The following is a 57,671-nucleotide window of genomic DNA, read 5'->3' as shown; positions in this document are numbered from 1 at the left end:
AAGTGAAGTGGATGGAAGCCATGGCACTTAAAAAGTTAGTAACCCCTGAAGATGTAGCTAATTTGGCACTTTTTTTAGCTGCCGACGAAAGCAGTATGATCACCGGTCAAGGTATTAAAATTGACGGTGGGAGGCTCTAAGTTGCAGTACTTAAACCTTTTTATAGCCGTAGATTGGGGCACGAGTCATTTACGCGCCTATTTATGCAGCGTAAATACCACAGGGCAGTTAACTTTAATTGCTCAGCGCGACGGCCCAGGTGTGATTAGAGATAAACAAAACTTTGAACATACTTTAATTGGTGTCGTTGCACCATGGACCAGCGAATACGGCGTTTTACCTATTTATATGGCAGGGCAAATCACCTCAAGTATTGGCTGGAAAGAAACCCCTTATTTAGCGTGCCCCATAAACCCCGAAAGCCTACTTAGTGGCGCAATTAATTTTGATTGTGCAGGTAACACAGTCAGTGCTTTGCCTGGTACAAAATGCATATTACAAAACAATTTATTTGATGTAATGCGCGGCGAAGAGCTGCAAATATTAGGTTTTTTAAAACAAAACCCGGCCTATCAGCAAGGCAACGTACTTATTTGTTTACCCGGTACCCACACTAAATGGGTGCTGTTAAAAGATGGCCAAATTATCTGTTTTAAAACCGCAATGACCGGCGAATTATACGACTTGCTATGTCATCAAAGTGTGCTTATTCCTAACGACTGTGAAGCGGGGGAGTTTGATTGGCATGCATTTGAGCAAGGCTGTGAACTCACGTTAGGCAGTGACAGCGGTAATTTGGCGCACGGTATTTTTAGTGTCCGTACGCGCCAGCTTTCAAAAGAGTTAACACCAGTGCAAGCCAAGGCATACTTGTCGGGCGTGCTTATTGGTAGCGATGTACGCGCTGCACGCCATGCCAGTGAGTGGCAATTAGTGAATAATTCTAAAGTAGTGGTTATTGGCACAGAGCAACTAAATACCTGCTTTACCCATGCGTTAAATTGCATTGGTGTGCAATGTTTAGAGTTTGACGTGAAAGAGGCTACGTTAAGTGGTTTTAACTACTTATTTAATAGTAATAAAGCCAAGCAAATATAAAAAAGCCCCCAATATTGATTGTGCAATTATTGGGGGCTAGTTCTTAAATTAAGTAAGGGTTAAAGCGGCTGTTAGGCTGTTTTAGCCGCTTGGCTTTGCGTAATATAATGATTAAGCGTTGCCACTTGTGCTTCATTAAAGCGCAGTCCTAGTTTACTTCTGCGCCATAAAATATTGTAAGCGTTACCCGCCCATTCTTCATTTAGTAAGTAATCAACTTCTGCTGCAAATAAGCCATGACCAAAGTCTTGGCCTAAATCACTGAGCTGGGTTGCACTGCCTAAAATTAGTTTTGCACGAGTCCCGTAGGTACGTACGAAGCGTTTAAGAGTGATTTCTGGTAACCAACTATAAGTCGCTTTAAGCTCATTGGTCAGCGCTTCTACCGAGCTAAAATCGCCACCAGGTAAGGCGCTGTGTTTGGTCCACGCTTCACTCATTTGCGGGTAAAATTCTTCAAGCTTATTCACTGCAGCTTCGGCAAGTTTACGGTAAGTGGTAATTTTGCCACCAAACACACTTAACAGTGGTGTGTGTTTGCCTTCACTTGAAAGTTCTAACTTGTAGTCACGCGTTACTTTTTGTGCATTCACTGATTCGTCATCAAGCAGTGGGCGCACACCCGAAAAGGTATGTACTATGTCTTCGCGTTTAATGTGGTTTTTAAAGTAGCTGTTAGTAATATCGATTAAGTAATCGATTTCTTCATCACTAATTTTTACATCTTGCGCTGCGCCTTTGTGTTCAACATCGGTGGTGCCTACTAGCGAGTAGTCATCTTCAAACGGTATAACAAACACAATGCGCTGATCTTTATTTTGTAAAATGTAGGCTTGTTTTTCATCGTGAATACGCGGCACCACAATATGGCTGCCTTTAACAAGGCGAATATTTTGTGGTGACTTTTCTATCAGTGCTTCGTCAAATAATTTTGCAACCCAGGGGCCTGCTGCATTAACAATACCTTTGGCTTTAATAGTCTGTTGCGCCTTAGTTTGTTGTTGCTCAAGCGTTACTTGCCATTGGTTATCGATGCGTTTTGCACTTACACACTTGGTTTGCGTAGCAATGTTTGCGCCTTTGTTTTTGGCTGCTAAGGCGTTTAAAATTACCAAACGTGAATCATCAACCCAGCCATCTGAGTATTCAAACCCTTTTGTAATTGAAGGTTCTAATACGCTGTTTTCACCAAATTTAATGCCACGCGAGCCAGCCAGTGTTTCGCGCTTAGCTAGGTTGTCGTACATAAATAAGCCAATGCGGATCATCCATGCAGGGCGTAGGTGCGATTGATGCGGTAGCCTAAAGGTGAGCGGCCACATAATATGCGGGGCATTTTTAAGCAGCACTTCGCGCTCAGCCAAGGCTTCTTTTACCAATCTAAATTCGTAATGTTCAAGGTAGCGTAAACCGCCGTGGATCAGCTTAGAACTATTTGAAGACGTTGCACTGGCAAGGTCTGATTGTTCACACAATAGAACTTTTAATCCTCTGCCTGCTGCATCAGCTGCTATTCCAGTGCCGTTTACACCGCCACCGACGACGAGTAGGTCGTATTCGTTATCTGCTAATTCCACCGAGCTAACCTTTTTATTTGTAATATAAATAAGACATATAGCATCATAAAGCTGCGGCTCTTATTTGACAACAGATAACCGCGCTTTTTGCTTGTTAATTTTTAATCGTGATCTTTTTAAAACATACAGCGTACAACGTGCCATTTAAGCGCTGTTGCCGGTGTTTTGTAAGCCGCTAATTTTAATTAGCGGCTGGGCGTTTTACGCTTGTTTGCTATCGTCACTAGAGAGACAAACTTGCGCTACACAGTGCTGCCACTTTGCGTATAAATCGTTACGTTCGTCAGCGCTCATTGTTGGCTCAAAGCGACGGTCGCAGGTCCACATTTTTGCTAATTGCTCAGTTGACTCATACACACCGGTTTGTAAGCCTGCTAAGTATGCTACGCCTAAAGAGGTGGTTTCGGTCACTGTTGGGCGCTCTACCGTTGCGCCTAAAATGTTTGATAAAAAGGTCAGTACCCAGTTATTTTTAACCATGCCGCCATCTACCCGTAACACGCTTGGGCGTAAGCCATCACGCTCCATTGCTTTTTGTAAGTCTTTGGTTTGATACCCAACCGATTGCAGTGCAGCTGCAACAATGGTGCTAATGCCCGAGTCGCGGGTTAAACCTAAAATAGCGCCACGTGCATTTGGGTCCCAGTAGGGCGCGCCTAAACCTGTAAACGAAGGCACTAAAAATACCCCATGATCAAGCGGCACATCTTTTACTAACGATTCGCTCTCTCCGGCATGGCTTAATAGTTTTAAGCCTTCAACAATCCACTGCATCGTGGCGCCTGCCATAAAAATGCTGCCTTCAATGGCATATGTTGGTTTGCCATTTAGCCTATAAGCCACCGTGGTTAGTAAGCGATTTTCAGAGGTAAGCGCTTTTTCGCCGGTATTCAGCATTAAAAAACAGCCCGTACCGTAAGTACTTTTTGCCATACCTTGCTCAAAACATGCGTGGCCAACAAGGGCTGCTTGCTGGTCGCCGGCAATACCACATACGCGTATTGGTGCACCAAAAATATCGTCGCTGGTTGAGCCAAATTCGTCGGCTGAGTCCATCACTTGGGGCAGCATAGATTCAGGAATTTCGAATAAATCGAGTAGTTCTTGATCCCATTGCTGAGTATGAATATTAAATAACATAGTGCGTGATGCATTGGTGGCGTCGGTGCGGTGCTCTTTACCACCGGTTAACTGCCATAGTAAGTAGGTATCAACGGTACCAAATGCCAGTTCACCTGCAAGGGCTTGTTCGCGTGCGCCTTCAACGTTGTCTAAAATCCAGCGTACTTTAGTGGCCGAAAAATACGGGTCTAGCAGTAAGCCGGTTTTATCGCTTATGGTTTGGCAAAGCTCGTCAGTGCTTAGGCTTTCGCAGTAATCGCTGGTACGGCGGTCTTGCCACACAATGGCGTTATAAATAGGTTTGCCGGTTTTTTTGTTCCACACTAAAGTGGTTTCACGTTGGTTGGTGATACCAATGGCAATAATTTCTTCAGGCTTAACGTTTTTATCTGCTAATACTTCGCGGCTGGTACTTAGCACGGTTTGCCAAATATCGTTAGGGTCGTGTTCTACCCAACCATTTTGCGGAAAATGCTGCGAAAATTCTTGTTGTGCTGAGCCAAAAACGTCTGCATCTTTTGTAAACAAGATGGCCCGAGAGCTTGTGGTTCCTTGATCAATTGAGAGTATGTATTTTGACATGATATTTGTGTTATTTATCTTATCTTATATATGACTAGATTGCCTTTAACTTACATTAATGGCAATGATTTTTTCTTAAAATAGCCGTTTAAAAAATAAGCACGCTGTTTTTATTTGCTAACTCTTTTAAATAACAGGTGTTTTATAGCAGCATTATTTTAAGTGCGTATGCGGCTAAATATAAAAATAGCCGCCAAAGTTTGTGTTACTTGGTGCGCGGTTTAGCTTGTTGCCAATCCATACCAGTAGAAAAACGATTATCAAACCCATGCCATGCTGGTAGTGGCTTACCATTAACCACAGCTTGGTCGCCATTTTGTGGCAAGTCTAGGTATTCACATTGGCTGGTAATGCCTTTTACGTGGCAGTCCATCATAGCAAGTACAAAGTGTTTGTTGGTCTCGTTTAGGGTGCGCATTGACCACGATGGCTCGTAGTAATGGCCTATATCTAATTCGCTGCTACGTTTGGCAATAGCAGGAGCAGGGTGCGGCGCAATATTATGGCGCGCATTTTTGTAAGTAAGCAGGTACTTGTCGGGGCTGCCCGTTTGGTTATATAGGTTTTTAATGCCTTCATAACCGGATATATCATCTAAGCTACCCGCGATATAAAGCGAAGGCACTTTAATGTTTTGCATAGCACTGGCATTAAATAAGTTATGTTGCCCGCCCCAAGGCGCAAAGGCCACCATAGCTTTAATACGCGAATCGACTTGTGGGTTTTTATATTGCCCACCCGCACAGCTATTGAGTAATTGCTGCACTTGTTTAATTTGTGCAGGGTCTTTCATACCGGTAAACATTGCAGTGGTTTGCTCGTTAAAGTCATAACAGCCACCAATTGTATTAACCGCGCCAAAACCACCCATAGAGTAACCAATTACGCCTGCTTTTTTGTTATCCACTTGCTTGCTGGCAAAGTTGTTTTGTTCGTTAAAGTAGTTAAGTACAAATTGTTGATCGCGTGATCGGTTAATAAGGGTACTAAAAAAGCCCGAAAACGGCGCATTTTTAAAATCAACATCTGCATTGGTTGAGTCGGTATGATCTATGGCTGCCACAATGTACCCGTGCGATGCTAAATGTTCGCCCAAGTAATACATAATTGTACGATAGCCGGTATAACCGTGTGAGAGCACAATAACAGGGTAGTGCTCTTTGTTATTAATGGCTACATCGCGCATGGCATCGGCTTGTAAGGTAAACGTTTTACCTGTACGGGTTATGTCGCTGTAGCTGGTTAAGGGTGCGTTTGCACTGTCTGCTGCTGGGTACCACACTTCTACTTTTAAAGGGCGATCTTTTTTAGCTTGGGTTGCAGGGTCAAACTGCGCGGGATTTACTAAATCAAGCGTTTGTACGCCAACGCTGTAACTACCTTTAGCAGCAAGCTCAGGAAGTACTTCGCTGGTTAAAGGTGGGTAGAGTTGCTCTGGCGTTTTTTGATCTGCAAAAACAGTACTTACTGTTAAGCAGCCCGTTGCTAGCAGCAAGGCTTTTGAAAGCGCCTTTAACGTGTGTGTGGTTGTCATTGTGTATCCTTGTTGTGTGTATTTTTTATTATTAATCTAGCTGATGGGCTTCAACGCTATCGCTGTATTTAAGCTGCCACTGCGCCCGAAGCGTATCCATTATGTGCATTACCCGCAGGCTTGTGCTGAGCGGTAGTACATTGCTTTGTTTTTGTTGTTGTAAAATACATTCGCTAACGTGCGCAATTTCAAATTTAAAGTTTTCATCGTCATTAAAGCTAAAATCAAACTGCTGCACTTGTTGTGCGTTTAAATGAAGCTCTAGCGACTGTGCACCAACAAATTCAGCAATGCGAATATACCCATGCTCCCCTAAAATACAGGCTTCGGTAGGGCCATTTTGTTGTAACGCGCTACTAAGCTGCGCAAATTGCCCTTGGCCGTAATTTATAAGGGTTACACTGCGCTCATCTACGCCGGTCGTGCTTTTATGTACTAATGATTTAATTTGTTCAGGGGCTTTATTAAATACCACATCGGCAATCGATATAGGGTAAATACCTAAATCAAGCAATGCGCCACCTGCGGTCGCAGGGTTCATTAAACGGTGTGAGTCAGCAAAGTCGCCCGCTAGGCTAAAGTTGGCATTCACACTGTGTACTTTGCCTATTACGCCCTCGCTTAATAACTGCTGCAGTTTTACTATGGCAGGTAAAAAGCGCATCCATACACCTTCCATTAAAAAGCAGTTTTGTTGCTCGGCTAACTGGCTAAGGGTTATGAGTTGCTGTGCATTAACAGTAATGGGCTTTTCGCTGAGTACATGCTTATCGTGCACTAAGCATTGCGCAATAGTTTTAAAGTGTTGCTCGTGGGTATTAGCAATATATATGGCGTCAATGTGTGGGCATTGCATAAGGGCTTGGTAGCTCTCATAGCCTTTAACTGAATAGTGTGTGGCAAATTCTTTTGCGCGTTGCTCGCTGGTCGATGCTGCGCCAATAAGCTGTGCATTAGCGCAATGCGCAATGCTTTTAGCAAAGGTGTGAGCAATATTGCCACACCCAATAATACCCCAATTAACCTTTGCCATGCTTATTCCTTAATGATGTTTAAAAAGACGTAATTTGTAATCCTGAACCTGCTGAACATACGTAAATGTCGGCATTTAAATTAAAACGTTCAAAGTAGTGCTGCTCAACCGCTGCTTTGATAAGTGGTACTTCTGCATCACGGCATAAACACACAATCGCACCGCCAAAACCGCCACCGGTCATACGTACTGCACCGCGTTCGCCCATCGCTTCTTTACAAATTTCTACTAGGCCGTCGGTCGCTGGCACGGTTACTTCAAAGTAATGCTTAAGCGATTGGTGCGATGCCGCCATTAGCTCGCGCAGCGTATCAATGTCGTTATTTTGCAGCGCTTTAGTTGCTGCAATTACACGCTCGTTTTCGCTAATTACATGGTGTGCACGTTTGTATTCGTTTTCGCTTAGTGCATCTTTAGTTGCTTCAAGCGTGTCCATGGTGGCTTTACGAAGCGTGGCTACATTCATTTTTGCAGCTGCTTGCTCACAGTCAACACGACGTTGGTTGTACTCGCTATCTACCAATTTACGTGGGTAGTTAGAGTTAACAATAACAATGTTTAAATCATCGGGTACTTTTACTGATTCAGTTGCTAGGTTTTCACAGTCAATTAAAAGCGCATGGCCGTTTTCGCCTTTTGCCGAAATAAGCTGATCCATAATGCCCGATTGGCAATGCATAAAGTCGTTTTCGGCTTCTTGGCCTAGTAAGGCAATTTTTTCTTCGCTTAAACCAAGCTGTGCAATATGGTTAAACATACCACCAATGGCCACTTCTAATGCCGCCGATGAAGATAAGCCACTGCCTTGCGGTAAGTTACTGTCAATAAGTAAATCGGCGCCGCGTAAAGTATGGCCCGCGCGCTTTAGTACAAATGACACGGCACGGATATAGTTACCCCATTGCGATTGCCCTTCGCTGATGTCTTCATCAACACTAAAGCTGTCTTTTTCGCCTGGGTAATTTAACGAATGCACAGTAATGATGTTGTCGTCGCGCTCTTTAAACATAACTTGAGTACGAAACTCTAACGAGCACGGAAATACAAAGCCGTCGTTATAATCGGTAAATTCGCCAATTAGGTTTACACGCCCAGGTGCTGCAGCAATACCTTGAGCAGGCGCACCGTACAGTGATAAAAATTGTTGTTGAAAATCGTTAAGCGTCATCTGTGTGTCCTGCTGTTTTTTTATAGTGTGTGGTACTGGCTGCTTGTAAAATAGAGGCAGCTGTTTCTGCGCTTAAATCGCGCTGGCTTTCACCTAGCATTTCGTAACCAACCATGTGTTTTTTAACGGTGGCAGAGCGAAGTAGCGGCGGGTAAAAATGGGCATGTAAGCGCCAATGTTGCTCATCTGAGCCACGATTAGCCGGTGCATTGTGCCACCCCATAGAATACGGGAAGCTACAATTAAATACGTTGTCGTATTTAGTGGTTAATACTTTAAGCGCTTGTGCTAGGGCGTCTGTTTGCGCATCGTTTAGCTGGCTAAAGTTTTGAATGTTATCTTTAGTTACAAGCAGTGTTTCAAACGGCCACGCTGCCCAAAATGGCACCACCACAAGCCAGTGCTCGTTTTCAAATACGACGCGGGTTTTATCTGCTTGCTCTTTTTGCACGTAATCGGCAAGCATCGCGCTGCCATGCTTTTTAAAATAGGCAAGCTGCTGGGTATCTTCGGCTTCTATTTCGGTTGATAAGTGCGAATGCGCCCATACTTGGCCGTGTGGATGAGGTTGCGAGCAACCCATGATCTCGCCTTTATTTTCAAACACCTGAACACATTCATAGTGTTGTGCAAGTTCTGTGTAGTTGTCTTTCCAGGTTTTTACTACTTCGTGTAGGGCATCGTGCTCAAGCTCTGGCAGTGTTTTGTTATGCTCTGGCGAAAAACAAATTACACGGCATTCGCCGCTTGCTTCATCAGCAATAAATAAATCGCTGTCTGAGTCTAAGCTTTGCGATTGCTCGCTCTCATTAGGGGTCAGTGCGCCAAAGTCATTTCTAAATACATGGGTGTATTTGTAATCTGGGTTGCTGTCGCCATTTGCACGGGTGTTGCTTGGGCAAAGTGGGCAGCTTTCATCGTGTTTTGGTAGTACGCTTTCGTTTACTGCTTCTGTAGCGCCTAACCACGGGCGGTTATTACGATGCGGTGATACTAATACCCAGCGTCCCGTTAGCGGGTTTTTACGTCTGTGAGTACTTTCTAATAAAGCCATGTTAACTCTCCAACCCACTTGGGTAATTAGTTTGCCAGCGCCATGTGTCGTTAGTCATGTCGCTCAGTGTTAGTTCTGCGTGCCAGTTAAGGGTGGTTTGCGCTTTTGTGGCATCGGCGTAATTACAGGCAATATCGCCTGCTCGGCGCGGTGCACTTTTATAAGGAATATCTTTATTGGCTGATGCGCTAAATGCTTTGATCATATCAAGCACCGAATACCCTTGGCCTGTGCCTAAGTTGTAAGCATGAAAGGCGGTATCTGTTTTGTGTTGCATAAAGGCCGCTACATGGCCTTTAGCTAAATCTAAAACGTGAATATAGTCGCGCACGCCGGTGCCATCTTTGGTGTCGTAGTCGTCACCAAAAATATTCACCACTTCGCGTTTACCTACCGCAGTTTGAGCAATAAATGGCATTAAGTTATTTGGGATACCATTTGGGCTTTCGCCTAATAAGCCGCTTGGGTGTGCACCAACTGGGTTAAAGTAGCGAAGAGCAATGCCCATAAATTGGCTGTTGGCATTACATACGTCTTGCATGGCTTGTTCAACCATCACTTTGGTCCAACCGTAAGGGTTAGTAGCGCGTATAGGGTGTTTTTCATCAATAGGTAGGTAGTCTGGCTCGCCGTACACAGTGGCCGATGAGCTAAATATTATATGGTTAACGCCTACCTCTTGCATGTTTTGTAGCATGCTTAATGTACCCGACACATTGTTTTGGTAATAACGCAGTGGTTGCTCGGTTGATTCACCTACCGCTTTTAGTGCTGCAAAGTGAAATACAGCCTCAGCTTGGCTGTGTTTAAGGGCAAGTTTAAACTGCTGCTCGTCTTGAATGTCACCTAAAATAAACTCAAAACGGGTACCGGTAATTTTTTCGAGTTGATCAAGCACACGGGGGCTTGCGTTAGATAAGTTGTCGTAAATAACTGGGGTAATGCCTGCCTCATGAAGGGCAATACATGTGTGGCTACCTATATAACCCATACCGCCTGTAACTAAAACTTTCATGTGTTTTCTCGAAAAGTGTATTTATATGATAAATACTACTATTAAGGTAATTTAAAAACAATAGTTATGATTGCCCGTTATTTCAAATAAAAGCTTAAAATTTACCCAAGCAAAGGCACAATGGCTATACCTACTTAATAAGGGCGCATAGGTTTATCAATTAATTCTATAAACTGATTCTACTGAGCCACTAATTATTAGTCGCTAAAAGTGGTGGTACTATTAATAAATAGCAGTGAGCTAATGCGTGTGTAATTTGTCGTTAATGCAATGGCCAAAGTCTTAATACAAAAAGGAACGTTCAACATGAAAAAAACAATTTTATTAACCGGTGCCACCGACGGTATTGGCCTAGAGACCGCTAAAATGTTGTTAGCGCAAGGGCATACTGTATTATTACACGGGCGCAACCAAGACAAGTTAAATACCGTACAAGCAAGCTTAAACGCTGATTACCCGCAAGCAAGCACAGCGACCTACATTGCCGATTTAAGCGATATGGCGCAAGTAAACACCTTGGCTCAGTCAGTGTTAGCCGACTTACAAAACGCGAATAAAATACTTGATGTAGTTATTAATAACGCCGGTGTTTATAAATTGGCAAATATCACTACTGTAAATGGGCTAGATGCACGGTTTGCAGTTAATACGTTAGCGCCTTATTTACTTACTAAAGCGTTACTGCCTGTAATGAACACGCAATCACGTGTGGTTAACGTGTCATCGGCTGCACAAACCAGCGTTAACTTTGACTCGTTAGTGGGCAAAAAGCCACTATCAGATAGCGCAGCCTACGCGCAAAGCAAATTGGCTATTACTATGTGGTCGCGTCACTTAGGTTTAGCACTTAAAGGCAGTGGGCCATTAGTTGTTGCGGTAAACCCTAAGTCGTTACTAGGTAGTAAAATGGTAAAAGATGCTTACGGGCTTGCTGGTGGCGACTTAAAACTAGGCGCTGATATTTTTTGCCGCGCCGCATTAAGTGACGAATTTAAAGATGCCACTGGCCTTTATTTCGATAACGATGCAGAGCGCTTTGCACCGCCACATCCAGATGCGCTCAACCCTGCTAAAAATCAGCAGTTAGTTGATACGTTAGATAGCCTGCTTGCTCAGCTAAATGCTGATAGCTAGTAGCAAAATAACGCGAAAAGATTTTACTCATGCCTTATAAGGCCTAGTTGTTTTTATAAAGCCGATATGTGCTTTAAATGTTTTACCCTTTGTTGATCGTCAAAGAGTTCACCTAACGGTGAACTCTTTTTTTTGCGTGCAACATTACTCTTGTTGTAAACGCTCGTACAACCAATCTTTTAATTCTGAACGCTCATGTTTTAGTTGATTCATTTGCTCATCGCTAATGGGCGCATCTTTAAGCTCTAAAACACGAATCTCTTTATCTAGCTTGTCGTATTTATCTGCCTTTTTAGCAAATTCTGTGTCGCTTTTGTTTAGCTCTGCAATGGTATTTAGGTACTGCGGAAAGTCATTGGTAAGTGAGTGGTCTTCGCCTAACATATTCGCTCCTTAGTAGGATAAATGAGTTACTTAAGTGAATTACTACCTTTTCATATATTACTCTGGGGCTTAGACAATAATAAATCAACCATAGCTAGCTTAAATTGATATAGCGCAGCGACTGGGTAGCATTTTGTTTAATGCCTACTTTTAAACTGTGATGGAGTGATTTTTAAACTTTATTATAAATATTATTTTGAAACTGATTGTATGTTTAGCCTTATTATCATTTGTAAAGGGTGTGTCTACAATGAAGCTTCATTACACAATTACTTATCAACAGATAACAGAGGCAATACCCATGAAAGCAATGACAATTAATAATTTTGGTGGCACTGAAGAGTTTTTAGCAGCTGAGGTTGCAAAACCACAAGTAACAGCAGGTAATGTGTTAGTTCGTATTGCCGCAACAAGCGTAAATACAATTGATATGATGATTCGTCAAATGGGTGCTGACTTACCCTTTGCTCCAAAACTACCGGGCATTTTAGGGATGGACTTTGCAGGCACCGTTGAAGCTGTTGGCGAAGGCGTAACAGACTTTGCAGTAGGTGATGAAGTATATGGTTGTGCTGGTGGCTTAGGCGATTTACCAGGTGCACTTGCTGAGTTTATTCTTGCTGATAAGCGCTTAATTGCTCACAAACCTAAAAACCTAAGCATGAAAGAAGCAGCCGCTATTCCACTTGTAGGTATTACAGCACTTGAAGGCTTAACACGTGCAAGTGTAAGTGCAGGCCAAAAAGTATTAGTACACGGCGGCGCAGGTGGTGTAGGCCATTTAGCAGTACAACTAGCTAAGCATTTTGGCGCTGATGTTTACTCAACTGGCGGTAACGCAGAGCAACTAGCACTAATAGAAAGCTTTGGCGCTACAGGCATAAACTTTAAAGACGAAACCGTAGAGCAGTACGTTGAAAAACACACAAGCAACGTTGGTTTTGACATGGTATTTGACACCGTAGGTGGTGGTAACCTGACTAACTCATTTGCTGCAGCAAAGCTAAATGCACAGGTATCTACAACGCTTTCTTTATTAGAAGTAGATTTAAGCCCAGTACACTTTAAAGGGTTATCGTTAAACGTAATCTTTATGCTTATTCCAATGATCCACGACTTTAACCGTCAAGACCACGGCGACAAACTTACTAAACTTACGCAAATTGTTGAAGCAGGCGGTATGCGCCCAGTACTTGATGAGCAAGACTTTAGCTTAGAAGAAGCCGCTAAAGCGCATGACCGCTTAGCAAGTGGCCAAGCTATGGGTAAAGTTGTTATTTCTGTACAATAAATTATACCAATCCGCATAATTAAGTGATCTATTTTGAGGATGGAAAAGCGTGTTGATAGCAAGGCAAAAAATTCGCTATTTAGTTGCTCTAAATGAGAATTTTTTAACGTAGATAGCGACACGTTTAGCCCCTGAAAATGATTAAGTATTATTGCGGATTGGTATCATTAAGGCCGGCATTCTCGCCGGCCTCTTTCTTTTTTATGCCCGCCTGATTAACGTTTGCGCACCCTTTTTTATAACCAAATATAAACAATAGTGCTTTTATTAATCGTATATAATTACGCTTTAAAATGAGTTGTTAATATTTTAGGGTCAGATCAAGCGTTTATATGAAAATATTCACTAATAAATTTGCCAGTAAAGCTAAGCAGTTTTATATCGGTATTGTGCTGGTAGGCTGTGTACTGTCTGCGATGGTTTATTATCAGGCAGAAACCATTAAGCGCACCTCATCGACCTTAATGGAACAACAAATTCCGGCGCTGCGCGATATTCGATTAATCGAAACCTACCTAGTAAAGCAAGAGCGCTTATTATATGAGTATTACGCAACGAGTAAGCGTGAACTTTATTTAATCGACTTTTTAGAAAACCATGTACGTATACTTGCGCTAATAAAAAACCTAGATCAAAACCACAGCACATTAGCGCTAGAAAGCAGCTTAAGTGATGAGTTTAAAAGTGGTTTAGACTTAGCACTTAAATTACACGAAAACTTATCAAGCAGCAGCACTAGTTTGGATTTAGCCAGAGCACAACTAGAGCAACTCACCGAACTGCAAGCCCAAGTGATGGGGCACTTAACAAATGCAGAAACGGTTATTTCAAATGCGGTTGATAGCGGCTACAAAGACACCGAAAGCAACCTGCACACCACAGTCAATATTGTGTTTTTGTTTACGTTTGCCATAGTGCTGGTAAGCATTTATACAGGGCGTTACGCATCTAAATTTATAAAGCTTAGTGCCCGTAACGAACGTTTAGCGCTATTTCCAACGCGCAACCCTAACCCAATTGTGAGTTTAAGCGCCAACCTTGAGCTTAACTACTGTAACCCTGCCGCTATTGCTATGCACAAAGCGTATGTAAGCGATAAACACAGCACGCCCATTGCATTACTAAGCCCTAATATAAAGCAGCAACTAATAGACACTAAGCAGTCGGCTAGTCATGTTGAGCGTTTTTATACACAGCTAGATAACCATTACCTCACTTACCAAATACATTGGCTGCAAGAAATAGATGCCTTTGATATACACATACGCGATGTAACAGAGCAATTTGAGGCAGAGCGCTCATTAGAGTATTTAGCCTTTCACCACCCGTATTCAAAGTTGCCTAACCAAGCCAGTTTAGAAACATACACCAATGAGCTAATTTCGCTTGAGCAGCCTTTTAGTTTAATGCTGATTGATGTAAGCCACTTTAAGCTATTACTTGAGCAATATGGTTTATCGGGCGCTAACGAGTGTATAAATGCCTTTGCTATGCACTTATCGCGCAGCGCTAATAAATTTTCTCAGCAGTTAAAAAGTAAAAACAAACTGACCTTTTATCACATTGCCGATGCTAACTTTGTGGTTATTTATACCGAGCAAGATTGCTCAACAACCCTAGATGACTTACTCAAAGGTGTACAAAGCCGTTTAAGCCAAGCTATTAGCACACCGTACGGCGAAATGCGTATGAGCTTTAACTGCGGTGTAACACGCTACCCAACCAGTAATGACTATAAAACGCTTCTACTGCACGCCAATATTGCCTTAGAAGAGGCGGTGAAACGTAATATTCCCTACGCTCATTTTGATACCGAAAGCGGAGTTAAGCACGCCCAGCAGCTGCATATTGCTCGGCGCCTTGATACCGCGATTGAAAAGCAGCAGTTTGAGCTTTATTTTCAGCCTAAAATGCATCTTAAATCGCAAACCATAAACAGCTGCGAATGTTTAATTAGGTGGTTTGATGATGGGAAGTATGTCTCTCCGGCGCAGTTTATTCCTATTGCCGAGCACAGCGGGTTTATATTGCCATTAGGCGAATGGATACTTGATAGTGCCTTTGCCCAAGCTAAAAAATGGCATCAGCAAAACTTAAATATCCGCTTGGCTATTAATATATCGGCAAGGCAATTTACACAGCAAGACTTTGTGCAAAGCATAAAACAGCGGTTGGCGCACTTTAACGTGCCCGCACATTTAATTGAGCTAGAAATTACCGAAACCGCCATTATGGACGATGAAGAGTTTGGTATTTCAGTACTGCAGGCGCTGAGTGCACTGGGTATTAGCTTATCAATTGATGACTTTGGTACGGGCTATTCGTCGCTGGGTTACTTACAGCGTTTTCCGGTTAATAAATTAAAAATAGATCAGTCGTTTGTGCGCAATATGGCCACTGACACACGGGATCAGGCTTTAGTACTGAGTATTTGCCAATTAGCTAAAAACTTAGGGCTCGATATTATCGCCGAAGGCGTAGAAGAGTATGCCCAACTTGAAAAACTAAAAGAGTATAACTGCGACCTAATTCAAGGGTACTTGTTAAGCCGGCCAATACCAGCAAACGAATTTGAAGCATTTTTAGCTAAAGGCGTAAGTTTTTAAGGCGTTTTGCTAATGTATGTTGGGTAATTATTAGTGATAGAATGGCCCTATAAAAGCTTCTATCGCTCATTTTACAAGCCACACATGTGAGCAAAGAGCACTACATTATTAAATAAGGTCGTTGTGTAATGCTGTTGATGATCGACAACTACGATTCGTTTACTTATAACCTAGTACAATATTTTCAGCGCTTAAACCAAGAGGTGCTGGTAAAGCGTAATGACGAAATATCTGTTGCGCAAATTAAGCAACTTAACCCCAAGCATATTGTTATTTCTCCGGGGCCTTGTACGCCAAACGAAGCGGGTGTGTCACTCAATGTCGTTGAGCAGCTAAAAGGCATTTACCCTATTTTGGGTATTTGCTTAGGGCATCAAACCATCGCGCAAGCGCTAGGGGGCAAGGTTATACGTGCTAAGCAAGTCATGCATGGTAAAACCTCACCTATTGTTCATAATAATAAGGGGGTATTTACCGGTTTAGAAAACCCGCTTACTGTGTGTCGTTATCACTCGCTGGTGGTAGAAAAACACAGTTTACCGAGTGAATTAGCCATTACCGCATGGAGCCAAACCGAGCAAGGTGAGTTTGACGAAATTATGGGGCTACTTCACACAGAGCTTGCTCTTGAAGGTGTGCAATTTCATCCCGAGGCTATTTTAACAACTCAAGGGCTCGAATTGCTTGCTAACTTTTTATCTCGCTTCTAACCTTACAGTAACCACCGAATGGTAATACTTATACTGAATGGACTTTATGACTGAACTTGCGTCGCAAAAGCGAATAGCCTCAATGCTTGACCAGCGTGCTCACGACTTGCTGCTTGGCCATAGTTTTGCACATCAACAAATTGGCTTTATTCATACGCTGGAAATTGATTATGGCGAACCAATGAAGCAACGCACTTTATTAGAAGTAGAAGTTGCCGCACAGCATAAACGCCAGCAAAGTAGCACCGCGCATCATAAGTACCGAGCACAAGCGAGCAAACAACTCCATAAAGTAATAGAAACAGCCATATTTAAGCAATTAGAAGATATGGATGCTGTTATTCAAAACACCATAGGCATAGAAGATAACGTTGCTACTATGCTAGATATACTGGCGGCTAAGTCGGCAAGTGTTGGGCGTTTAGAGCCCTTGGTAAATGATTCTAGTTGGCTTGGCCGCGAATTAGTGTCATTGGTAAACCTGCCTTACTACCGAAAGCAGCGCAGCAAAAGTACCTCAGTTAAAGTAGACAGCCCCGCACTTGCACTGCGTTATATTGGCCTTGATAACTTACAATTGGTAATTCCTACTTTTGCTATGCGCCATTGGATGCCACACAGCACAGAGCCATTTCCATTATTAAAGCGCCGCCTGCGCGATGCCGCCATGGCCAATGCAATTGCGGCGCAAAAAATTGCAGAGCTTAACGATGTAAACCCTGTACATGCGTTTACACTGGGCATGCTTATAGATGTTGGGCGTATTGCCTTAGTACGCTTGTACTTAAAAACCTTTGAACAGGTATGGCAACGCAAAGTGCAAATAGCACGTGAAGCACAGCAAAAAGATTTACACACGGCATTGTTGGAGCTAAAGCCAGATCCCTTATTTTTAACCACGTTGTTAAGTAATAAGTCGCTTGAGTTAAGTGCTAAAGTTATTCGAAAAATGGCTTTTAAGTTTTTGCCGTTTAATCATGTTATGGCGCAACTTGTTCACGGCATTGAGCAAAGTAGTGATGTTTTCCCTATGAGTGAAGTCATGCTAAAAGCGCGATGCTATTCGCAGTATTTAAACCTAAAACAGCACCAACTTATTGAACAAGATGAAATGCAGGCGTGGTTTTCGTATCACCAATTCACTAAAAATGAGCTAAAAGCTCTCGAAACAAGCAATTTTACCAACCTTGCTATTCAAATTGACTAAAAAGCAGCTTACTCGCCGGTCCTTATATCGGTAATTTGCCGCTGGTGGCGGCAAATTTTCATTAACTATTGAATTTTTTGTTAATTTTTTTGCGACTATTCATTCATTAACATCTCCCCGAGCACACCTCGCTTTAAGCACTTAATGTAAGGCGCGACTCACTGCGCAGGCGCATAAGTATTAAAAAATGGCATTTATTTTCTATGCAGATAGTTATTCACTATCTATGAAATAATATCCCAAGGCCTTTATTTTAAAGGCCTGCATGAAAGTTTTTAACGAGACAGCACCACAAATATCTGAAATAATGAGCGCCTGAAAATTGAACCACAAGGCAGTTTTACGCTCAACCTTTTGCTATTTAGTGCGTAAATATCTTGGTTACATTTATAACCAAACACCTATTTTGATGTTTTGTGTTGCTCACAATTAAGAGGAAAAAAAATGACAGTCAATCGCGAATTATTTGATCACGTAATGGTTCCTAACTACGCGCCTTCAAGCGTTATTCCTGTTCGAGGCGAAGGCTCTCGCGTATGGGATCAACAAGGTAAAGAATTTATCGACTTTGCCGGTGGTATTGCTGTTAACTGTCTTGGCCATTGCCATCCTGCATTAGTAGGTGCATTAAAAGAGCAAGGCGAAAAAATTTGGCACCTATCAAACGTAATGACTAACGAGCCTGCGCTGCGTTTAGCTAAAAAAATGGTCGATGCGACCTTTGCTGAAAAAGTTTACTTTGCAAACTCAGGCGCAGAAGCAAACGAAGCAGCACTTAAATTAGCTCGTCGTTTTGCACTTGATAAATTTGGTGCTGAAAAATCACAAATTATCTCATTTAACAAAGGTTTTCACGGTCGTACGTTCTTTACCGTAACCGTAGGCGGGCAAGCTGCATACTCAGATGGTTTTGGTCCTAAGCCAGGCGACATCGTACATTGTGATTACAATGACTTAGCTGCATTTGAAGCGCTAATTAGCGACAAAACATGTGCCGTAATGATGGAGCCACTGCAAGGTGAGGGCGGTATTATTTCGCCAACTGACGAATTTGCACAAGGCGTTCGTGAGCTATGTACTAAACACAATGCACTGCTTATTTTTGATGAAGTACAAACAGGTGTTGGCCGTACTGGTGAGCTATACGCATACCAAGGTTTAAACGTAGTGCCTGATATTTTAACGTCAGCTAAGGCACTTGGTGGCGGTTTCCCTATTGGCGCTATGCTAACGACTACTGAGATTGCACAGCACTTAAAAGTAGGGACTCATGGTTCTACTTACGGTGGTAACCCACTGGCGTGTGCAGTAGCTGAAGCCGCATTTGATACTGTAAATACCCCTGAAGTACTGGCGGGCGTAAAAGAAAAAGCAGCATTATTTAACGAGCTTCTTAACGCGGTAAACGAAAAATACAACGTGTTTAGCGAAATTCGTGGCCAAGGTTTATTAATTGGTGCAGCGGTTAACGAGCAATACAAAGGCCGTGCTAAAGAGTTTTTAGTAGCAGCTACCGAGCAAGGGCTTATGTCGCTTGTAGCGGGTGCTGATGTAGTACGCTTTACGCCATCGTTAGTAATCACCGAAGCGGATATTCGCGAAGGTATGGCGCGTTTTGAAAAAGCAGTAGCAAGCGTAGTAAACGCTTAAGCGCGTTAAACCACCTTATTAAGGGCAAGCCTGCTTGCCCTGCATATTCTATTTACCGTTATTGATAAGGGAGCAAGCGGACTCATGATGATCCTTCGCCCAATCCAGCAAAATGATTACGCAGCGTTATTAAAAATTGCCCACGAATCGGGCCATGGTTTTACATCTTTGCCGTTAAACGAAGAGTTACTGCAAAAGAAAATTGACCATTCTGTAAGTTCATTTGCTAAACAAACGTCACAACCTGGTGACGAAGGCTACCTGTTTGTTCTTGAAGATACCGAAACCGGTGAAGTAGTCGGTACTTCAGCTATTGAAGCTGCAGTAGGGCTTGATGATGCGTTTTATCATTACCACTTAAGTAAAGTAATTCACTCATCACGCACGTTAGATGTATACAAAGCGGTTGATATTTTAACCCTATGTAACGACTACACCGGCGCGACAGAACTATGTACCTTATTTTTGAAAGATGGCTATCGTAAAAACTGTAACGGTAAACTTCTTTCAAAAGCGCGCTTTATGTTTATAAAACAACATGAGCAGCGTTTTGCACAAACAGTAATAGCAGAAATGCGCGGCGTGTCTGACGAGAACGGCAGCAGCCCGTTTTGGCAGTGGCTAGAAGAGCACTTTTTCTCAATGGACTTTCCTACCGCCGATTACCTAACAGGTATAGGCCAAAAAGTGTTTATTGCTGAACTAATGCCAAAGTACCCAATTTACGTAAACTTGCTGAGCAAAGACGCTCAAGCGGTGATTGGTAAAGTACACGACAACACACGCCCAGCTATTGAGCTATTAAAAAATGAAGGATTTACCTTCAACGGTTACGTCGATATTTTTGATGCGGGCCCTACAGTAGAAGCAAAAGTAGATAACATTGCCACTATTCGTAATGCGAAAGACTTTAAAGTAGAAATAGGCGAAGCATCGGGCGATACCATGGTACTGCTTGCTAACGGCAAGTTAGAAGATTACCGTGCAACGGTTGCAGCACTTAGCTTTGATGAGCGTGCAAGCAGCCTTATTTTATCGCAACAAATAGCCGATGCCCTACAGCTACAATCGGGCGACACCGTAAGCGCAACCCCAGTTTAATTAAGGAGAAAGTATAATGACTCATCCTGCACAATTTATTAATGGTCAGTGGTCACAAGGCCAAGGCAACGCATTTAATTCAGTAAACCCTGCAAATAACGACGTTATTTGGCAGGCATCTTCAGCGACTGCAGAGCAAGTAGATAGCGCAGTAAATTCGGCGCGCGAAGCATTTTACAGCTGGGCAGATAAAAGCTTTAACGAGCGCCTAGAGATAGTTAAAACCTTTGCAGCAACACTTAAAGAGCACAGCGAAGAGCTTGCTGTTGCGATTGCCCAAGAAACCGGTAAGCCACTGTGGGAAACGCGTACAGAAGCGGGCGCTATGGTAGGTAAAATTGCCATTTCTGAAAAAGCATTTTTAGAGCGCACTGGCGACGTTGAAAACGCTATGCCGGTAGGGCGTGCGATGATCCGTCATAAACCACATGGTGTAGTTGCCGTATTTGGCCCATATAACTTCCCTGGGCACTTACCTAATGGCCACATTGTGCCAGCGCTTTTAGCCGGTAACACAGTAGTATTTAAGCCATCAGAGCTTACGCCAATGGTGGCAGAGCTTACGCTTAAACTATGGGAAAAAGCCGGTTTACCTGCCGGTGTAATTAACCTTGTTCAAGGTGAAGTAGAAACAGGTAAAGCCCTTGCTGCGCATAAAGGCATAGATGGTTTATTCTTTACGGGTTCTTCGCGCACTGGACATATTTTACATGAGCAGTTTGCGGGTCAACCGGGTAAAATTTTAGCGCTTGAAATGGGTGGCAATAACCCACTGATTATTAAAGATGTGGCAGATACTAAAGCCGCGGTACACGATATTATTCAATCGGCGTTTATTTCAAGCGGTCAACGTTGTACTTGTGCACGTAAAGTATTTTTACCTAAAGGCCAACAAGGCGATGACATTTTAGCGCGCCTTATCACTGCAACTAAAGCCATTAAAGTAGGCAACTACGATGATGAAGATCAGCCATTTATGGGCTCTATGATCTCATCTGCGGCTGCAGCAGGCATGGTAAAAGCACAAAACGAGCTGGTTGAGCTTGGCGGTGAAGTACTAGTAGAGCTTGAGCACACAGCCAATACTGGTTTTGTAACACCGGGTATTATTGAGTGTTCAGCAATTAGCGACTTCCCAGATGAAGAGCACTTTGGCCCATTATTAAAAGTGTTCCGCTTTGATGACTTTGACCACGCAATTGATAAAGCAAACGATACCAGCTTTGGTTTATCAGCAGGTTTATTAAGCGATAGCGAAGCCGACTACAATCACTTTTTACGTCGTATTCGTGCCGGTATTGTTAACTGGAACCGCCCAATTACAGGCGCATCAAGTGCAGCCCCATTTGGTGGTATTGGCGCATCAGGAAATCACAGAGCAAGCGCATATTATGCAGCCGACTACTGTGCATACCCTGTAGCTTCGGTAGAACTTGAAAAAGTAACGATGCCAGCAACACTAAGCCCAGGCTTAAAAATAGATTAATTACTGTTCTATTTGTAGTTATAAAGAATGAGAAAAGCAGCTTAGGCTGCTTTTTTTGTATTGGTATCGCGCAAAGCTAGTAATTAGTGGCGCTTTCTGCTTAAATCTATGCAATTAGTTATTCAAAGGTGAAAATCACAATGGTTTTAGACAGGCAAGGGTACGATGACTTGATCATGTATCTAACTCAAAATTTAGCGTTATTTGAGAAGCCAGGCGAAATCAAACCCGGTGCCCCTACCGTTATGGAACTCATAGAAGACGTAATAGCGCATAACGTTATGCTAATTTGTGAACAACATACCAATCTTAATACCGAACAACGCAGCCAAATAGTGCGCGAGGTAGACGGTATTGTTTACGACTTACAAGAAGTACTAAGCAGCATAACCTCACAACCCGTTACGGTTGAACAACACGCATTTATAGATGAGTTTGCTGGGCTTATTAAAAACTTATTTGATAACGCGGTAACACAAACCTCTTAACGTTACCCGTTAACACAGCGCAGTATTACCTAATAACTGCGCTCCTATTACTTCTCGCCTTATTAATAACACCACTAAATTTAATCTCAGCGCTCACGTATCGTTGCAGATTGTTATACAATCAACAAAATTTTTTTAGAGATAAACACATGCAAGCAAATGTAAAATGGGTTGAAGGCGACACCTTTATTGGCCGTTCTAATTCTAATCACAATGTAGTTTTTGATGCCGGTAGCGACAGCGCTGCACCAAGTCCAATGGAAATGGTACTTATGTCGGTAGGTTGTTGCTCGTCGGTAGATGTTGTAAGTATTTTAAAAAAAGCCAAACAAAATTTTTCTGATGTGCAAGTACAACTAAGCTCAGAGCGCGCCGAAACAGCGCCTCGTGTATTTACTAAAATTAATTTACACTTTGTTGTTACAGGCAATAATGTCTCGGAAAAACACCTTGCGCGTGCGGTTTCGCTCTCTGCTGAAAAGTATTGTTCTGTTGCTTTAATGCTTGATAAAACAGTAGAAATTACCCATAGCCACGAAGTTGTGCAAGAACAGGTAAAATAACGCTTTTTCCGTGAGGAAAATTCGTATAAAATCCGCGAACTTTTCATTCTGCAGGTGCAGATTTCACTAATTTATAGGTTGGTTTATCATGAACAAACCCTTCGATAAACTTAAACTTCATGGCTTTAATAATTTAACCAAAAGTTTAAGCTTTAGTATTTACGACATTTGCTACGCAAAGACCGAGCAACAACGTAAAGAATATATTGAATATATCGACGAGCAGTACAGTGCAGATAGACTAACCGACATACTAGGTGATGTTGTTGATATTATTGGTGCTAACATTTTAAATGTGGCGCGCCAAGATTATGAACCACAAGGCGCAAGTGTGACTATTTTGGTTTCGGAAGAGCCGGTAGAAGAGCAGCAAAATTACGATGCTGATGAAGCGCCAGGCCCATTACCAGATTCTGTTGTTGCGCACCTAGATAAGAGCCACATTTGTGTACATACCTACCCAGAAGCACACCCTGATGATGGTATTTGTACATTCCGTGCTGATATTGAAGTATCTACCTGTGGCATTATTTCGCCACTTAAAGCGTTAAACTTCTTAATTCATAGCCTTGAGTCAGACGTAGTAACCATTGACTACCGCGTACGTGGTTTTACCCGCGACGTAAACGGCGTTAAACACTACATTGACCATGCAATTAACTCGATTCAAAACTTCATGACAGAAGATACCAAAGAAGCGTACCAAATGATGGACGTGAACGTGTATCAAGAAAACCTGTTCCACACCAAAATGATGTTAAAAGAAACCGACTTAAACACTTACCTGTTCGGCCTATCTACTGATGAGCTGTCGGATGAGGAAGAAGAAGAAATTCGCTCTAAACTAACCCGCGAAATGCAGGAAATATTCTACGGTCGTAACCTACCAGACGCAGAATAAATTAGTTTAAAAGCAATTTAATTGTATTAAAAATGGCGCTCAGTGAGCGCCATTTTTTATGGGGGGATTTATAGCAATTCGCTTAATTAAGCATGCTGTAAATAAGCGCACATACGGCCAGTGAGCCCACAGCAAGTACAAACAATGTGCTTAAACGGTTGCGGTATTTACTCAGCGCAGGCACTTTGTATACGGCAATCATTGGCATAATAAATAAAATCATCGCAATGATAGGGCCAGAGAGCTGATCCATCATGTCTAAAATGCTTGGGTTTTTAACCGCACAAAACCAAATAGCAAAAAACATAATGAGTACGCCAATTTTGTCGGCTACTTTTGCACTTAAGCTTGTTTGCTTAGTCACCAAACCGGTAAAGCTTTCGCGTGCACCTAAAAAGTGCCCTAAAAACGATGACGTAATCGCAATAAAGGCAACCAGCGGCCCAAGGGTCGCGATATACGAGTTGCTGGTGATATTAGCAAGGTAAGATAAAATCGATACGTTAGCCGCTTTAGCAGCAGCCATTTGCTCGCTAGTAAGCGAAAGCACGCACGAAAATACAAACAGCAGTACAAATACAATAAGTAGTAAGCTAGTGCGCTTTAAAATAGCCTCAGCCTTATTAGTGGCCTGATTGCCATAATGCCCACGCTGCACGTTCACAAAGCTTGAAATAGCCGCCGCATGGCTAAACGAAAACACAATAATAGGAATAGATAACCACAGTGTTTTAGTAAAGCTGCCCGCCTCAGGTAGGCTCATATCAGGCATTTGCCAGCTAGGGATTAAATAGAGCGATAAGCAAAATAAAATACCTACAAGCGGATACACCAAAATAGCAAAGGCGCGCAGCATTAAGCGCTCGCCGCCCATCATTAGGCTAATCATACCGGCAACCAATACACCCGAAAGTAACACGCGAGAAGGTGACTCAAGGCCCATTTGGTTAACCATAAAGCTGTCAACGGTATTGGTTAAGCCTACGCCGTAAATAAGCAAAATGGGGAATATAGATAAAAAGTATAATAAAGAGATTAATCTACCCGCCGTTACACCAAAGTGCTCTTCAACAACATCAGTAAAATCTGAATCTTTATTTTTAGACGACAACACAAAGCGGGCTAAGCCACGGTGTGCTAAAAAGGTCATTGGAAAGGCTAAACACGCCATAATAATAAGCGGCCAAAAACCACCTATACCAATGTTGATAGGTAAAAATAAAATGCCCGCGCCAACGGCGGTACCAAAAAGGCTTAACGTCCACTGCGTATCGTGCAGGTTCCATTTAGAAGTAGGTGTGTGTTCACCTGTTGTTGATGCATTTGAAAGCGCTGCATCTTGTGATGGTGTCATGTGTGTACTCATCCATTATTTAAATAATAATCGCGCGCAAGAATATAGTTTTTAGCTAAAATTTTCATGTTTTGAGGGGGGTTGTAGACTAATTAATTAGACGCCGTTGCACCAAAAGTGTCATGAATACGAAACAGCGCTGTAAAAATAAACAAATACCTTAACCAGCACAGTTGTAGGTTGGGTAGAGCGAAGCGAAACCCAACACGCCATAGCGTCATTCGAGCGGTAAAGCCAAGATAGGCGGTTGTAATAACGTGAAAATAGGGGAGGCCATTTTTATTAGTTTCAACTAAAAATCAAAGTTTGTTTACAAAATCTGTTAAGTAGAAGCCATTGCTTAGAACTTCATAAGAGATTTATTCTAAACTCCGTTATACTTCCTGCAACTTAATATGCCAAACGAAGTAGACAGGCCGCTAACTGCAATGAGCAAAGACATTCTTTTTCATACTACTTTTGCGCACGAAACCAGTAAAACATGGGTTGTATGTGTTCATGGCGCAGGTGGTAGCTCGGCAATTTGGTTTCGACAGCTTAAAGCTTATAAAAAAGAATATAATGTGTTGTTGCTCGATCTTCGCGGTCACGGTAAATCGAATAACTTAGTGCAAAACTTTGTTGATAATAATTACTCATTTAATAAGGTCTCTAAAGACATTATCGATGTGCTAGATCATAACAACATTCCCAGTGCACACTTTGTTGGTATTTCATTGGGCACCATTCTTATTCGAAATATTGCTGAAATTGCGCCGCAATATGTTTCTAGCATGGTGTTAGGTGGAGCGGTTACTCGGTTTAATACTCGCAGCAATACCTTGGTTTATTTAGGTAATACTTTTAAACACTTATTGCCTTACATGTGGCTGTATCGCTTATTTGCTTTTATTATGATGCCGAAAAAGCGCCATAAAGAATCTCGACTTTTGTTTGTTCGTGAAGCAAAGCGCTTATGCCAAAAAGAGTTTATAAAGTGGTTTAAACTAGCCATGGACGTAAACCCTTTAATGCAGTACTTCAAAGAAAAAGATATCGATATCCCCATTCTCTATATTATGGGGAAGGAAGATCATATGTTCCTTGGGCCTGTTAAAGAAATGGTTAAACGCCATAAAAATAGCGTACTGCAAACTATTCACCATTGCGGCCATGTTTGTAACGTAGAGCGCCCTGACTTATTCAACCAGCACTCGCTTGCGTTTATCGCTCAGCAAAACCGTTAATGGTCGTAGCTCTTAAAAAGCGTTTAATCAATGGCAAGTGTTAAAAACGTATAATAGCCATCACTTGTTGATTGGAAACGGTCATTCTTTTGTCTTTATCCTTAAGCTAAAAACACTGTATTGCTTCATGCCACACTCTTTTACACATAGTAAAATACCTCGATTAATATAATTTTATAATTGGCAATCACTTACACAGTTTGTTACTAATAGATGTTCACAAAATAAGAACACGCTCATGTTAACTATAAGGGTGTAATTTGAGCAAGTTACTAGAATGCAGGGAAGTGTGTGAGAACATTTTTAGTTTTAATAACATTACTTCTTAGTGGGTGTTCTCCAATTTGGAAGGAGCAACCTTATAAAGTGTATTACATTGACGGTACCAAAAGGTTAGGTTACAGCCTTGGTCAGGGCGCATATATTGGGCGACTGGATGAACCAATAAATATTAAATCTAACGAGCAATATATTTCGGTTTATGCTTGTCCGCATAAAACTTGTGCTTTTTACTATATTGATAAAATCAAAGATAACAAGTTTGCTGAACACAAGGAGTTTGTTTATGGGCCATACACAAAAGCTCAATTTGCAGCAATAGCCAAAAAGTTAGGGTTACCGACTATAAATTCCATCGCTAACAACGCAATTTAATAAAGGTTAAAAACCTTACTTAGATTTTCACAGGCTTCAACACGTCCAAATATGTTAACTAAAACGACTATTAAAGTTTATAAATAAAGAACTTAAAGAAAAAATAAAGGCAGTCAGTATGGATAAAAAGAAAGCCATTGTTATATTGCTCGGCATAGTATGGTTTATGTTAGGAGCTGCTTTTTTCATAGGTTTTGAGTCAGTAGAAAAGTTGTTGTTTTGTGTGTTTGTATTTTTCTTTTGTTATAGATATATCTATGCATTTATATTAAATAGAAGTATTTATGCACCATATACCGGTGAGGAAATTTCTCCTACTGAAGGTAATTTAATAAAGCGGCTCTTTATGCTGATTATAGGTATTGGTGCGTGCACCTATTTTACTTTCTTTATTTCTTAAAAAGCATATTAGCCCAAAAGCCTGAACAACCCCTAAAAGAAAAGGTTATATTATCACTTGGTATGTTTATAACGTTGCTGTGTTTCAGTACGCTTTATCAATTGGTAGACAAGTTTTTTAGTGCGAAATAGCGAGGATGGTTAACGGGTACTTGTTGGGTTTCGTTCCACTCAACCCAACCTACGGTGTTTAGGTTTACATTGAGCTGCTCGTGGCTAACAGCTCAAAGCTTTTATTCTTCCACCGCACTCACTACAAAATACGGATTCAAATACTCATCTTTGGTGTTATAAATAAGTGGGCTGCCATCGAGCTTGGTTACTTTTGCACCGGCTATTTCAGCAATAGCATGGCCAGCTCCCGTATCCCACTCACAGGTTGGGCCTAAGCGCGGGTAAATATCAGCACTGCCTTCTGCTACTAAACACAGTTTTAGTGAGCTGCCTTTTGAGACCATTTCAACGTCGTCAAAGCGTTTTACAAACTCGGCTAAATCAGGTGATGGGTGCGAGCGACTGCCAACCACGCGGATTAACCCTTTATTAGGTTTGGTGGTTACTTTAAGCTCAATGCGCTCATCGCCTTTGTCTTTAAACGCGCCAATGTCGTTACTGGCTAAGTACGATACGCCAAGTGCGGGCGCATCAACGACAGCAAGCACGGGTTTGCCGTTTTCGATTAGGGCTATATTTACGGTAAATTCGCCGTTCTTTTTAATAAACTCTTTAGTGCCGTCGATTGGATCTACTAACCAGTAGCTTTTCCATGTTTGACGAATGTCCCAGCTTATATCAGCGCTTTCTTCGCTAAGTATAGGTGTGTCGGGCGTGAGCTGTTTTAGCCCTGTCACAATGACTTTATGAGCTGCTAAGTCGGCGTCGGTTACTGGGCTTTCATCGGCTTTGTATTCAACGTTAAAGTCCTTTTCGTAAATCCCCATTATGGCTTGGCCTGCTTTGCGGGCAAGGATGAGGGTTTCTTCTAGTAGCTCGGTTTGGTTCATTGGGGTTAACCTATAATATGCTTTTGTTTTAGATACGTTATCAGTTGTGTAACCGATTGGTCTAGGGTGTTTTTACTGGTATCTAAAATTATTTCTGGGTTGTTGGGTACTTCGTAGCTTGAGTCGATACCGGTAAAGTGTTTAATCTCACCTGCGCGGGCTTTTTTGTATAAGCCTTTAGGGTCGCGGCTTTCGCATACATCAAGCGGGGTATCGATAAATACTTCAATAAACTCGCCGTCATCTACTAGGTTGCGCACCATGTCGCGCTCTGCTCTAAATGGCGAGATAAACGCGGTAAGCACTAATAGGCCGGCATCGGTCATTAGTTTAGCGGTTTCGCCAACGCGGCGTATGTTTTCGATGCGGTCTTCGTCGCTAAAGCCAAGGTCTTTACATAAGCCGTGACGCACGTTGTCGCCATCAAGCAGGTAAGTGTGCGCACCTTGCTGATTAAGCGCAGCTTCTAGTGCGTTGGCTACGGTGCTTTTGCCAGAGCCAGAAAAACCGGTAAACCATAAAATGGCCGGTTTATGCTTTTTTTGCTCACTACGCTGTGCTTTTGTGGTTGCGTAGTTATGCCAAACAATATTTTCATCCATAGTGGTGTCTCTTGTACTGTAAGCGCCCGTATTAAAAAGGAAATACGAGCGGGATCAAGGTTAATACCGTGATTGAATAAATAATAGAAAGGGGCAAGCCCATTGTTATGTAATCTTTTAAGCGGTAGTTACCCGCGCTGTAAACCATAAGGTTTGTTTGATACCCAAACGGCGATATAAAACTGGCTGATGCACCAAACGCTACCGCCATAATAAAGGGTAGAGGGTCTACATTAAAACCCACTGCTAGCGAGTAAGCCACAGGAAATGAAAGCGCTGCTGCGGCATTATTAGTAATAAGCTCGGTGAATAATACGGTCATTAAAAATATGGCGATAAACGCGCCATAAGGGCCAAAATCACCTAGTACCATAAATAGGGCATCTGATATTTGCCCGGCAAGCCCGGTTTCTATCATTAATTTAGCAAGCCCTATGGCACTGCCTACAACGGCGAGTAGCTCAATGGGGAAGCGACGTTTTACTTCGCTCAGTTTAACTGTACCGCTAAGCAATAAGCCAATGAGTAACACCAGCAGGCCTTTTACTAAAGGGACTATACCTACAATGCTTAACCCTAACACGGCGGCAAAGCCTGCCAATACAATATTAGATTGTTTAGGTTTTAGGTGTGTTTGTAAGTCAAACCCCGATATATACACAAATTCGCGGTTTAAATTAGGTAAAGAGTAAAAGTTTTTACCTGGGGCGAGTATTAAAGAATCGCCGGCTTGCAATTGCACTTGCCCAAGGCCGCCTTGTAAGCGGTCGTGCCCTCGGCGAATGGCAATAACAGCGGCATGAAACTGCTCTCTAAAACGGGCCTCTTTTACGGTTTTGCCAATAAACTTTGATGATTGGCTTACAACCACTTCAACTAAGTGTTCTATGTCTTTTTCGTGGTTGTCGTGCACCACTTTTAATCCGTCAAAGCGTCTTAATAAGGGCACCGATTTAATATCGCCAACAAACAGTAGTACATCGTTTTGTCTAATAATTTGCTGAGGTGTTACTGCGTATATACGCTCATCGCCACGAATAATTTCGGCGAGGAATAAATCTTTTAAATCGCGTAGGCCGTTTTCTTCTACGGTGCGGCCAATAAGTTTAGAGCCTGCCTGCACTTTTCCCTCTAAGTAAAAGGGAATAACCTCTTGTGTGTTTTTGCCGTTGTCGGGCAGGTATTTGAGCATCACTAAAATAGTAATGAGGCCCACACTTAATGCGCCAATGCCCACTAAGGTAAAATCAAAAAAGCCCAGTGGCGCCATACCAGCATCTACGGCAAAGCCGTTCACTATTAAATTGGTTGATGTACCAATAAGTGTAATGGTGCCGCCTAATATAGCGGTGTACGACAGCGGTAATAGTAGCTTCGAGGGTGAATGATTTGGGTTGTCTTTTATGGCGGTGATAAGCGATGCCACAACCGCGGTATTGTTAGTAAATGACGATAAAAACGCGGTTGATAAACCAAGCTTTGTTACCGACTTTACTAAGCTCCCTTTAGATAACGATTGGGAAAGCTGTTGTATGAGTGTGGTTTTTTCAATAGCGATTGAAACCAGCACTAATAATACTAGGGTAATGAGCGACGGGTTTGCGTAGTTTACTAACATGCTTTCAAGGTCAATCAGGCCTGTTAAATAACCCGTACCAATAGCGCTTACAAATAACCATGCTGGATTAATGCGGGTGCCAAAAAGGCACCCAACTAAAGTAAGCATAATGCCTGTTAAAACGAGCTGCTCTACCATGCTTTTATATTCCTAACAGACATTTTTATACTTACAGTTTTGAAATATCAAGCGCTTGCCAATGTGGGAAGTGCTTGCGTACTAAGCTATTAAACTCAATTTCAAAGTCGCTGAAATCGCTGTTTTGTTTTTCGCTTTTTAGTACTTGCTCAATCATACCTGCGGCAACCGTTAAGTTAGATAAACGGTCGATAAGGATAAATGAGCCAGTTTCGTGGTTGTTGTGATACTCGTCAGCTAATATTGTTTCGCTTAGTTCAAGCGTGACAATGGCAATTTCGTTTAGCTGAAGTGAATCGGCTGTGCCGTGCTCTAGGGTGTTTACATCAATAGTGTGGTCAATCTTTTTAACCACCGCTGATGTATTTTTGCTACCTAGTTTAATGTTGTAGCTTTTACCTAGTACCAGCGGTTCTTCGTGCATCCACACAAGTTTAGCTTGTATAAGGTTAGTAACCGTTGCACTTGAGCTTTGCGGCACAATGACATCGCCGCGGCTAATATCAATTTCGCTATTTAGGGTAACGGTAATTGCTTGGCCGGCCTCTGCGTGATCTAGGTTGCCATTAAAGGTCACAATTTCTTTAATGCTTGATGTTTTACCCGACGGTAATACTTTTATTGCATCGCCAACTTGTAATTTACCTGATGCCAATGTGCCCTGAAAACCACGGAAGTTTAAGTTAGGGCGCACTACATATTGCACAGGTAAGCGAGCTTCAAAGCCGGTATCGGTTTCGGCCGCTGGTGAGTCTTCTAAAAGCTCAAGCAATGGCTTGTCGGTGTAATACGGCGTATGTGCAGAGCGTGTTACTACGTTATCGCCTTTAAGCGCCGACATAGGCACAAACTTAATGTTTGATACGTTAAGTTGCTCAGCAAATTTAAGGTAGTCGGCTTTGATTTTTTCATAAACGGTTTCGTCAAAATCAACGATATCCATTTTATTAATCGCTACCACAAACTGTTTAATACCTAGCGAGTCACAAATAAAGCTATGTCGCTTAGTTTGTACTTGCACACCGTAGCGAGCATCAACCAAAATAATGGCTACATCGCTTGTTGATGCGCCTGTTACCATGTTGCGTGTGTATTGCTCATGCCCTGGGGTGTCGGCAATAATAAATTTACGCTTAGCCGTTGAAAAATAACGGTACGCTACATCAATAGTAATGCCTTGCTCGCGCTCAGCTTGTAGGCCATCTACTAGTAGCGCTAAGTCTAGCTCTTCGCCTGCGTTACCTACTTTTTCGTTATCTTTATGAAGAGCAGCTAGCTGATCTTCATAAATTTGGTGGCTGTCGTGCAGTAGGCGGCCAATCAGTGTTGATTTACCGTCATCTACGCTGCCACAGGTAAGCATACGCAATAAGCTTTTATCTTGTTGGCGTGCTAGGTAGGCGTCTATGCCAATCTCTTTTACTTCGTTAATGGTGTCGTTAGTATTGGTAGACATTAGAAATACCCCTCACGTTTTTTCTTCTCCATTGAGCCTGCTGAGTCGTGATCTATTACACGGCCTTCACGTTCAGATGACGTAGATAGCAGCATTTCTTCAATAATTTCTGTTAGGTTACTGGCTGTAGATTCAACTGCACCGGTAAGTGGGTAACAGCCTAAAGTACGAAAACGTACCGACTTCATTTGTGGTACTTCGCCCTCAGCAAGTGGCATGCGCTCATCGTCAACCATAATTAAGGTCCCGTCGCGCTCTACTACTGGGCGCTCTTTCGCTAAATAAAGCGGAACCATTTCAATGTTTTCTTGGTAAATGTATTGCCAAATATCAAGTTCAGTCCAGTTAGACAGTGGGAATACACGAATGCTCTCACCTGGGTTAACTTGGCTGTTGTAAGTATTCCAAAGCTCTGGGCGTTGGTTTTTAGGGTCCCAGCGGTGGTGTTTATCGCGGAACGAGTAAACACGCTCTTTAGCGCGAGACTTTTCTTCATCGCGGCGTGCGCCACCAAATGCAGCATCAAAGCCGTATTTATCTAGCGCTTGCTTTAAGCCTTGGGTTTTCATTATGTCGGTATGTTTACCCGAGCCATGCTCAAACGGGCTAATACCCATTGCCATGCCTTCTGGGTTTTTGTGTACCAGCAGGTCAAAACCGTATTCTTTTGCAAGGCGATCGCGAAACTCAATCATTTCACGAAACTTCCAGTTGGTGTCTACGTGTAATAACGGAAACGGAATTTTTGCAGGGTAAAATGCTTTACGCGCTAAGTGCAAAAGTACCGACGAATCTTTACCAATTGAGTAAAGCATTACTGGGTTCTCAAACTCAGCGGCGACTTCGCGCATGATTTTGATACTTTCAGCTTCAAGTTGCTGAAGGTGAGTTAAAGCCATTGTTAGTCGTCCTACTAAAATGATTAAAAGTGATTAAGTAAAATATAATTATGTATTTGATACGCCGGTTAGCGGCTGAGCAAAGCTACTGGTTTGCTCGTTTTGGCCAAACCACGCAAGCTGCGAGTGCAGGGCGGCTACTTCGCCAATAATAAGTAATGCTGGCGATACAACACTGTTGCGCTCTATTAAATCTGCAAGCTCACCTAATTGCCCAGTAACAACACGCTGGTTTTTGCGCGTGCCGTTTTCGATTATGGCAACTGGCGTATTAGCGCTACGGCCATGTTTTAAAAGCTGAGCCTGTATATGTGGCGATTTAATAACGCCCATATAAATAGCTAAAGTTTGATGCGCTTTAGCAAGCGATTGCCAATCGAGCTCTTGGCCATCTTTTTTACAATGTCCTGTTACAAACTGGATGGCTTGTGCGTGGTCGCGGTGAGTAAGCGGAATACCCGCATACGCGCTACAACCAGCGGCGGCAGTTATACCCGGTACTATTTGATAATTAACGTTATTGGCAGCTAGTACTTGTACTTCTTCACCACCACGGCCGTAAATAAATGGGTCGCCGCCTTTAATGCGACATACTTTTTTGCCTTGCTTGGCAAAATCAACCAGCATTTGGTTGGTATCTTCTTGCGCTACACTGTGATCGCCCATACGCTTACCTACGCAAACTAAATCGGCATCACGGCGTACTAATTCCATAATTTCATCAGACACTAAATAGTCGTATACAACGACATCGGCTTGCTGCATTAACTGCAATGCTTTAAGTGTTAAAAGCTCAGGATCGCCTGGGCCTGCACCTACTACATATACTTCGCCTTCTGGCTCGGCTTTGGCATCAAGCATTTGCTCTAGTTGTGCTTGTGCTGCATCGGTATTACCTGTTTGCACTTTGCTTACGACTGATGAATCAAACACGCCTTCCCAAAACTGGCGGCGATCAGCAAAGTGCTTAAAGCGCTGTTTTACTTTGTCTCTAAAACTGCCAACTAAAGTAGCCAGTGGGCCAATGTGTTGTGGGATTAACGTTTCGAGCTTTTCACGTAGTCGCCGAGCAAGTACTGGCGCGGTGCCTGCACTTGAAATAGCAATGGTTATTGGGTCACGGTCTACAATTGATGGGAATATAAACGTACATTTAGGCTGGTCATCAACCACATTTACAAATACATTGCGTGCGTTAGCTAGCTCAAATACATTGTTGTTTACTTCGTCTAAGTCTGTGGCTGCTATAACCAGCATTTTGCCATCAAGGTGCGACTCATCAAAATAGGCATCAATAAGCGTTACTTCATTGTTTTGTGCATGTTCTTTTAGTTCATCACAAAACCAAGGTGCCACTAAGGTTACATTTGCGCGGGCTTTTAAAAACGCGCGACATTTGCGTAATGCGACCTCTCCACCGCCAACAACCAGCACTGGTTTATTGTCGAGTTTGGTAAAGATAGGTAAATACTGCACGTGGTTAACACCTCTAAGTAAAATCAAAATAAAACGCTATTGAGCAGGGGGCAGAATATAGCGCGCACTAGTAAGTAAAAAATAATTAAAACCAAGTTTATATAACCAAAAGTTATAATTGGTGGTTGTTTTAGGTTTAAGCCTTAATCTATAGGGGATTAACGCGCATTACACGCAAAATAATGTGCTTATAGTGTTTGGTTATGAGCTATAGCGAGATTACGTTAATTTGTTACTATGACGCTAAACCTAATTTATCGCCTACTTAAAGGGATTACGTATGACTGAACAACTCAACGATGCACACTTAGCTGTGTCGCTTATGGATTTAACAAGCCTAAACACCTCAGACACGGCCAGTGATATTCAGCAGCTTGTAAATAGTATTAACCCTAAATTGGGCACACCTGCTGCAGTATGCGTTTACAGTGATTTTGTAGATGATGCAAAAATAGCATTGGCTGCGCGTGAGCTTAACCATGTAAAAGTAGCAACGGTTACAAATTTTCCTAGTGGTGATGCGCCACTGAGCGATGTGATAAACGAAACACTGATAGCAATTGAGCGCGGCGCGGATGAAATAGATTTAGTGATCCCGTATAAAGCACTTATTGCTGGCGAGCACAGCAAAGTGCTGGAGTATGTAACTCAAAGTAAAAAAGCCTGTGGTACAAAAGCGCAATTAAAAGTAATTATAGAAAGTGGCGAACTTAAAACTGCAGAGCTAATCACTAAAGCGACAAACTTAGCTATTCAAGGCGGGGCTGATTTTGTAAAAACCAGCACAGGTAAAGTGGCTGTAAATGCAACGATTGACGCAACAAACGTGATGCTCAGCACTATTAAACAATCGGGTAAGGTTGTTGGTTTTAAAGCCGCAGGCGGAGTTAAAACCGTTACTGATGCAAAGGAATATTTAGCACTGACACGCTCAATTATGGGCGATGACTACTTACAAGCCGCTACATTTAGGTTTGGCGCATCAAGCTTACTAAGTGATGTATATAAAGTATTAGAAAAATAACCAAGGACATATAATGAAACCAAGAAATTCAGGGATGCAAAACCTGGTCAATAACCTTGCTAAAGGTGCCATTTTGGCCGGTGTTGTAGGGTTTGGCTTAACTGCATGTACTAACCCAAGCACGCCTGCAGGTGAAGAAGGGTATGTGTACGAAAAACCAAGAATATTTGGCGAAGGGGGCTACCAAGGCACCATGAAAGGACCTGCTAACTATGGTGTTTCTTTACTTCGTAATGAAGTGGTAAATATTGATATGCGACCTAATACGTATACTGAAACATTCAGAATTCTTGCTAATGATGATTTAAATATAAAATTTGATTTTCATGCAGTAATAGGGATTCAAAGTGGCTCGGTAAAAACAGTTGTAGAAGAGTATGGCGCTGAGAACTGGTATAAACGCTTTGTGCGTGAAACGTTTAGAACCTATGTGCGTGACATTGTGCAAAAGTACGACAGTGGTGAGCTGAAAACAAACCGCGAACAAATAGCGCAAGAAGTTAGTTTGCGTTTACAAACTTATTTATCATCAACGCCCTTTAAATTAGCAAATGTAGTAGTGGGAGATATTAATTACCCAGCCATTGTCGCAAATGCTGTAGAGAAAAAGCTTGCCGCGCAGCAGTTACTAGCAGAGAAAGAAACACAAAAAGAAATAGCACGCAAAGATGCTGAAATAAGAGTGGAAGAAGCAAAAGGTATTGCCCAAGCTCAAAAAATAATTAACGCAACGCTTACTGCAAATTATTTACAACATGAAGCTATAAACGCGCAGGTAAAAATGGCTGAGTCGCCAAACCATACAACGGTTTATATTCCGGTTGGAAATAACGGTGTGCCGTTAGTAAAAGGGGCTAATTAAGCCTAGGAACTTGGGCAGCTAAACTATAGCTACCCAAGTTACTGTTATTAAAATGCTTTAAACATACTACCTAAGCTATCAAGACCAGATTTATTGCTTTTAGCAATACACTCGGAGTCATCTAAAGACTTCTTAGTGGCTGCATCAGCAAGCCCTGTTACATCGAGTTTATTTTCCTGTTGGTATTCTCGAAGTGCGATGACTGTTTTGCGGTCGTATTCTACGTCTTGCGTTTCAAACTCTTCATAGTCAGGTTGGTTTCTTAAATAACCTAAGCATATTAAATTTAAACGTGACATGGCTAGATCAAGCTTTTCATAGTGAGGCATTCTATGATTTGGTACTTCTATATCATCAACGGGTTTGCTCGCTGCTTTTACTCTACTTACTTTTAGTGGCGGTGGCGCAGCATACCCCGATGCTAATGTGTTATTGCTATTGTAACGGTAGTAAGTATCAGGAATTTTTGTTTCTAGAAACTCAACTGCTTTGATAATAACCTCACGAAGTGCTTTTTCTTTAGGTGTGTCAGACCAGCCACTTATATTACCACCTACCAATGAACCACCAAAGTTTGTTGCGGCGCCTGTAAAATCGAAATCGGTACTACCACCCTCTACACTCGTGGCTGCTAAAATACGCGATGTGCGAGTATCTATAAGGCGTAAATCTATCGCCATATGAGTGCCTGAAAATCCTGCAGATACAGAGCTAAATACATCCCCAATAAAGCCGCCTGAACTTACGCTGCCACCAGAGCTGCCGTCGTCAAATTCTGTTACGGCTGCAACAACAACAATTTCAGCACCTTCAATTTCACCATATGCAGCACCCGTTGCAGCGCTAACTCTACCTGAGGTTGCTAAATCTTGCTCAGACAATACGGCATCTAATGCTTGGCGTTCTAATACGATAAAACGATTGGTCGTAACAAGCGCCGTTGTAAGCTGATCAGCCATTCCTTCGCCGATTTCTTTTCTCCACCACCTCGAATCGTTCGATTTATCGGTAAAGCGAGCTACTGCTATACGTGCTTTGGGACCATTGTATTGTTCTTGTGAAGCTGCATTTATATCTGGTGAATTTTGTCCTGATGTAACATTAGTTGACGTGCTTTGACATGCACAAAGTGCAGTTGTTAAAAGGGTTGTGATTAGTAACTTTTTAGGTGTTTTTAACATATGACTGTCCTTAATTAATATGTTTAAGCAAGGTTTAAACTCTTGCCTTTAGTGCTTATATATTAATGTTAATTTATTTAAATCAATAAGTTAAAAATAGTACTTATACGAAAAGTTTATTCACTTAGGCGAAATTTATGGCTTTTGATCACGAAATTGCTTAGGTGATATTGAATAGTGTGCTTTAAAGCACCTAGCAAAGTAACTTTGTGAACTAAAGCCAACTTGTTGCGCTACTAAGCCTATAGCAAGATCCGTATCGCTCAATAATGATTGTGCAAACTCTAGACGAATATTTCGAATGTAATCGCTTGGTGTTAAGCCATAAAGAGCTTTCATTTTTAATTGCAGAGCTCTGGGGCTTAAATAAAGAGAAGCGGCAAAATCTTCAACACTAAATTCATCGTTTTGATAGTGTTTTTTAACGACGTTTTTAACACGTTCAGTAAATTCATAATCTTTGCTTTGTATCATTTGAGGATCAAGCTTAATAGACTGGGACAGAGCTGGTAGTTGCTGTTTTAAGTGTTGATTGAGTACTTTCCTGATTGTTAGTAGCCCTTGAACTCGGCTTAGCAGGAGCTCTGGTTCAAAAGGTTTACTTAAATAGTCGTCTGCCAATAGGTCTAGGCCTTTTAATTTACTTTGTGTATCAGCTTTAGCTGAAAGCAATAGTGTAGGAATATGGCTAATGGATACATCATTACGCAGTGACTTAATAAATTGGTAACCGTCCATTATAGGCATCATTACATCGCTTATAACTAAGTCTGGCATCTCTCTTTTACATAATTTGATACCGTGTTCACCGTTAGTAGTATCAATACAGCTATAGCGCTCACAAAATATCGACGTTAATAGGTCTCGCATTTCATCGTTATCTTCAATAATAAGAATCTTATGTGTTTTTACTAAAGGTGGTTTTTGATCTTTTTGAAGGTGAAGGGCTGTTTGTAAAGACAGTGCTTTCATCTCAACGCTAGGTAATAAAACTGTAAAGCAGCTACCTTTGTTTATTTCGCTTGTTACTGTAACTGTTCCCTCATATTGTTCTACTAACTGCTTTACAAGGGCTAGACCTATACCATTGCCATTTGTGTTCGTAGCATTTATTCGTGTAAATCGCTCGAATATAGCATCTACATGTTGTTTATTTATACCAATCCCTGTATCTGATACTGAAATAGTTATACCGTCATTGTTATTTGAAAGCGTAAGCGAGGCTTGGCCATGTGGCGGGGTATATTTATGAGCATTACTTAATAAGTTATTAATTATAGAGGTTATATGTTCGTACTCTAACGTAATGTAACAATTGTGTTTAGTTAAGTTTTTAAATTCAAATTGAATATTGCTGTCGACAAACAAAGGCGAAAAATCTTCAATTATTTGATCTACTAATGGCTGTATAGGATAGGGCGTAACACGTTTTACTGCTGTACTAGGGCGCTGACTTAATTGTAAAAGCTGATTTATTTGATTTAATAGCCTTTGACTATTGCGTTGGATCATTGTCAGCTTTTGTTGTGTATCTGCTTCAGGGTGATGTTTTTTTAGGCTTTCAAGTGGTGCCATAATAAGACTTAGAGGGGTTTTTAACTCGTGGCTCACATTATCAAGTAGCTGAGTTTTTAACTTATTAAGTTCTTGCTCTTTTTTTCTTTCTTGTTCTGCAACTTTAGCTTTATATTTTAATGCTGCAAATAACCACAACACACTTAAAACTATTAAAGTATAAATAAAATATGCCGTGTTACTTTTCCACCATGGTGGAGTGACCGTAATACTAAGCATTGTCTTTTCATTACTCCATTTTCCGTATTGGCCTTTTACTTTCATTATTAGTTTATAATTTCCTGCTGGCAGCTGAGGATAGCTAACTTGGCGCTGGTTTTTTGATGCGTATAAGAATTGACTATCTAGCCCTTTAAGCTGGTACGCAAACTGGTATTGTGAAGGCGCAGCTGAGCTATTTAATGCTGTAAATTTAAAACCAACAACATCATTTTCTTCTTTAAAAAACAGTTCATTTGTGAAGTTTATTCGCTTTGCTTTTTTATTATTAATGTATGGTTCTGTTAAAGCTGGTTGGTTGTTAATAAGTAAGTCGGTAATAAACGGCTCAGGTGAAGGTGCATGTAAAGACAGTGTTTGTGGGTTAAATTGGTTATAGCCATTAATTCCACCAAAGAAGAGTTCGCCATTACTAGCCTGAAAGGCAGCCCCTAGTATAAAGGAGTTGTGTTGTATCCCGTTTTCAGGCAAAAAATGTTGCATTTGATGAGTATATTCAGAGTAACGAGTTAAGCCTTGGTTAGTGCTTAGCCATAAGTAGCCACTTCTATCCTCTTTGATAGCAAAAATATTGCCATTGATTAAACCATCAAACTCAGTGATATTTATTATTTCATGAGTTTGTATATTTAACTTATTCAACCCGTTGAATGTCCCCACCCATAATGTATTTTGATCTTTTAAATATAATGAAGTGACCATATTATGAGTTAAACTGTTAGGTTTTTTTATATCGCTTATGTAATGAGTAAACGTTTCATTATTTAGAGATAGCTTATTTAAGCCAGAGCGTGTGCCGGCCCATATCACGTCATTGAATGAATCATATGTAATACTAAAAACAGTGTTGTTCGAAATGCTGTTTTCATGTTCATCGTAGCTAAAACTTTTAACCTTTAACGTATCAGGGTTGAAACGGGTTAACCCCTTATTACCGCCAAGCCATAAATTACCATTGGCGTCACTAGTAATAGCATAAATACGATTACTGCTAAGTTGATGGCTTTGTTCTGTGAAAGTTGAAAATTGATCTGTTGCTCGGTTATAAAGCAGTAATCCACCGCCATAGGTACCTACCCAAACGCGCTGTTTGCTATCTTCATAAAGGCTGAAAATATTATTATTAGTTAATCCTGTGCCTTGAGAGTTATTTGTTTTGTAACGCTTAAACCCTTCTGGTGTTTGTTTATTTAGCCCGTCACGTGTGCCTATCCATAGGGTGTTACGGCTGTCTTTAAGTATAGCTCTTACAAAATCGTGCGATATAGAAGTTTGATTATTTGGTAAATGCTTTTGGTGGTCAAATTGGGATTGTTTTTTGTCATACCGATGTAGCCCATAACCATCTGTGCCTATCCAAATAATTCCTGTTGGATCTTGGTAAAGTGATAATAAATGATCATTGGCTAAACCATGTTTTTCTGAGGGTGAGTAGGATATTTGGTCAAACTTGTTGTTTGATAAAGAGGTAAACTGTTTACTAAAAAGACCATGCCCATACGTGCTAATCCATAAGGTGTGTTCATCATCGAATAGTATATCTGTTACCCAGTAGTCTTTTAATTGTTCGATATGATGAAATTCGTAGGTTTCAGGGTTAAACGAAGCAAGGCCTGTTTTACTTCCTAATAATAATTGCTTGTTTGGGGCGTTTTCTAAACGCCAAAGTTGTTTAGGGCTGTCGGCTATGAGTGTAAACTTTTCAGTTATAGTATCGAACTTAATAAGGCCAATATTACTTGCCAACCAAAGAGTATCTTGTTGACCAAACATAATGTCCTTAAATTCGATGGTGGCTTGTTGTAAGTTTGGATGGGTGAATAGCTTTATCTTATTTGTTTTTGTGTTTAATTTGCTAAGCTGCCCTTTATTATGACCGATCCAAAGTGTTGTTTTATCTTGTGAAGTGATTGAAGAAATATTTGAGTTTTTTAGAGCGGGTGTAGAATACTGATTATATACTTTGAATTTACCTGTTTCAGTATTCAATAAGTTTAATCCACTTGCTGCAGTTGAAAGCCATATGTATTTATTTCCAAAGTTAATGCAATCAGTAATCCAGTTACCAGAAATACCTTTTTTAGATGGGTTAAATTTATAATGCTTAAATTCGTACCCATCAAACTTATTTAAACCGCCTTGGGTAGCAAACCAATGAAACCCTGCCCTATCTGTTGTACTGCAGGTGATAGAGTTTTGCGACAATCCTTGTTCGTTTGTATAAATATCGAGATATACGGGTTTTGCAAAAACAGCAAACTGACAGAGTAAAATAGTGCAGAAAATTTGATATTTAATAACTTCTATAAGTGCGTTCACGGATATCCTATCGGGGTGTATTTCCCTAAAATTAGAACAATCATAAACTGCTTTTTAATCAATGTTAACAATGATTTTTTATTGCTTTAAAGAGATTTTGCAATGTGGGTATCTTTTAGGCTTGTGTTAATGATTTGCGTAAGTATAATAGGCATCCACTTTGCAGGGGCGTAGTTCCAATTGGTAGAACAGCGGTCTCCAAAACCGACGGTTGGGAGTTCGAATCTCTCCGCCCCTGCCATTTTTACTCATAAGTTGAGTAAGTCTGGGGTTAAAAATCGGTTTAAATAAGTCTGTTTTTAAGTTTAGATTTTAATGGATTAACCCTGCCGTTGTGTAGGGTTGTTGTGTCTGTAGTTAAGGTAATAATATTATGAGCACGAATGTAGAAACACCATCAAGTGCGATGGAGTCGGTAAAGTGGTTAGTAGCAATCGCGCTACTTGCAGGCGCAGTTGTTGGTAATCACATGTTTGCAGATCAGTCTGTATTACTACGTGCAATTGGCGTTGTGGTTGCTATAGCAGCAGGTTTAGGTATTGCCTCGCAAACCGCTAAAGGCAGTGACTTTTTAGCATTTGCTAAAGAAGCACGCATTGAAGTACGTAAAGTTGTTTGGCCAACGCGTCAAGAAACTACCCACACGACATTAATCGTAATGGTTGCAACAGTGATTATGGCGCTTATCCTTTGGGGATTAGATGGCATTTTATTCCGCGCTGTAGGCTTTTTAACTGGATTGGAGATCTGATCCCATGTCGGATGAGAACAAAGAAATTAAATTACGCTGGTACGTTGTACAAGCATTCTCTGGTTACGAAAAGCGTGTAGCGCAAACGTTATCAGAGCACATCAAAATTGAAGGTCTTGAAGAGAGCTTTGGTGAAATATTAGTACCAACAGAAGAAGTTGTTGAGATGCGCGCTGGTCAAAAGCGTAAATCTGAGCGTAAATTCTTCCCAGGTTACGTACTAGTACAAATGGATATGAACGATGCAAGCTGGCACTTAGTGAACAGCACTGAACGTGTAATGGGCTTTATTGGTGGTACTTCTGACCGCCCAGCGCCTATTAGTTCTAAAGAAGCAGAACGCATTCTTAACCGTCTTCAAGAAAACGCTGAAGCACCTAAACCAGCTACATTATTTGAGCCAGGTGAAGTTGTTCGTGTTACTGATGGTCCATTTGCTGACTTTAGCGGTGTTGTTGAAGAAGTTGACTACGAAAAGAGCCGCGTGAAAGTGTCGGTACTTATTTTTGGTCGTTCTACACCGGTTGAACTTGAATTTGGTCAAGTTGAACAAGATAAGTAATTGATTAAAAAAGCTTCGCCATTATTTACTTAAATTTTGGCACGAAGCTTGAAAAAGGCCGCTGATTAACTTATAATCAGCGGCCTTTTTGTATTAAGGCAAAAATTTATTTTTGCTCGCAAAAAGTACGAAACCAATTTTTAAACTGGGAAGCCGTTAGAGTACGCGTCCTCGCGCGCACAAGGCTAAGACCCACCAAATGAGGTATTTATAATGGCTAAAAAAGTTGAAGCTTTAATCAAGCTACAAGTTGCCGCTGGTATGGCTAATCCTAGTCCTCCAGTAGGTCCTGCACTAGGTCAACACGGTGTAAACATCATGGAATTCTGTAAAGCGTTTAACGCGCGTACAGAGTCTATCGAAAAAGGCGCTCCAGTTCCTGTAGTGATCTCTGTTTACGGTGACCGTTCATTTACGTTCGATATGAAAACGCCACCTGCTGCTTACTTACTTAAGAAAGCTGCTGGTATCAAATCAGGCTCAGGCCGTCCTAACACTGAAAAAGTAGGCACAGTAACTCGTGCTCAACTTGAAGAGATCGTTGAGACAAAACGAGCTGACCTTACAGCGGCTGATATGGACGCTGCGGTTCGCACTATCGCAGGTTCTGCGCGTGCGATGGGCTTGAACGTAGAGGACTAAGAAATGGCTAAATTAACTAAACGTATGCGTACTATCCGCGAAAAAGTGGAAGTAACTAAAGATTACGAAATCAATGAAGCAGTTGCGCTTTTAAAAGAGTTAGCGACAGCTAAATTCGTAGAAAGTGTTGACGTTGCTGTTAACCTTGGTATTGACGCTCGTAAATCTGACCAGAACGTTCGTGGTGCAACTGTACTACCTAACGGTACTGGCCGTGATGTTCGTGTTGCTGTATTCACTCAAGGCGCTAATGCAGAAGCTGCAAAAGAAGCCGGTGCTGAATTAGTAGGCATGGAAGATCTTGCTGAACTAGTTAAGAAAGGCGAGATGGATTTTGACGTTGTTGTTGCATCACCAGACGCTATGCGTGTTGTTGGTCAACTAGGTCAAATCTTAGGTCCACGTGGTCTTATGCCTAACCCTAAAACTGGTACTGTAACGCCTAACGTTGCAGAAGCAGTTAAAAATGCGAAAGCAGGTCAAGTACGTTACCGTAATGACAAAAATGGTATCATCCATACTACTATCGGTAAGGTTGATTTCACTGCTGAGCAACTTCAACAAAACCTTGAAGCTCTAATCGTTGCGCTTAAGAAGGCTAAACCTTCTCAAGCTAAAGGTGTTTACGTTAAGAAAGTAACCATCTCTACAACAATGGGCGCAGGTGTTGCTGTTGACCAAAACACTTTAAGCACTTCTGTAGCTTAATAGGTGTTTACATGGCGTGAAATTTGTACTATAATTTTGCGCCATTTTGTTGAATAATTTATTATTTAACAAGTAAAGAATTCGGGTTGAAGTCCATAATTTCGCTAAGCTCTTGAGTGATGCGATAAATTGGGCTTCCGTCCAAGACCGTAGGCGGCTTCGGCCTTAATATTACCTACGTAGACGGTGTGAATCCCCAGATAGATTTTTCCTAATCTCTTCTGGCTCTCGCCGTAAAAAGCATCTCTATCAAGTTTGTTGATAGGGAAGAGTAAAACAGGGAAGCCGAGTGTCGGTGACCCATTAAACCAGGAGTAACACCCATGGCTTTAAATCTTCAAGGCAAAAAAGCAATTGTTGCTGAAGTCAACGAAGCAGCCAATGGTGCTCTTTCTGCAGTTGTTGCAGATTCTCGTGGTGTAGCAGTAGGCGCAATTACAGCCCTTCGTAAAGAAGCTCGTGAAGCTGGTGTATGGATGAAAGTTGTTCGTAACACTCTAGCAAAACGTGCTGTTGAAGGTACTGAATTTGAATGTCTATCTGATTCGTTAGTTGGTCCAAGCTTAATCGCTTTCTCATCAGAGCACCCTGGTGCTGCTGCGCGTATCTTCGCAGATTTCGCGAAAAAGAATGAGAAATTCGAAGTTAAAACGGCCGCTTTTGAAGGAAATGTTGTAGATGCAGCAATGCTTGCTACATTACCTACATACGATGAAGCTGTTGCACGCTTAATGAGCGCTATGAAAGAAGCGTCTGCTGGCAAATTGTGTAAAACAATTGAAGCAGTACGTGTACAGAAAGAAGAGCAAGCTGCTTAATTTTAAGCTGTTTAACCTCTCTTTCGGTGTAAATTTATTTGGACCTAGAGTCCGTTAATTATTAGGAAATTTGTAATGTCTGTAACTAAAGACCAAATCCTTGACGCAATTGCTGAAATGTCAGTAATGGACGTTGTTGCTCTTGTTGAAGCAATGGAAGAAAAATTCGGCGTAACTGCTGCAGCTGCTATGGTAGCAGGTCCTGCTGCTGAAGCTGCTGAAGAGAAAACTGAATTTGACGTAATCCTTACTGGCGCTGGCGCTAACAAGGTTGCGGCAATCAAAGCTGTACGTAGCGCAACAGGCCTAGGCCTTAAAGAAGCGAAAGCTCTTGTTGAAGCTGCTCCTGCACCTATCAAAGAAGGTGTATCTAAAGAAGAAGCTGAAGCACTTCAAAAAGACCTTACTGAAGCTGGTGCTGAAGTTGAGGTTAAGTAATCTAGCTCACGCTAGGTTCGCTGCCTGAGTAATCAGGCAAGGGCTGGTGATTATTTAATCACCGGCCTTTTTGCGCTATAGAGTTATGTATTCCTATAGCTCAAATAAAATCTGATTTTCTCTTTACTTTCAACGCTTTATAGTTTGCTAGTGTTGCTAAGGCGGAGTTAATTAGAACAACAATTAAATGTTGTAAATCTTGGCATAGATGCCAGTTAAGTCTGTTCTTACAAGAACAGGTCGGGTCAAAGATCAGCAAGCTGAGGAACCCCATGGCTTACTCTTATTCTGAAAAGAAACGTATCCGTAAGGATTTTGGTAAACGTCCACAAGTTTTGGATATACCTTTCTTACTGTCGACACAGTTAGAATCGTTTAAAAAATTCTTAGTCCCAGACGCTGATGGCGATCATGGTTTGGAAGCAGCCTTCCGTTCTGTGTTCCCTATTAAAAGCTACTCGGGAAATTCTGAGCTTCAATACGTAAGTTATCGTATTGGTGAGCCAGTATTCGATGTAAAAGAATGTCAAATTCGCGGTGTGACTTATTCTGCTCCACTTCGCGTGAAACTGCGTCTTGTAGTTATGGACAAAGAAGCTCCAGGCACAGTTAAAGACATTAAAGAGCAAGAAGTTTACATGGGCGAAATTCCGCTCATGACTGATACCGGTACTTTTGTAATCAATGGTACAGAGCGTGTTATCGTTTCTCAGCTACACCGTAGCCCTGGTGTATTCTTTGATAACGACCGCGGTAAAACCCATTCATCGGGTAAAGTATTATATAACGCACGCGTTATACCTTACCGTGGTTCATGGTTAGACTTCGAATTTGATGCAAAAGATAACTTATATGTACGTATAGACCGTCGTCGTAAATTACCGGCGTCTATTATTTTACGTGCACTTGAGTACTCTAGCGAAGAAATCTTAGATATGTTCTTCGATACTACCGCGTTTGAAGTAACTGACGGTAAAGTTCTTATGGAACTTGTGCCTTCACGTTTACGTGGTGAAACTGCCGCTTTTGATATCAAAGGCGAAGACGGTGAAGTACTTGTTGAAAGCGGTCGTCGTATTACGGCTCGCCACATCAAGAGCATCGAGAAAAAAGGCATTAATCAATTAGAAGTACCACATGAGTACATCATTGGCCGTATTGTAGCTAAAAACTATGTTGATGAGTCAACAGGTGAAGTTATTGCAAACGCTAATGACGAGCTATCACTAGAGTTGATGGCTGAATTGGTTAAAGCAGGTCACACTAAAATTGAGACGTTATACATCAATGAAGTGGACAGCGGCGCTTACATGTCAAATACATTAAATATTGACTCGTCTAGCAACCGTTTAGAAGCATTAGTAGAAATTTACCGCATGATGCGCCCAGGCGAGCCACCGACGAAAGACGCGGCTGAAGCCTTATTCGAGAACTTATTCTTCTCTGAAGAACGTTATGACTTATCTACTGTAGGTCGTATGAAGTTCAATAGCCGTGTTGGTTACGATACAGACACAGGCCCTGGCACATTAAGCAAAGAAGACATCGTGTCTGTTATGAAAGTATTAATTGCTATTCGTAACGGTCAAGGCGATGTTGATGATATTGACCACTTAGGCAACCGTCGTATACGTAGTGTTGGCGAAATGGCTGAGAACCAATTCCGTGTTGGTCTAGTACGTGTAGAACGTGCTGTACGTGAGCGTTTAAGCTTAGGTGACCTTGACGCGATAATGCCACAAGATCTTATTAACGCTAAGCCTATTTCGGCAGCGGTTAAAGAGTTCTTCGGCTCGTCTCAGTTATCACAGTTTATGGACCAAAATAACCCACTATCAGAAGTAACGCATAAGCGTCGTATTTCTGCATTAGGTCCGGGCGGTCTAACACGTGAGCGCGCTGGCTTTGAAGTACGTGACGTTCACGTAACTCACTATGGTCGCGTATGTCCAATCGAGACTCCTGAGGGTCCAAACATCGGTCTAATTAACTCGTTATCTACGTACGCACGTACAAATGATTACGGTTTCTTAGAAACACCTTACCGTAAAGTGGTAGATGGTGTAGTAACTGATGAAGTTGATTATTTATCAGCCATTGAAGAAGGTCAGTTTGTTATCGCACAGGCGAACTCAAACTTAACTGAAACCAATGAGTTTGTTGATGAACTTATTCCGTGTCGTCACAAAGGTGAATCTACCTTTATGGGTCGCATGGACCAGCAATATATGGATGTATCACCACAACAGGTGATCTCTGTAGCGGCAGCACTTATCCCGTTCCTAGAACACGATGATGCTAACCGTGCATTGATGGGTTCAAACATGCAACGTCAAGCAGTACCAACATTGAAAGCGGATAAGCCGTTAGTAGGTACAGGTATTGAGTTAACACTAGCGAAAGATTCTGGTGTAACGATTGTTGCTAAACGTGGTGGTGAAGTAATGTACGCCGATGCTAGCCGCATCGTTGTAAACGTACATGACGATGAGCGTATTCCTGGTGAAGCGGGCATCGACATTTACAACCTTACTAAATACACACGTTCTAACCAAAATACATGTATTAACCAAAAACCAACGTGCATGGTTGGTGAACCGGTTACTCGTGGTGACGTGCTAGCAGATGGTCCTTCGACTGACTTAGGTGACTTAGCCCTTGGTCAAAACCTTCGCGTGGCATTCATGCCATGGAACGGTTATAACTTCGAGGATTCAATCTTACTATCAGAGCGCGTAGTTGAAGAAGATCGTCTAACGACTATCCACATTCAAGAACTACAGTGTGTTGCCCGTGATACTAAATTAGGTCCTGAAGAGATCACTGCAGATATCCCGAATGTGGGTGAGTCTGCGCTAGGCAAGCTTGATGAATCAGGCGTTGTTTATATTGGTGCTGAAGTTAAAGGCGGCGATATCCTAGTAGGTAAAGTGACACCGAAAGGCGAGACGCAATTAACACCTGAAGAGAAGCTACTGCGTGCTATCTTCGGCGAAAAAGCGTCTGACGTTAAAGACAGCTCTTTACGTGTACCAAACTCTGTAACTGGTACTGTAATTGACGTACAAGTTTTCACCCGTGATGGTGTTGAAAAAGATAAGCGTGCGTTAGAAGTTGAAGACATGCAGCTTCGCGAAGCGAAGAAAGACTTCAACGAAGAGTTCCGTATTCTAGAAGCCGGTGTATTAGACCGTGCTCGCAAGCTACTTGCTGCAGCAGGCTTCGATGAAGACAACTTAGCGTCACTAAATGCTGAAAAGCTACTTACTCAAAGCCTTGCACAAGAAGACAAGCAAGCTGAACTTGAGCAACTAGCTGCACAGTACGATGAGCTTAAAGCTGAATACGATAAGAAGTTTGAAAACAAACGTCGTAAAATTACTCAAGGTGATGACTTAGCACCAGGCGTACTTAAGATTGTTAAAGTATACCTAGCTGTTAAACGTCGTATCCAACCGGGTGATAAAATGGCGGGTCGTCACGGTAACAAAGGTGTTATCTCGACTATCGTACCAGTAGAAGATATGCCATACGATGATAAAGGTCGTACGGTAGATATCGTACTAAATCCACTAGGTGTACCATCACGAATGAACATCGGTCAGATCCTTGAAACACATATGGGTCTAGCTGCACGTGGTATTGGTGAGCGCTTAGAGGAAATGATGAAGGAACAACGTGAGCTACATGAGCTACGTGAATTCATCAAGCAAGCTTATGAAATCGGTGAATCTCGTCAAGAAGTAGATATTGCTAGCTTCTCTGATGATGAAATTCGTCGTTTAGCTGATAACTTAAAAGGTGGTTTACCAATCGCTACTCCTGCATTTGATGGCGCGAAAGAAGACGAAATCAAAGACATGCTAGAGCTTGGTGGATACCCAAGAAGTGGTCAGGTTACACTCTATGATGGCCGTACTGGCGATCAGTTTGAACGTCAAGTAACTGTTGGTTACATGTACATGCTTAAACTTAACCACTTGGTTGACGATAAGATGCACGCACGTTCTACTGGTTCTTATAGCCTTGTTACTCAGCAGCCGCTGGGTGGTAAAGCACAGTTCGGTGGCCAGCGTTTTGGTGAGATGGAAGTATGGGCACTTGAAGCTTACGGTGCTGCTTACACTCTACAAGAAATGCTAACAGTGAAATCGGATGACGTGAACGGTCGTACTAAGATGTATAAAAACATCGTTGATGGTAACCATAAAATGGAACCAGGTATGCCAGAATCGTTCAACGTATTGTTGAAAGAAATCCGCTCACTGGGTATCAACATCGAGTTGGAAGAAAATTAAGCCAATTAGATGCTGCAGTTAACCCTGCAGCATCTGTTACGGCTGAATAGAATGTAGGGGCGAGATTATCCGCCCTCAAGATTAACTCCGACAGGAGAGCTAAGGTGAAAGACTTACTTAAGTTTCTGAAGCAACAAAATAAGACCGAAGAATTCGATGCAATTCGCATTGGTCTTGCTTCACCAGACATGGTTCGTTCATGGTCATACGGTGAAGTAAAGAAACCTGAGACTATTAACTACCGTACTTTCAAGCCTGAGCGCGATGGCTTATTCTGTGCCCGTATTTTCGGCCCAGTGAAAGATTATGAGTGTTTATGTGGTAAATATAAACGCCTTAAACACCGTGGTGTGATCTGTGAGAAGTGTGGCGTTGAAGTTACACTTACAAAAGTGCGTCGTGATCGTATGGGTCATATCGACCTTGCGAGCCCAGTAGCACATATATGGTTTTTAAAATCATTACCGTCTCGTATTGGCTTAATGCTTGATATGACACTTCGTGATATTGAACGTGTTCTTTACTTCGAATCATTCGTAGTAACTGAGCCTGGTATGACAACGCTTGAGCGTGGTCAACTATTAGGTGAAGAAGAATACCTAGATGCACTTGAAGAGCACGGTGATGAGTTTGAAGCTAAGATGGGTGCAGAAGCAGTATTAGACTTGCTTCGTGAACTTGATCTTGGCCAATTAATTGCAGAAATGCGCGAAGAGTTACCAACAATTAACTCTGAGACTAAGCGTAAAAAGATCACTAAGCGTCTTAAGTTAATGGAATCGTTCCACCAATCAGGCAATAACCCTGAGTGGATGATCATGACAGTACTTCCAGTATTGCCACCTGACTTACGTCCATTAGTACCACTAGACGGTGGTCGTTTTGCGACATCTGATCTAAACGACCTTTACCGTCGTGTTATTAACCGTAATAACCGTCTTAAGCGTCTATTAGATTTAGCTGCACCAGATATTATCGTACGCAACGAAAAACGTATGTTACAAGAAGCGGTAGATGCGCTACTTGATAACGGTCGTCGTGGTCGTGCAATTACAGGTTCTAACAAGCGTCCGCTTAAATCTCTTGCTGATATGATCAAGGGTAAGCAAGGTCGTTTCCGTCAGAACTTACTTGGTAAGCGTGTAGATTACTCTGGCCGTTCTGTAATCACGGTTGGTCCTACACTTAAGCTTCACCAATGTGGTCTTCCTAAGAAGATGGCACTTGAGCTATTCAAACCATTCATCTATGGCAAATTAGAGCGTCGCGGCATGGCTACGACAATCAAAGCTGCTAAGAAAATGGTAGAACGCGAAGTAGCGGAAGTATGGGATGTACTAGACGAAGTAATTCGTGAACATCCAGTATTACTTAACCGTGCACCTACACTTCACCGTTTAGGTATCCAAGCGTTCGAACCTGTACTAATTGAAGGTAAAGCAATCCATTTACACCCATTAGTATGTGCGGCTTACAACGCCGACTTCGATGGTGACCAAATGGCGGTACACGTACCGTTAACGCTTGAAGCTCAGTTAGAAGCTCGTGCACTAATGATGTCTACTAACAACATTCTATCTCCAGCGAATGGTGAGCCAATCATCGTTCCTTCACAGGATGTTGTATTAGGTCTTTACTACATGACGCGCGATCGCATTAATGCGAAAGGCGAAGGCATTGTATTTAAAGATCCTAAAGAAGCAGAAAAAGCATACCGTAGTGGTAACGCAGAACTTCACGCGCGCGTTAAAGTGCGTATTAGTCAGTCAATCACTAACGAAGCAGGTGTTGTTGAAGACACTGTAACGCTTATCGACACCACTGTTGGTCGTGCAATTCTGTCTCTAATTTTACCTAAAGGCATGCCGTTTGAGTCAATCAACCAAGCATTAGGTAAAAAGCAGATTTCTGGCTTATTAAACGAGTGTTACCGTCGTCTAGGTCTTAAAGACACTGTTGTGTTTGCTGACCAAGTTATGTACACCGGTTTCCACTACGCAATGAAGTCAGGTGTTTCAATTGGTATCGATGACTTAGTTATCCCACCAGTTAAAGCATCAATCATTGAATCAGCTGAAGCTGAAGTAACTGAAATCAACCAACAATTCCAATCAGGTCTTGTAACGGCTGGTGAAAAGTACAATAAAGTTATCGATATCTGGTCACGTGTAAATGAAAACTTATCACGTGAAATGATGGCCAACTTGTCTAAAGACACGGTTATCAATGCCAAAGGTGAAGAAGAAGAGCAACCGTCATTTAACTCAGTGTTTATGATGGCCGACTCAGGTGCTCGTGGTAGTGCCGCTCAGATCCGTCAGCTAGCAGGTATGCGTGGTCTAATGGCACGTCCAGATGGTTCAATCATCGAGACGCCAATCACGGCTAACTTCCGTGAAGGTCTAAACGTACTACAGTACTTCATCTCAACGCACGGTGCGCGTAAAGGTCTTGCCGATACAGCACTTAAAACAGCTAACTCAGGTTACCTAACGCGTCGTCTAGTAGACGTTGCACAAGATTTGGTGATCAATGAAGACGACTGTGGCACAGAAGATGGCTTAACAATGAAACCGCTTATTGAAGGTGGTGACGTTGTAGAAGCACTTCGCGAACGTGTACTAGGTCGTGTTGTAGCTGAGCCTGTGGTTATCCCTAATACAGATACTGTATTAGTAGAACGTAATATCATGCTTGATGAAAAACTGTGTGACCTTTTAGAAGAGCACTCAGTAGATGAAGTTCGCGTACGTTCTGTTATCACCTGTGATAACGACTTTGGTGTATGTGCTAAGTGTTATGGTCGTGACCTTGCACGTGGTCATATCATCAACGCGGGTGAATCAGTAGGTGTTATCGCGGCACAATCAATCGGTGAGCCGGGTACACAGCTTACGATGCGTACATTCCACATCGGTGGTGCGGCATCAAGAGCATCAGCTGAAAACAATGTACAAGTTAAAACTGACGGTACGTTAAAACTACATAACGCTAAGTATGTACTTAATACCGACGGTAAGATTGTAATTACTTCACGTTCAACTGAAATCACTATCATTGATAGCTTCGGTCGTGAAAAAGAGCGTTATAAAGTACCTTACGGTGCGGTACTAACAGTACAAGACAATGCAGAAGTTCAAGGTAACGACATAGTTGCTACTTGGGACCCGCATAGTCACCCAATCGTTCTTGAGCATAAGTCAAAAATCTCGTTCAGCGATGTTGATGACTCAAATACGGAAGCACAAACTGATGAACTAACCGGCTTAACCCGTGTAGTTGTTAAAGACCTTGCTAAAGTAAATGCGAAAGAGCCTAAGCTTATCATCGAAAGTGAAGAGCGCGGCTTGCAAGAAACACGTCTTCCTTCATTCACTACGATTGAAGTGACAGATGGCGTTACAGCAAACCCAGGTGACGTACTTGCACGTATTCCGCAAGAAGGTTCGAAAACTCGTGATATCACGGGTGGTCTACCACGCGTAGCCGACTTATTTGAAGCACGTAAGCCAAAAGATCCAGCTATCTTAGCTGAAATCACAGGTACTATTAGCTTCGGTAAAGAGACTAAAGGTAAGAAACGTTTAGTTATTACACCAGCTGAAGGCGATCATTACGAAGAGATGATTCCTAAGTGGCGTCAACTTAACGTGTTTGAAGGTGAGCAAGTGTCTAAAGGTGAAGTTATCGCCGATGGCCCTGAATCACCACATGACATCTTACGCCTACGTGGTGTGACTCATGTTGCTAACTACATTGTTAACGAAGTGCAAGAGGTTTACCGTTTGCAGGGCGTTAAGATCAATGATAAGCACATTGAAACAATTATTCGTCAGATGCTACGTAAATGTACCATCCTTGACGGCGGTGATACTGAGTTCTTAGCGGGTGAGCAAATTGAAGTAGCTCGCGTTAATATCGCTAATCGTGACCTTGAAAAACAAGGTAAAATCCCAGCGAAGTTTGAAATACAACTTATGGGTATCACGAAAGCATCACTAGCAACCGAATCTTTCATCTCGGCAGCGTCTTTCCAAGAAACAACACGTGTTCTTACAGATGCCGCAGTGAATGGTAAGAGCGATGAGCTTCGCGGTCTGAAAGAAAACGTAATTGTGGGTCGTCTGATCCCAGCCGGTACTGGCTTTGCGTATCACCAAGACCGTATGGCTCGCCGCAAGCAGGGTGAAGTTGTTGAAGAGCAAACAGTAAGTGCAGAAGAGGCAACTCAAGCACTAACAGATGCTCTGAACGCAGATTTATCTGGAAATCAATAAACTCTTATTAATCAACAGATTAATAAATCGTAAGACAGTTATCTACTGTCTTACGATGAGTTTAGGTTGACAGGTTAAACTTTGCTCATTAAAATTCCGCCACCCATTTACTTGCATGTATGTTACAAGCTTGTAAAAAGGGCGGATTTTTTTATTTTTTTCAGTAGTAATTTTAATTTCAGGAGCTATTTAAATGGCAACTATTAACCAGCTAGTGCGTAAGCCACGTCGTAGCAAGGTTACTAAAAGTAACTCAGCTGCGCTTAAAGCGTGTCCGCAAAAGCGTGGTGTATGTACTCGCGTATATACAACTACACCTAAGAAACCAAACTCAGCGTTACGTAAAGTAGCTCGTGTACGTTTAACTAACGGTTTCGAAGTAACATCATACATCGGTGGTGAAGGTCATAACCTTCAAGAGCACAGTGTAATCCTAATCCGTGGTGGTCGTGTTAAAGATTTACCAGGTGTGCGTTTTCACACTGTACGTGGTGCACTTGACTGTGCAGGCGTTAGCGACCGTCGTCAAGCTCGTTCTAAATACGGTGCAAAACGCCCTAAAGGCTAATTGTTTTCCGTTAGTAAGGCCAAGCACTAAATATTATTAATTATTGTTTTGGGTGATTGTTCCAAAAGGACAAACCTGAATAAACCGGAGATACAAAATGCCTAGAAGACGCGTAATAGGTCAACGTAAAATTCTTCCAGATCCTAAGTTCGGATCGGAACTTCTTGCTAAATTCGTTAACATCGTAATGTTAGACGGCAAGAAATCTACTGCTGAAAAAATTGTTTATGGTGCGCTAGACGTGGCTGCTGAGAAATCAGGCAAGTCGCACCTAGAAATCTTTGAATCTGCACTTGATAACATCCGTCCACAGGTAGAGGTTAAATCTCGCCGTGTTGGTGGTTCAACTTATCAAGTTCCAGTTGAAGTACGTCCAGTACGTCGCAACGCATTAGGTATGCGTTGGTTAGTAGACGCTGCACGTAAGCGTGGCGAAAAATCTATGGGCTTACGTTTAGCTCAAGAAATCGTTGACGCTGCTGACAACAAAGGCACTGCGGTTAAGAAACGTGAAGACGTTCACCGTATGGCTGAAGCGAATAAAGCATTCGCACATTACCGTTGGTAATCTGTCCTTAACCTTTAAGAGGATCATATGGCACGTACAACTCCACTTGAGCGCTACCGTAATATCGGCATAGTAGCTCACGTAGATGCAGGCAAAACCACCACAACAGAACGTGTTCTGTTCTACACAGGTCTTTCTCATAAGATCGGTGAAGTACATGATGGCGCCGCAACTATGGATTGGATGGAGCAGGAACAAGAGCGTGGTATCACAATCACTTCTGCTGCAACAACGTGTTTCTGGAAAGGGATGGACGCGCAATTTGACGACCATCGTATCAATATTATTGATACTCCAGGACACGTAGATTTCACTATCGAAGTAGAGCGTTCTTTACGTGTACTTGATGGTGCGGTAGTTGTTCTTTGTGCTTCATCAGGTGTACAGCCGCAAACTGAGACAGTTTGGCGCCAAGCGAACAAATACGAAGTTCCAAGAATGATCTTCGTAAATAAAATGGATCGCACCGGCGCTGACTTCTTAACGGTTGTTGACCAGGTGAAATCTCGTCTTGGAGCAACGCCTGTTCCAATCCAGTTGCCAATTGGCGCTGAAGACGACTTTAAAGGTGTTATTGACCTTATAAAAATGAAAGCCATTAACTGGAACGAAGCGGACCAGGGTATGACTTTCTCTTATGAGGCAATACCGGCAGAACTTCAAGAGCTCGCTCAAGAATGGCACTCTCATTTAGTTGAAAGTGCAGCTGAAGCCTCTGAAGAGCTAATGGATAAGTACTTAGAAGGTGAAGAGTTAAGTGAAGCAGAGATTAAATCTGCCTTACGTCAACGCACATTAGCGAACGAAATTGTTCCCATTACGTGTGGTAGTGCATTTAAAAACAAAGGCGTTCAAGCTGTGCTTGATGGCGTTGTTGAATACATGCCTGCACCAACACAAGTGAAACAAATCCAAGGTATCCTAGAAAATGGAACTGAGGAAGAACGTCCAGCTGATGATAAAGCGCCGTTTGCTGCACTTGCATTTAAAATTGCAACAGACCCGTTTGTTGGCACTTTAACCTTTTTCCGTGTTTACTCTGGTACTGTTAAACAGGGTGACGCGGTTTATAACCCAGTTAAAAGTAAGCGTGAGCGATTTGGTCGTATCGTACAGATGCATTCAAACTCACGTGAAGAGATCAAAGAAGTTCACGCAGGCGATATTGCGGCAGCTATTGGTCTTAAAGACGTAACAACAGGTGAGACACTGTGTGATCCGAACTCTATCATTACGCTAGAGCGTATGGAGTTCCCAGAGCCAGTTATCTCTGTTGCGGTTGAGCCTCGCACAATCGCTGACCAAGATAAGATGGGTATTGCACTAGGTAAACTAGCCGCAGAAGATCCGTCTTTTCGTGTACAAACTGACGAAGAATCAGGCCAGACTATAATCTCTGGTATGGGTGAACTTCACCTTGATATCATTGTCGACCGTATGAAACGTGAATTCAGTGTTGAATGTAACGTTGGTAAGCCGCAGGTTGCATACCGAGAAGCTATTCGTTCAACTGTTGAAGTTGAAGGGAAGTTTGTACGTCAATCAGGTGGTCGTGGTCAATATGGTCACGTCTGGGTTAAACTTGAACCGATGGATATTTCGGATGATGAAGCACCAATTTATGAGTTCGTTAACGAAACTGTAGGTGGTTCGGTTCCAAAAGAATTTATCCCTGCGGTAGACAAAGGTATCCAAGAGCAAATGTCTCAAGGTGTACTGGCAGGCTACCCATTACTTGGCGTTAAAGCGACTTTATATGATGGTTCATTCCATGATGTAGACTCGAATGAAATGGCATTTAAAATTGCAGGTTCAATGGCAATGAAAGCTGGGGCGCTTAAAGCTGACCCTGTACTTTTAGAGCCAATGATGAAGGTTGAAGTAATCACTCCTGACTCAAACATGGGTGATGTAGTTGGCGACTTAAACCGTCGTCGCGGCATAATCGAAGGCATGGAAGATGCAATAGGTGGACTTAAGCAAGTTAATGCTCAGGTTCCTCTTTCTGAAATGTTTGGTTATGCAACTGCTTTACGATCTGCAACACAGGGCCGTGCTTCTTACTCTATGGAGTTTTTGAAGTACGCTGAAGCCTCTAAAAATGTTGCAGATACAATAATTTCAGCTCGCGCTGTTATATGATTTTAGCTTGTCTGGCTCAATAGTGAGTCAGGCTTTAATTTCTTAATTAGGAATTTTTTAAGATGGCAAAAGAAAAGTTTGAACGCGTAAAACCGCACGTAAACGTTGGTACAATCGGCCACGTTGACCACGGTAAAACTACACTAACTGCAGCAATCACTAACGTACTTGCAAAAGTATACGGCGGTG

Annotated in this window: 47 protein-coding genes and 1 tRNA gene (1 of these 48 running past the window's edge); 31 read left to right on the top strand and 17 right to left on the bottom strand. The window is 42.0% G+C overall.

The features are described 5' to 3' along the window. Both PSH48_RS14050 and PSH48_RS14045 read left to right on the top strand, forming a co-directional pair. Positions 1–140 carry the end of an SDR family NAD(P)-dependent oxidoreductase gene (locus PSH48_RS14050; protein WP_024032022.1) on the top strand. The gene continues 619 nt to the left of window position 1, outside the view, so only the last 140 of its 759 coding nucleotides appear in the window; the start codon falls outside the window, past its left edge; it ends in the stop codon at positions 138–140. Between the two features lies 1 nt (position 141). Next, complete coding sequence (locus PSH48_RS14045; protein ID WP_273611771.1) at positions 142–1,098, top strand: 2-dehydro-3-deoxygalactonokinase; 957 nt, start codon at positions 142–144, stop codon at positions 1,096–1,098. 71 nt (positions 1,099–1,169) lie between these two features. Here the strand turns inward: PSH48_RS14045 and glpD are convergent, their stop codons facing one another. From glpD to galE, 7 genes are all read right to left on the bottom strand, one after another. Next, a complete protein-coding gene (gene glpD / locus PSH48_RS14040) occupies positions 1,170–2,675 on the bottom strand; it encodes a glycerol-3-phosphate dehydrogenase (protein WP_273611770.1) in 1,506 nt (501 codons plus the stop codon). Positions 2,676–2,876: 201 nt separating this feature from the next. Next, the gene (gene glpK, locus PSH48_RS14035) at positions 2,877–4,379 is read right to left on the bottom strand and encodes a glycerol kinase GlpK (protein WP_039972273.1); all 1,503 of its coding nucleotides are present in this window, start codon (positions 4,377–4,379) and stop codon (positions 2,877–2,879) included. Positions 4,380–4,584: 205 nt separating this feature from the next. After that, entirely contained in the window at positions 4,585–5,913 is a 1,329-nt protein-coding gene (locus PSH48_RS14030; RefSeq protein WP_273611769.1) for an alpha/beta hydrolase family protein, read from the bottom strand. A 31-nt stretch (positions 5,914–5,944) separates the two neighbouring features. After that, a complete protein-coding gene (locus PSH48_RS14025) occupies positions 5,945–6,946 on the bottom strand; it encodes a Gfo/Idh/MocA family protein (RefSeq protein ID WP_096738945.1) in 1,002 nt (333 codons plus the stop codon). A 19-nt stretch (positions 6,947–6,965) separates the two neighbouring features. Further along, complete coding sequence (gene galK, locus PSH48_RS14020) at positions 6,966–8,114, bottom strand: galactokinase (protein WP_024032028.1); 1,149 nt, start codon at positions 8,112–8,114, stop codon at positions 6,966–6,968. Next, a complete protein-coding gene (locus PSH48_RS14015; RefSeq protein ID WP_029774133.1) occupies positions 8,104–9,168 on the bottom strand; it encodes a UDP-glucose--hexose-1-phosphate uridylyltransferase in 1,065 nt (354 codons plus the stop codon). The genes galK and PSH48_RS14015 overlap by 11 nt, the downstream gene beginning before the upstream one ends. Before the next feature lies 1 nt (position 9,169). Further along, on the bottom strand, positions 9,170–10,183 hold the full coding sequence (galE, locus tag PSH48_RS14010; protein WP_004588180.1) for a UDP-glucose 4-epimerase GalE: 1,014 nt from the start codon (positions 10,181–10,183) through the stop codon (positions 9,170–9,172). A gap of 306 nt (positions 10,184–10,489) precedes the next feature. Between galE and PSH48_RS14005 the strand changes: the two genes are divergently transcribed. Continuing rightward, the gene (locus PSH48_RS14005) at positions 10,490–11,317 is read left to right on the top strand and encodes an SDR family NAD(P)-dependent oxidoreductase (RefSeq protein ID WP_024032030.1); all 828 of its coding nucleotides are present in this window, start codon (positions 10,490–10,492) and stop codon (positions 11,315–11,317) included. Positions 11,318–11,461: 144 nt separating this feature from the next. Here PSH48_RS14005 and PSH48_RS14000 read toward each other — a convergent pair whose 3' ends face one another. Then, positions 11,462–11,701, bottom strand: a complete 240-nt coding sequence (locus PSH48_RS14000) for a YdcH family protein (RefSeq protein ID WP_004588182.1) — start codon at positions 11,699–11,701, stop codon at positions 11,462–11,464. Positions 11,702–12,002: 301 nt separating this feature from the next. Here PSH48_RS14000 and PSH48_RS13995 point away from each other — a divergent pair, with 301 nt between their 5' ends. The 10 genes from PSH48_RS13995 to speD all read left to right on the top strand — a co-directional run bounded on the left by PSH48_RS13995 (position 12,003) and on the right by speD (position 23,704). Next, complete coding sequence (locus PSH48_RS13995; RefSeq protein WP_273611768.1) at positions 12,003–12,992, top strand: zinc-dependent alcohol dehydrogenase family protein; 990 nt, start codon at positions 12,003–12,005, stop codon at positions 12,990–12,992. A 332-nt stretch (positions 12,993–13,324) separates the two neighbouring features. Further along, the gene (locus PSH48_RS13990; RefSeq protein WP_273611767.1) at positions 13,325–15,598 is read left to right on the top strand and encodes a putative bifunctional diguanylate cyclase/phosphodiesterase; all 2,274 of its coding nucleotides are present in this window, start codon (positions 13,325–13,327) and stop codon (positions 15,596–15,598) included. Between the two features lie 128 nt (positions 15,599–15,726). Continuing rightward, complete coding sequence (locus PSH48_RS13985; protein WP_004588186.1) at positions 15,727–16,308, top strand: anthranilate synthase component II; 582 nt, start codon at positions 15,727–15,729, stop codon at positions 16,306–16,308. A 46-nt stretch (positions 16,309–16,354) separates the two neighbouring features. Next, positions 16,355–17,515, top strand: coding sequence for an HDOD domain-containing protein (locus tag PSH48_RS13980; protein WP_248443279.1), 1,161 nt, complete (start codon positions 16,355–16,357; stop codon positions 17,513–17,515). A gap of 444 nt (positions 17,516–17,959) precedes the next feature. Next, on the top strand, positions 17,960–19,165 hold the full coding sequence (locus tag PSH48_RS13975) for an aspartate aminotransferase family protein (protein WP_004588188.1): 1,206 nt from the start codon (positions 17,960–17,962) through the stop codon (positions 19,163–19,165). Positions 19,166–19,249: 84 nt separating this feature from the next. Then, positions 19,250–20,266 (top strand): arginine N-succinyltransferase, encoded by a 1,017-nt coding sequence (astA, locus tag PSH48_RS13970; RefSeq protein WP_004588189.1) that lies wholly within the window; start codon positions 19,250–19,252, stop codon positions 20,264–20,266. Between the two features lie 16 nt (positions 20,267–20,282). Further along, complete coding sequence (gene astD, locus PSH48_RS13965; protein ID WP_029774138.1) at positions 20,283–21,752, top strand: succinylglutamate-semialdehyde dehydrogenase; 1,470 nt, start codon at positions 20,283–20,285, stop codon at positions 21,750–21,752. Positions 21,753–21,892: 140 nt separating this feature from the next. After that, positions 21,893–22,240, top strand: coding sequence for a DUF3802 family protein (locus tag PSH48_RS13960; RefSeq protein ID WP_004588191.1), 348 nt, complete (start codon positions 21,893–21,895; stop codon positions 22,238–22,240). A 149-nt stretch (positions 22,241–22,389) separates the two neighbouring features. Next, positions 22,390–22,803 carry an OsmC family protein gene (locus PSH48_RS13955; protein WP_273611766.1) on the top strand — a complete coding sequence of 138 codons (414 nt, stop codon included), beginning with the start codon at positions 22,390–22,392 and terminating at the stop codon, positions 22,801–22,803. Positions 22,804–22,891: 88 nt separating this feature from the next. Continuing rightward, entirely contained in the window at positions 22,892–23,704 is an 813-nt protein-coding gene (speD, locus tag PSH48_RS13950) for an adenosylmethionine decarboxylase (RefSeq protein ID WP_004588193.1), read from the top strand. 82 nt (positions 23,705–23,786) lie between these two features. Here speD and PSH48_RS13945 read toward each other — a convergent pair whose 3' ends face one another. Next, positions 23,787–25,058 (bottom strand): aromatic amino acid transport family protein, encoded by a 1,272-nt coding sequence (locus tag PSH48_RS13945; protein ID WP_248443278.1) that lies wholly within the window; start codon positions 25,056–25,058, stop codon positions 23,787–23,789. A 428-nt stretch (positions 25,059–25,486) separates the two neighbouring features. On the opposite strand from PSH48_RS13945, the gene PSH48_RS13940 reads away from it, so the two are divergent. The 3 genes from PSH48_RS13940 (at position 25,487) to PSH48_RS13930 (ending at position 27,338) form a co-directional block, all read left to right on the top strand. Next, positions 25,487–26,284, top strand: a complete 798-nt coding sequence (locus tag PSH48_RS13940) for an alpha/beta fold hydrolase (protein ID WP_337946968.1) — start codon at positions 25,487–25,489, stop codon at positions 26,282–26,284. A gap of 291 nt (positions 26,285–26,575) precedes the next feature. Next, a complete protein-coding gene (locus tag PSH48_RS13935; RefSeq protein ID WP_024032037.1) occupies positions 26,576–26,938 on the top strand; it encodes a hypothetical protein in 363 nt (120 codons plus the stop codon). Between the two features lie 118 nt (positions 26,939–27,056). Further along, the gene (locus PSH48_RS13930; protein WP_024032038.1) at positions 27,057–27,338 is read left to right on the top strand and encodes a hypothetical protein; all 282 of its coding nucleotides are present in this window, start codon (positions 27,057–27,059) and stop codon (positions 27,336–27,338) included. Positions 27,339–27,570: 232 nt separating this feature from the next. Here the strand turns inward: PSH48_RS13930 and cysQ are convergent, their stop codons facing one another. Genes cysQ through cysG form a run of 6 tightly spaced genes read right to left on the bottom strand, consistent with a single transcriptional unit; the run spans position 27,571 to position 34,530 of the window. Further along, positions 27,571–28,341, bottom strand: a complete 771-nt coding sequence (cysQ, locus tag PSH48_RS13925; RefSeq protein ID WP_024032039.1) for a 3'(2'),5'-bisphosphate nucleotidase CysQ — start codon at positions 28,339–28,341, stop codon at positions 27,571–27,573. A gap of 5 nt (positions 28,342–28,346) precedes the next feature. Further along, a complete protein-coding gene (cysC, locus tag PSH48_RS13920; protein ID WP_055255187.1) occupies positions 28,347–28,943 on the bottom strand; it encodes an adenylyl-sulfate kinase in 597 nt (198 codons plus the stop codon). A 31-nt stretch (positions 28,944–28,974) separates the two neighbouring features. Next, positions 28,975–30,699: an SLC13 family permease gene (locus tag PSH48_RS13915; RefSeq protein ID WP_004588197.1), complete on the bottom strand. Its 1,725-nt coding sequence runs from the start codon at positions 30,697–30,699 to the stop codon at positions 28,975–28,977. A 31-nt stretch (positions 30,700–30,730) separates the two neighbouring features. Next, positions 30,731–32,155, bottom strand: coding sequence for a sulfate adenylyltransferase subunit CysN (gene cysN, locus PSH48_RS13910; protein WP_024032042.1), 1,425 nt, complete (start codon positions 32,153–32,155; stop codon positions 30,731–30,733). Further along, positions 32,155–33,054: a sulfate adenylyltransferase subunit CysD gene (cysD, locus tag PSH48_RS13905; protein ID WP_004588199.1), complete on the bottom strand. Its 900-nt coding sequence runs from the start codon at positions 33,052–33,054 to the stop codon at positions 32,155–32,157. Before cysD ends, cysN begins: the two co-directional genes overlap by 1 nt. Positions 33,055–33,102: 48 nt before the next feature. Next, positions 33,103–34,530 carry a siroheme synthase CysG gene (gene cysG, locus PSH48_RS13900; protein ID WP_024032043.1) on the bottom strand — a complete coding sequence of 476 codons (1,428 nt, stop codon included), beginning with the start codon at positions 34,528–34,530 and terminating at the stop codon, positions 33,103–33,105. A 280-nt stretch (positions 34,531–34,810) separates the two neighbouring features. Here cysG and deoC point away from each other — a divergent pair, with 280 nt between their 5' ends. Further along, positions 34,811–35,554, top strand: coding sequence for a deoxyribose-phosphate aldolase (deoC, locus tag PSH48_RS13895; protein WP_273611764.1), 744 nt, complete (start codon positions 34,811–34,813; stop codon positions 35,552–35,554). A gap of 13 nt (positions 35,555–35,567) precedes the next feature. Next, positions 35,568–36,416 carry an SPFH domain-containing protein gene (locus tag PSH48_RS13890; RefSeq protein ID WP_273611763.1) on the top strand — a complete coding sequence of 283 codons (849 nt, stop codon included), beginning with the start codon at positions 35,568–35,570 and terminating at the stop codon, positions 36,414–36,416. 47 nt (positions 36,417–36,463) lie between these two features. On the opposite strand, the gene PSH48_RS13885 is transcribed toward PSH48_RS13890, so the two are convergent. Together PSH48_RS13885 and PSH48_RS13880 are read right to left on the bottom strand one after the other, a co-directional pair. Then, positions 36,464–37,597 (bottom strand): CsgG/HfaB family protein, encoded by a 1,134-nt coding sequence (locus PSH48_RS13885; RefSeq protein WP_273611762.1) that lies wholly within the window; start codon positions 37,595–37,597, stop codon positions 36,464–36,466. Between the two features lie 135 nt (positions 37,598–37,732). Beyond that, a complete protein-coding gene (locus PSH48_RS13880; protein WP_273611761.1) occupies positions 37,733–41,710 on the bottom strand; it encodes a hybrid sensor histidine kinase/response regulator transcription factor in 3,978 nt (1,325 codons plus the stop codon). Positions 41,711–41,874: 164 nt separating this feature from the next. On the opposite strand from PSH48_RS13880, the gene PSH48_RS13875 reads away from it, so the two are divergent. The 13 genes from PSH48_RS13875 to PSH48_RS13815 all read left to right on the top strand — a co-directional run. Continuing rightward, positions 41,875–41,951 (top strand) — tRNA-Trp (locus tag PSH48_RS13875). 132 nt (positions 41,952–42,083) lie between these two features. Then, positions 42,084–42,461 carry a preprotein translocase subunit SecE gene (gene secE, locus PSH48_RS13870; RefSeq protein ID WP_248531390.1) on the top strand — a complete coding sequence of 126 codons (378 nt, stop codon included), beginning with the start codon at positions 42,084–42,086 and terminating at the stop codon, positions 42,459–42,461. Positions 42,462–42,465: 4 nt separating this feature from the next. After that, positions 42,466–43,023 carry a transcription termination/antitermination protein NusG gene (gene nusG, locus PSH48_RS13865; RefSeq protein ID WP_024032045.1) on the top strand — a complete coding sequence of 186 codons (558 nt, stop codon included), beginning with the start codon at positions 42,466–42,468 and terminating at the stop codon, positions 43,021–43,023. A gap of 213 nt (positions 43,024–43,236) precedes the next feature. Further along, positions 43,237–43,665 (top strand): 50S ribosomal protein L11, encoded by a 429-nt coding sequence (gene rplK / locus PSH48_RS13860; protein ID WP_004588205.1) that lies wholly within the window; start codon positions 43,237–43,239, stop codon positions 43,663–43,665. Positions 43,666–43,668: 3 nt separating this feature from the next. Then, positions 43,669–44,373 carry a 50S ribosomal protein L1 gene (rplA, locus tag PSH48_RS13855; RefSeq protein WP_004588206.1) on the top strand — a complete coding sequence of 235 codons (705 nt, stop codon included), beginning with the start codon at positions 43,669–43,671 and terminating at the stop codon, positions 44,371–44,373. A gap of 323 nt (positions 44,374–44,696) precedes the next feature. After that, complete coding sequence (rplJ, locus tag PSH48_RS13850) at positions 44,697–45,191, top strand: 50S ribosomal protein L10 (protein ID WP_024032046.1); 495 nt, start codon at positions 44,697–44,699, stop codon at positions 45,189–45,191. Between the two features lie 75 nt (positions 45,192–45,266). Beyond that, on the top strand, positions 45,267–45,629 hold the full coding sequence (gene rplL, locus PSH48_RS13845) for a 50S ribosomal protein L7/L12 (protein WP_004588208.1): 363 nt from the start codon (positions 45,267–45,269) through the stop codon (positions 45,627–45,629). Between the two features lie 272 nt (positions 45,630–45,901). Continuing rightward, on the top strand, positions 45,902–49,927 hold the full coding sequence (rpoB, locus tag PSH48_RS13840) for a DNA-directed RNA polymerase subunit beta (protein ID WP_004588209.1): 4,026 nt from the start codon (positions 45,902–45,904) through the stop codon (positions 49,925–49,927). A 104-nt stretch (positions 49,928–50,031) separates the two neighbouring features. Further along, positions 50,032–54,204, top strand: a complete 4,173-nt coding sequence (gene rpoC / locus PSH48_RS13835; RefSeq protein ID WP_054983402.1) for a DNA-directed RNA polymerase subunit beta' — start codon at positions 50,032–50,034, stop codon at positions 54,202–54,204. A gap of 193 nt (positions 54,205–54,397) precedes the next feature. After that, complete coding sequence (rpsL, locus tag PSH48_RS13830) at positions 54,398–54,772, top strand: 30S ribosomal protein S12 (RefSeq protein WP_002958885.1); 375 nt, start codon at positions 54,398–54,400, stop codon at positions 54,770–54,772. 97 nt (positions 54,773–54,869) lie between these two features. Further along, positions 54,870–55,340, top strand: a complete 471-nt coding sequence (rpsG, locus tag PSH48_RS13825; RefSeq protein ID WP_004588211.1) for a 30S ribosomal protein S7 — start codon at positions 54,870–54,872, stop codon at positions 55,338–55,340. 27 nt (positions 55,341–55,367) lie between these two features. Then, positions 55,368–57,482, top strand: a complete 2,115-nt coding sequence (gene fusA / locus PSH48_RS13820) for an elongation factor G (protein ID WP_054983403.1) — start codon at positions 55,368–55,370, stop codon at positions 57,480–57,482. A gap of 62 nt (positions 57,483–57,544) precedes the next feature. Further along, positions 57,545–57,671: GTP-binding protein (locus PSH48_RS13815; protein ID WP_033023824.1), on the top strand; the 127-nt coding region annotated here is incomplete at its 3' end.

Source organism: Pseudoalteromonas sp. Angola-4, from assembly GCF_028599265.1.
In the GTDB taxonomy this organism is placed as follows: domain Bacteria; phylum Pseudomonadota; class Gammaproteobacteria; order Enterobacterales; family Alteromonadaceae; genus Pseudoalteromonas; species Pseudoalteromonas atlantica.
This window is presented reverse-complemented; position numbering and strand designations above follow the sequence as displayed.

Excerpts from the sequence above, each read along its gene's own strand:
- PSH48_RS13995 (WP_273611768.1), top strand. The coding sequence starts at position 12,003 with ATGAAAGCAATGACAATTAATAATTTTGGTGGCACTGAAGAGTTTTTA.
- PSH48_RS14015 (WP_029774133.1), bottom strand. The coding sequence starts at position 9,168 with ATGGCTTTATTAGAAAGTACTCACAGACGTAAAAACCCGCTAACGGGA.
- PSH48_RS13915 (WP_004588197.1), bottom strand. The coding sequence starts at position 30,699 with ATGGTAGAGCAGCTCGTTTTAACAGGCATTATGCTTACTTTAGTTGGG.
- galK (WP_024032028.1), bottom strand. The coding sequence starts at position 8,114 with ATGACGCTTAACGATTTTCAACAACAATTTTTATCACTGTACGGTGCG.
- PSH48_RS14030 (WP_273611769.1), bottom strand. The coding sequence starts at position 5,913 with ATGACAACCACACACACGTTAAAGGCGCTTTCAAAAGCCTTGCTGCTA.
- astA (WP_004588189.1), top strand. The coding sequence starts at position 19,250 with ATGATGATCCTTCGCCCAATCCAGCAAAATGATTACGCAGCGTTATTA.
- PSH48_RS14025 (WP_096738945.1), bottom strand. The coding sequence starts at position 6,946 with ATGGCAAAGGTTAATTGGGGTATTATTGGGTGTGGCAATATTGCTCAC.
- glpK (WP_039972273.1), bottom strand. The coding sequence starts at position 4,379 with ATGTCAAAATACATACTCTCAATTGATCAAGGAACCACAAGCTCTCGG.
- rplJ (WP_024032046.1), top strand. The coding sequence starts at position 44,697 with ATGGCTTTAAATCTTCAAGGCAAAAAAGCAATTGTTGCTGAAGTCAAC.
- PSH48_RS13890 (WP_273611763.1), top strand. The coding sequence starts at position 35,568 with ATGAAACCAAGAAATTCAGGGATGCAAAACCTGGTCAATAACCTTGCT.
- galE (WP_004588180.1), bottom strand. The coding sequence starts at position 10,183 with ATGAAAGTTTTAGTTACAGGCGGTATGGGTTATATAGGTAGCCACACA.
- PSH48_RS13985 (WP_004588186.1), top strand. The coding sequence starts at position 15,727 with ATGCTGTTGATGATCGACAACTACGATTCGTTTACTTATAACCTAGTA.
- rpsG (WP_004588211.1), top strand. The coding sequence starts at position 54,870 with ATGCCTAGAAGACGCGTAATAGGTCAACGTAAAATTCTTCCAGATCCT.
- secE (WP_248531390.1), top strand. The coding sequence starts at position 42,084 with ATGAGCACGAATGTAGAAACACCATCAAGTGCGATGGAGTCGGTAAAG.
- PSH48_RS14005 (WP_024032030.1), top strand. The coding sequence starts at position 10,490 with ATGAAAAAAACAATTTTATTAACCGGTGCCACCGACGGTATTGGCCTA.
- PSH48_RS13960 (WP_004588191.1), top strand. The coding sequence starts at position 21,893 with ATGGTTTTAGACAGGCAAGGGTACGATGACTTGATCATGTATCTAACT.
- deoC (WP_273611764.1), top strand. The coding sequence starts at position 34,811 with ATGACTGAACAACTCAACGATGCACACTTAGCTGTGTCGCTTATGGAT.
- PSH48_RS14000 (WP_004588182.1), bottom strand. The coding sequence starts at position 11,701 with ATGTTAGGCGAAGACCACTCACTTACCAATGACTTTCCGCAGTACCTA.
- PSH48_RS13885 (WP_273611762.1), bottom strand. The coding sequence starts at position 37,597 with ATGTTAAAAACACCTAAAAAGTTACTAATCACAACCCTTTTAACAACT.
- PSH48_RS13975 (WP_004588188.1), top strand. The coding sequence starts at position 17,960 with ATGACAGTCAATCGCGAATTATTTGATCACGTAATGGTTCCTAACTAC.
- rplA (WP_004588206.1), top strand. The coding sequence starts at position 43,669 with ATGGCTAAATTAACTAAACGTATGCGTACTATCCGCGAAAAAGTGGAA.
- PSH48_RS13930 (WP_024032038.1), top strand. The coding sequence starts at position 27,057 with ATGGATAAAAAGAAAGCCATTGTTATATTGCTCGGCATAGTATGGTTT.
- rpsL (WP_002958885.1), top strand. The coding sequence starts at position 54,398 with ATGGCAACTATTAACCAGCTAGTGCGTAAGCCACGTCGTAGCAAGGTT.
- speD (WP_004588193.1), top strand. The coding sequence starts at position 22,892 with ATGAACAAACCCTTCGATAAACTTAAACTTCATGGCTTTAATAATTTA.
- rplK (WP_004588205.1), top strand. The coding sequence starts at position 43,237 with ATGGCTAAAAAAGTTGAAGCTTTAATCAAGCTACAAGTTGCCGCTGGT.
- PSH48_RS13990 (WP_273611767.1), top strand. The coding sequence starts at position 13,325 with ATGAAAATATTCACTAATAAATTTGCCAGTAAAGCTAAGCAGTTTTAT.
- cysD (WP_004588199.1), bottom strand. The coding sequence starts at position 33,054 with ATGGCTTTAACTCACCTTCAGCAACTTGAAGCTGAAAGTATCAAAATC.
- PSH48_RS13945 (WP_248443278.1), bottom strand. The coding sequence starts at position 25,058 with ATGACACCATCACAAGATGCAGCGCTTTCAAATGCATCAACAACAGGT.
- rpoB (WP_004588209.1), top strand. The coding sequence starts at position 45,902 with ATGGCTTACTCTTATTCTGAAAAGAAACGTATCCGTAAGGATTTTGGT.
- cysC (WP_055255187.1), bottom strand. The coding sequence starts at position 28,943 with ATGGATGAAAATATTGTTTGGCATAACTACGCAACCACAAAAGCACAG.
- astD (WP_029774138.1), top strand. The coding sequence starts at position 20,283 with ATGACTCATCCTGCACAATTTATTAATGGTCAGTGGTCACAAGGCCAA.
- cysN (WP_024032042.1), bottom strand. The coding sequence starts at position 32,155 with ATGTCTACCAATACTAACGACACCATTAACGAAGTAAAAGAGATTGGC.
- PSH48_RS13940 (WP_337946968.1), top strand. The coding sequence starts at position 25,487 with ATGAGCAAAGACATTCTTTTTCATACTACTTTTGCGCACGAAACCAGT.
- cysQ (WP_024032039.1), bottom strand. The coding sequence starts at position 28,341 with ATGAACCAAACCGAGCTACTAGAAGAAACCCTCATCCTTGCCCGCAAA.
- PSH48_RS13980 (WP_248443279.1), top strand. The coding sequence starts at position 16,355 with ATGACTGAACTTGCGTCGCAAAAGCGAATAGCCTCAATGCTTGACCAG.
- rplL (WP_004588208.1), top strand. The coding sequence starts at position 45,267 with ATGTCTGTAACTAAAGACCAAATCCTTGACGCAATTGCTGAAATGTCA.
- fusA (WP_054983403.1), top strand. The coding sequence starts at position 55,368 with ATGGCACGTACAACTCCACTTGAGCGCTACCGTAATATCGGCATAGTA.
- PSH48_RS13955 (WP_273611766.1), top strand. The coding sequence starts at position 22,390 with ATGCAAGCAAATGTAAAATGGGTTGAAGGCGACACCTTTATTGGCCGT.
- nusG (WP_024032045.1), top strand. The coding sequence starts at position 42,466 with ATGTCGGATGAGAACAAAGAAATTAAATTACGCTGGTACGTTGTACAA.